Origin of the sequence: Pseudomonas sp. IT-P171, assembly GCF_949767765.1 — a bacterium.
Classification (GTDB): domain Bacteria; phylum Pseudomonadota; class Gammaproteobacteria; order Pseudomonadales; family Pseudomonadaceae; genus Aquipseudomonas; species Aquipseudomonas fluorescens_B.
In genome coordinates this window covers 1-57,671 of sequence record NZ_CATKQN010000003.1, presented here as the reverse complement: position 1 = coordinate 57,671, position 57,671 = coordinate 1, and the positions used below count along the sequence as shown (strand labels likewise).

51 protein-coding genes (1 of these 51 running past the window's edge) are annotated in these 57,671 nt (G+C 60.2%); 30 read left to right on the top strand and 21 right to left on the bottom strand.

Annotated features, from left to right (window positions below; genetic code table 11):
- A protein-coding gene (xseA, locus tag ACM6I5_RS02490; RefSeq protein ID WP_414883118.1) for an exodeoxyribonuclease VII large subunit crosses the window boundary here: on the bottom strand, positions 1–296 show its start. The gene continues 1,084 nt to the left of window position 1, outside the view; 296 of the gene's 1,380 nt are visible here — the first part of the coding sequence; its start codon is at positions 294–296; its stop codon lies off the left edge, out of view.
- An 85-nt stretch (positions 297–381) separates the two neighbouring features.
- Positions 382–1,332: a LysR family transcriptional regulator gene (locus tag ACM6I5_RS02485; RefSeq protein WP_414883117.1), complete on the bottom strand. Its 951-nt coding sequence runs from the start codon at positions 1,330–1,332 to the stop codon at positions 382–384.
- A gap of 100 nt (positions 1,333–1,432) precedes the next feature.
- On the opposite strand from ACM6I5_RS02485, the gene ACM6I5_RS02480 reads away from it, so the two are divergent.
- From ACM6I5_RS02480 to guaA, 4 genes are all read left to right on the top strand, one after another.
- Positions 1,433–2,200: a sulfite exporter TauE/SafE family protein gene (locus ACM6I5_RS02480; RefSeq protein ID WP_017340300.1), complete on the top strand. Its 768-nt coding sequence runs from the start codon at positions 1,433–1,435 to the stop codon at positions 2,198–2,200.
- A 155-nt stretch (positions 2,201–2,355) separates the two neighbouring features.
- A complete protein-coding gene (locus ACM6I5_RS02475) occupies positions 2,356–2,904 on the top strand; it encodes a hypothetical protein (RefSeq protein WP_017340299.1) in 549 nt (182 codons plus the stop codon).
- Between the two features lie 117 nt (positions 2,905–3,021).
- On the top strand, positions 3,022–4,491 hold the full coding sequence (gene guaB / locus ACM6I5_RS02470; protein ID WP_017340298.1) for an IMP dehydrogenase: 1,470 nt from the start codon (positions 3,022–3,024) through the stop codon (positions 4,489–4,491).
- Positions 4,492–4,591: 100 nt separating this feature from the next.
- Positions 4,592–6,169: a glutamine-hydrolyzing GMP synthase gene (gene guaA, locus ACM6I5_RS02465; protein WP_017340297.1), complete on the top strand. Its 1,578-nt coding sequence runs from the start codon at positions 4,592–4,594 to the stop codon at positions 6,167–6,169.
- Positions 6,170–6,241: 72 nt separating this feature from the next.
- Here the strand turns inward: guaA and ACM6I5_RS02460 are convergent, their stop codons facing one another.
- Positions 6,242–9,301, bottom strand: a complete 3,060-nt coding sequence (locus ACM6I5_RS02460; protein ID WP_414883116.1) for a dermonecrotic toxin domain-containing protein — start codon at positions 9,299–9,301, stop codon at positions 6,242–6,244.
- Between the two features lie 99 nt (positions 9,302–9,400).
- Positions 9,401–10,105 carry a trehalose operon repressor gene (gene treR / locus ACM6I5_RS02455; RefSeq protein WP_017340295.1) on the bottom strand — a complete coding sequence of 235 codons (705 nt, stop codon included), beginning with the start codon at positions 10,103–10,105 and terminating at the stop codon, positions 9,401–9,403.
- 238 nt (positions 10,106–10,343) lie between these two features.
- Here treR and treP point away from each other — a divergent pair, with 238 nt between their 5' ends.
- The 7 genes from treP (at position 10,344) to tadA (ending at position 19,768) form a co-directional block, all read left to right on the top strand.
- A complete protein-coding gene (treP, locus tag ACM6I5_RS02450) occupies positions 10,344–11,786 on the top strand; it encodes a PTS system trehalose-specific EIIBC component (protein WP_017340294.1) in 1,443 nt (480 codons plus the stop codon).
- A 112-nt stretch (positions 11,787–11,898) separates the two neighbouring features.
- Entirely contained in the window at positions 11,899–13,548 is a 1,650-nt protein-coding gene (gene treC, locus ACM6I5_RS02445) for an alpha,alpha-phosphotrehalase (RefSeq protein WP_414879459.1), read from the top strand.
- Positions 13,549–13,643: 95 nt separating this feature from the next.
- On the top strand, positions 13,644–14,867 hold the full coding sequence (locus tag ACM6I5_RS02440) for a maltoporin (protein WP_414879460.1): 1,224 nt from the start codon (positions 13,644–13,646) through the stop codon (positions 14,865–14,867).
- 62 nt (positions 14,868–14,929) lie between these two features.
- Positions 14,930–17,464 carry a phosphoenolpyruvate--protein phosphotransferase gene (ptsP, locus tag ACM6I5_RS02435; RefSeq protein WP_414883115.1) on the top strand — a complete coding sequence of 845 codons (2,535 nt, stop codon included), beginning with the start codon at positions 14,930–14,932 and terminating at the stop codon, positions 17,462–17,464.
- 2 nt (positions 17,465–17,466) lie between these two features.
- Positions 17,467–17,757, top strand: coding sequence for a PTS transporter subunit EIIB (locus ACM6I5_RS02430; protein WP_017340290.1), 291 nt, complete (start codon positions 17,467–17,469; stop codon positions 17,755–17,757).
- Between the two features lie 125 nt (positions 17,758–17,882).
- The gene (locus ACM6I5_RS02425; protein ID WP_414883114.1) at positions 17,883–19,259 is read left to right on the top strand and encodes a multicopper oxidase family protein; all 1,377 of its coding nucleotides are present in this window, start codon (positions 17,883–17,885) and stop codon (positions 19,257–19,259) included.
- Entirely contained in the window at positions 19,259–19,768 is a 510-nt protein-coding gene (gene tadA / locus ACM6I5_RS02420; protein WP_017340288.1) for a tRNA adenosine(34) deaminase TadA, read from the top strand. The genes ACM6I5_RS02425 and tadA overlap by 1 nt, the downstream gene beginning before the upstream one ends.
- A 111-nt stretch (positions 19,769–19,879) precedes the next feature.
- Here the strand turns inward: tadA and cmoB are convergent, their stop codons facing one another.
- The 5 genes from cmoB to lon all read right to left on the bottom strand — a co-directional run bounded on the left by cmoB (position 19,880) and on the right by lon (position 25,454).
- On the bottom strand, positions 19,880–20,836 hold the full coding sequence (gene cmoB / locus ACM6I5_RS02415; protein ID WP_414883113.1) for a tRNA 5-methoxyuridine(34)/uridine 5-oxyacetic acid(34) synthase CmoB: 957 nt from the start codon (positions 20,834–20,836) through the stop codon (positions 19,880–19,882).
- Positions 20,833–21,612, bottom strand: coding sequence for a carboxy-S-adenosyl-L-methionine synthase CmoA (cmoA, locus tag ACM6I5_RS02410; RefSeq protein WP_017340286.1), 780 nt, complete (start codon positions 21,610–21,612; stop codon positions 20,833–20,835). The genes cmoB and cmoA overlap by 4 nt, the downstream gene beginning before the upstream one ends.
- 218 nt (positions 21,613–21,830) lie before the next feature.
- Entirely contained in the window at positions 21,831–22,466 is a 636-nt protein-coding gene (locus tag ACM6I5_RS02405; protein WP_414883112.1) for a lysoplasmalogenase, read from the bottom strand.
- A gap of 2 nt (positions 22,467–22,468) precedes the next feature.
- On the bottom strand, positions 22,469–22,861 hold the full coding sequence (locus ACM6I5_RS02400) for a protease inhibitor I42 family protein (RefSeq protein WP_017340284.1): 393 nt from the start codon (positions 22,859–22,861) through the stop codon (positions 22,469–22,471).
- A gap of 175 nt (positions 22,862–23,036) precedes the next feature.
- Positions 23,037–25,454, bottom strand: a complete 2,418-nt coding sequence (lon, locus tag ACM6I5_RS02395; RefSeq protein ID WP_414879464.1) for an endopeptidase La — start codon at positions 25,452–25,454, stop codon at positions 23,037–23,039.
- 279 nt (positions 25,455–25,733) lie between these two features.
- Between lon and ACM6I5_RS02390 the strand changes: the two genes are divergently transcribed.
- Positions 25,734–26,006, top strand: coding sequence for a hypothetical protein (locus tag ACM6I5_RS02390; protein WP_414879465.1), 273 nt, complete (start codon positions 25,734–25,736; stop codon positions 26,004–26,006).
- Between the two features lie 126 nt (positions 26,007–26,132).
- Here ACM6I5_RS02390 and nagE read toward each other — a convergent pair whose 3' ends face one another.
- From nagE to ACM6I5_RS02355, 7 genes are all read right to left on the bottom strand, one after another.
- Positions 26,133–27,848, bottom strand: a complete 1,716-nt coding sequence (nagE, locus tag ACM6I5_RS02385; RefSeq protein WP_414883111.1) for an N-acetylglucosamine-specific PTS transporter subunit IIBC — start codon at positions 27,846–27,848, stop codon at positions 26,133–26,135.
- A 29-nt stretch (positions 27,849–27,877) separates the two neighbouring features.
- Positions 27,878–30,394 (bottom strand): phosphoenolpyruvate--protein phosphotransferase, encoded by a 2,517-nt coding sequence (gene ptsP, locus ACM6I5_RS02380; RefSeq protein WP_414883110.1) that lies wholly within the window; start codon positions 30,392–30,394, stop codon positions 27,878–27,880.
- 32 nt (positions 30,395–30,426) lie between these two features.
- Positions 30,427–31,437, bottom strand: a complete 1,011-nt coding sequence (locus tag ACM6I5_RS02375; RefSeq protein ID WP_017340279.1) for an SIS domain-containing protein — start codon at positions 31,435–31,437, stop codon at positions 30,427–30,429.
- Complete coding sequence (gene nagA / locus ACM6I5_RS02370) at positions 31,430–32,536, bottom strand: N-acetylglucosamine-6-phosphate deacetylase (RefSeq protein WP_414883108.1); 1,107 nt, start codon at positions 32,534–32,536, stop codon at positions 31,430–31,432. Before nagA ends, ACM6I5_RS02375 begins: the two co-directional genes overlap by 8 nt.
- A gap of 31 nt (positions 32,537–32,567) precedes the next feature.
- Positions 32,568–33,299 carry a GntR family transcriptional regulator gene (locus tag ACM6I5_RS02365; RefSeq protein WP_017340277.1) on the bottom strand — a complete coding sequence of 244 codons (732 nt, stop codon included), beginning with the start codon at positions 33,297–33,299 and terminating at the stop codon, positions 32,568–32,570.
- Positions 33,300–33,746: 447 nt separating this feature from the next.
- Positions 33,747–34,250, bottom strand: a complete 504-nt coding sequence (locus ACM6I5_RS02360; protein WP_414883107.1) for a L,D-transpeptidase family protein — start codon at positions 34,248–34,250, stop codon at positions 33,747–33,749.
- Between the two features lie 108 nt (positions 34,251–34,358).
- Positions 34,359–34,910 carry an NUDIX hydrolase gene (locus ACM6I5_RS02355; protein ID WP_017340275.1) on the bottom strand — a complete coding sequence of 184 codons (552 nt, stop codon included), beginning with the start codon at positions 34,908–34,910 and terminating at the stop codon, positions 34,359–34,361.
- Positions 34,911–35,056: 146 nt separating this feature from the next.
- Here ACM6I5_RS02355 and ACM6I5_RS02350 point away from each other — a divergent pair, with 146 nt between their 5' ends.
- From ACM6I5_RS02350 to purT, 5 genes are all read left to right on the top strand, one after another.
- Entirely contained in the window at positions 35,057–35,656 is a 600-nt protein-coding gene (locus tag ACM6I5_RS02350) for a CoA pyrophosphatase (protein ID WP_017340274.1), read from the top strand.
- A gap of 50 nt (positions 35,657–35,706) precedes the next feature.
- Positions 35,707–36,231 (top strand): gamma carbonic anhydrase family protein, encoded by a 525-nt coding sequence (locus ACM6I5_RS02345; RefSeq protein ID WP_007954617.1) that lies wholly within the window; start codon positions 35,707–35,709, stop codon positions 36,229–36,231.
- Positions 36,228–36,443 carry a DUF1289 domain-containing protein gene (locus ACM6I5_RS02340; RefSeq protein WP_414883106.1) on the top strand — a complete coding sequence of 72 codons (216 nt, stop codon included), beginning with the start codon at positions 36,228–36,230 and terminating at the stop codon, positions 36,441–36,443. The genes ACM6I5_RS02345 and ACM6I5_RS02340 overlap by 4 nt, the downstream gene beginning before the upstream one ends.
- A 211-nt stretch (positions 36,444–36,654) precedes the next feature.
- Complete coding sequence (locus tag ACM6I5_RS02335; protein ID WP_017340272.1) at positions 36,655–37,122, top strand: preQ0 transporter; 468 nt, start codon at positions 36,655–36,657, stop codon at positions 37,120–37,122.
- Between the two features lie 99 nt (positions 37,123–37,221).
- On the top strand, positions 37,222–38,403 hold the full coding sequence (gene purT, locus ACM6I5_RS02330; protein WP_017340271.1) for a formate-dependent phosphoribosylglycinamide formyltransferase: 1,182 nt from the start codon (positions 37,222–37,224) through the stop codon (positions 38,401–38,403).
- A 113-nt stretch (positions 38,404–38,516) separates the two neighbouring features.
- On the opposite strand, the gene ACM6I5_RS02325 is transcribed toward purT, so the two are convergent.
- The 3 genes from ACM6I5_RS02325 to ACM6I5_RS02315 all read right to left on the bottom strand — a co-directional run bounded on the left by ACM6I5_RS02325 (position 38,517) and on the right by ACM6I5_RS02315 (position 42,222).
- Positions 38,517–39,833, bottom strand: coding sequence for an MFS transporter (locus ACM6I5_RS02325; protein ID WP_414883105.1), 1,317 nt, complete (start codon positions 39,831–39,833; stop codon positions 38,517–38,519).
- A gap of 328 nt (positions 39,834–40,161) precedes the next feature.
- The gene (locus ACM6I5_RS02320) at positions 40,162–41,397 is read right to left on the bottom strand and encodes a transporter associated domain-containing protein (RefSeq protein ID WP_017340269.1); all 1,236 of its coding nucleotides are present in this window, start codon (positions 41,395–41,397) and stop codon (positions 40,162–40,164) included.
- A gap of 12 nt (positions 41,398–41,409) precedes the next feature.
- A complete protein-coding gene (locus ACM6I5_RS02315; protein ID WP_017340268.1) occupies positions 41,410–42,222 on the bottom strand; it encodes an inner membrane protein YpjD in 813 nt (270 codons plus the stop codon).
- Between the two features lie 195 nt (positions 42,223–42,417).
- Between ACM6I5_RS02315 and ffh the strand changes: the two genes are divergently transcribed.
- The 10 genes from ffh to ACM6I5_RS02265 all read left to right on the top strand — a co-directional run bounded on the left by ffh (position 42,418) and on the right by ACM6I5_RS02265 (position 51,494).
- A complete protein-coding gene (ffh, locus tag ACM6I5_RS02310; RefSeq protein ID WP_017340267.1) occupies positions 42,418–43,794 on the top strand; it encodes a signal recognition particle protein in 1,377 nt (458 codons plus the stop codon).
- 250 nt (positions 43,795–44,044) lie between these two features.
- Positions 44,045–44,296, top strand: coding sequence for a 30S ribosomal protein S16 (gene rpsP, locus ACM6I5_RS02305; protein WP_003198088.1), 252 nt, complete (start codon positions 44,045–44,047; stop codon positions 44,294–44,296).
- A gap of 5 nt (positions 44,297–44,301) precedes the next feature.
- Positions 44,302–44,838, top strand: coding sequence for a ribosome maturation factor RimM (gene rimM / locus ACM6I5_RS02300; protein WP_017340266.1), 537 nt, complete (start codon positions 44,302–44,304; stop codon positions 44,836–44,838).
- Between the two features lie 2 nt (positions 44,839–44,840).
- Positions 44,841–45,593: a tRNA (guanosine(37)-N1)-methyltransferase TrmD gene (gene trmD, locus ACM6I5_RS02295; RefSeq protein ID WP_007897583.1), complete on the top strand. Its 753-nt coding sequence runs from the start codon at positions 44,841–44,843 to the stop codon at positions 45,591–45,593.
- 45 nt (positions 45,594–45,638) lie between these two features.
- The gene (gene rplS / locus ACM6I5_RS02290; protein ID WP_003175895.1) at positions 45,639–45,989 is read left to right on the top strand and encodes a 50S ribosomal protein L19; all 351 of its coding nucleotides are present in this window, start codon (positions 45,639–45,641) and stop codon (positions 45,987–45,989) included.
- Positions 45,990–46,088: 99 nt separating this feature from the next.
- Entirely contained in the window at positions 46,089–46,985 is an 897-nt protein-coding gene (gene xerD, locus ACM6I5_RS02285) for a site-specific tyrosine recombinase XerD (protein WP_008025604.1), read from the top strand.
- Positions 46,986–47,306: 321 nt separating this feature from the next.
- Complete coding sequence (gene dsbC, locus ACM6I5_RS02280; protein ID WP_017340265.1) at positions 47,307–48,038, top strand: bifunctional protein-disulfide isomerase/oxidoreductase DsbC; 732 nt, start codon at positions 47,307–47,309, stop codon at positions 48,036–48,038.
- Between the two features lie 134 nt (positions 48,039–48,172).
- Complete coding sequence (locus ACM6I5_RS02275; protein ID WP_027924910.1) at positions 48,173–49,477, top strand: homoserine dehydrogenase; 1,305 nt, start codon at positions 48,173–48,175, stop codon at positions 49,475–49,477.
- A 66-nt stretch (positions 49,478–49,543) separates the two neighbouring features.
- Positions 49,544–50,953, top strand: coding sequence for a threonine synthase (gene thrC / locus ACM6I5_RS02270; protein WP_414879472.1), 1,410 nt, complete (start codon positions 49,544–49,546; stop codon positions 50,951–50,953).
- A 256-nt stretch (positions 50,954–51,209) separates the two neighbouring features.
- Entirely contained in the window at positions 51,210–51,494 is a 285-nt protein-coding gene (locus tag ACM6I5_RS02265; RefSeq protein ID WP_017340262.1) for a DUF3509 domain-containing protein, read from the top strand.
- 175 nt (positions 51,495–51,669) lie between these two features.
- Here the strand turns inward: ACM6I5_RS02265 and ACM6I5_RS02260 are convergent, their stop codons facing one another.
- A complete protein-coding gene (locus tag ACM6I5_RS02260; RefSeq protein ID WP_017340261.1) occupies positions 51,670–52,533 on the bottom strand; it encodes a TIGR02285 family protein in 864 nt (287 codons plus the stop codon).
- Positions 52,534–52,591: 58 nt separating this feature from the next.
- On the bottom strand, positions 52,592–53,791 hold the full coding sequence (locus ACM6I5_RS02255; protein WP_017340260.1) for a CaiB/BaiF CoA transferase family protein: 1,200 nt from the start codon (positions 53,789–53,791) through the stop codon (positions 52,592–52,594).
- Between the two features lie 137 nt (positions 53,792–53,928).
- On the opposite strand from ACM6I5_RS02255, the gene ACM6I5_RS02250 reads away from it, so the two are divergent.
- The 3 genes from ACM6I5_RS02250 (at position 53,929) to ACM6I5_RS02240 (ending at position 57,613) form a co-directional block, all read left to right on the top strand.
- The gene (locus tag ACM6I5_RS02250) at positions 53,929–54,471 is read left to right on the top strand and encodes a YaeQ family protein (RefSeq protein ID WP_007944886.1); all 543 of its coding nucleotides are present in this window, start codon (positions 53,929–53,931) and stop codon (positions 54,469–54,471) included.
- A 58-nt stretch (positions 54,472–54,529) separates the two neighbouring features.
- A complete protein-coding gene (recJ, locus tag ACM6I5_RS02245; protein ID WP_150630870.1) occupies positions 54,530–56,239 on the top strand; it encodes a single-stranded-DNA-specific exonuclease RecJ in 1,710 nt (569 codons plus the stop codon).
- 267 nt (positions 56,240–56,506) lie between these two features.
- Positions 56,507–57,613, top strand: coding sequence for an NADH:flavin oxidoreductase/NADH oxidase (locus ACM6I5_RS02240; RefSeq protein WP_150638931.1), 1,107 nt, complete (start codon positions 56,507–56,509; stop codon positions 57,611–57,613).
- Positions 57,614–57,671: the final 58 nt, after the last annotated feature.

The window sequence follows — 57,671 nt, the reverse complement described above, 5'->3', positions numbered from 1 at the left end:
CCACGCCCTTCGAACAGCGAAACCTTGCCGCGCACCTTGACCGCCAGGCCGTCCTTCAGCGCCTGACGAACCCGTGCCGCGTTCTGCCGGAACAATGCGCAACGCACCTGGGCACCGCTGTCCTTGAGGGTGAAATACACGTGGCCGGACGCCGGACGGGCGAGGTTGGAGATTTCGCCTTCGACCCAGATATTGCTGAACACGTCTTCGAGCAACACCCGCGCGCGGCCGTTGAGCTGGCTGACAGTCAGGACTTCACGGTCCAGGCCGAGTCTTGCAAAGGGATCTTTAATCATGGGGCGCAGTTTAAAGGCATTCGCATGCGAATCTCCATGAGCCAACGCAAATCCCCCTGTGTGCGGGCTTGCTCGCGAAAGCGGTTTAACATTCAACCTTCATCTCGACTGACACACCACCTTCGCGAGCAAGCCCGCCCCCACAATGATCTGTGCAGGTGTTGATGAAGTGTTGAACCAGCGTCGTCGGATTCTGGCGGCAGGCGAGGGCGACGGTGCTGTGGCAATCCGGGTCGGCCAAGGGCAGGAAATGAATGTCGGGTGGCGCAATGTCCTGCATCGACTCCGGCAGCAGGGCGATGCCGAACCCGGCCTGAATCAACTGCAGTTGCGTGGTTTTGCGCGACACCACTCGGGCCGCTTTTGGAAAGAAACCCTGACGCATGCACAGCTCGGCGGACAAATAACTCAGCCCGCCGCGTTGGGGATGGGGAATAGAGATAAACGCCTCATCCTTCAGTTGCGCCAGGTCGATGCCCTGAGCGGACTTATCCACAGCCAGCCGGTGATTGGGCGGAACGGCCAGCAGCAATCGTTCGTTGTACAAAGGAGCAATCTGCACGCCTTCACGTTGGCGCAACACCGGCAGGCGCAGCAGCCCGACATCAAGCCGGTTGTCGGCCAACGCTTCAAGTTGCGCTTCGGAAGACAGCTTGGCGATGTCCATGGACACACCGACATGCTGGCTCAAATAGTCGCTGATGCCTCGCAGCAGACGGCCACTCATGGGGACGGTGCTGGAATGGCTTAGGCGCAAGGTGCCGAGTTCTCCATTGCCGACCTGGGTGGCCATCTCGCTGGCTTTGGCCAATTCGTTCAGCAGGTTTCTGGCCCGGGGCAGGAAGGCTTCACCGGCGGCCGTCAGTCGAGGCTGGCGTGCAGTGCGCTCGAACAAGGGTGTTTGCAGGCGGGTTTCCATGTCCTTTATTTGCCGGCTCAACGCTGACTGCGCAACAAACAAACGTTCAGCGGCTGCACTGAAACTCCCGCACTCGGCGATCTCCACGAAGTAACGCAATTGACGGGTTGAAAGCATGAGGCATGCCTTTTTGAGATGAGAGAGGGGCTTTGAAGATATTAGTCGCAAGGCTCCGCGCTGGCTAAAGTCATCACAAGTATTTAATGAAGGCGTGCCGATGAACGCGTTTGAGTTGTTGCACCAATGGCCATTTGGCGCGACGGATTGGCTGGTGATCGGGTTGGGCATTGCCCTGGCTTACATCGTGTTTGGCATTGCCGGGTTCGGTACCGCACTGGTGGCCGGGCCGATTCTGATTCTGTTCATGCCGCTATCGAAGATCGTGCCGTTGCTGGTGCTACTGGATTTTGTCGCGGCGTTCGGCAATCTGCTGCCCTCGCGACGGGATGTGGCCAAGCCGGAACTGCTGCGGCTGCTGCCGTGCATGGCGGTGGGTTGCACGGTGGGTGTGATCTTTCTGCTGAACCTGAAATCCGATCTGTTGTTGCTGTTGATGGGGGTGTTTATCAGCGCCTATGCGGTTTACAGCCTGTGGGTCAAAACCCGCCCGACGCAGTTGTCGGCAGGTTGGGCGGTGCCGATGGGCACGGTCGGCGGGATGTTCGGTGCGCTGTTTGGCAGTGGCGGCTTTTTATATGCGATCTATTTGAACAGTCGGTTACCAAAAGACGCGGCGCGGGCGACCCAAAGCGCTCTGATCAGTTGCAGCACCGTGGTGCGCCTGAGCCTGTTTGCTGTCGCGGGTGTGTACGCCGAGCTACCCTTGTTGATGTTGGCGCTGTGTTTGTTGCCGGCCATGGCGTTGGGGCTGTGGATTGGCCGGCGGCTGACCATGAGATTGTCCCGCGAGGCATTCGTGCGGCTGGTGACCTGGTTGGTGCTGGCCAGCGGGATTGCGTTGGTCGGCCGGTATTTGAGTACTTGACCGGATTTCGTCAGGGATTAAGCTGCCCGCCGCTCCGACGCCTTCGCGGGCAAGCCCGCTCCCACAGTGAGCGGGGTGAACATGATTGTTAAGTCCGCGAAGGCGTCCAACGGTACGCCGCAGAACCCCCATTTCGACGCAGCAGGCTTGCACCCATGAATTCGCAAAGCATCATTGTCCCTAAAATCTCCACGCTGCCGGTGCACGAACCCCGGGCAAGGGCGGTCGTGCGGTGGCTGGTGCGCAAGAACATCGTCAAGGAAGAGCTGACCACCTGCGGCCGAACCGGCAACCGCATGGGCCACGCGATCGCTGACGGTGCCCGTGCCGTGGTCCTGCACCCGGAAGCGTTGCCGTTCGGCGAGCCGATCAATGGTCTCGAGATCATTACCAAACGCTGCATCTACACGCCGGCCAAGGGTTTCCTTGAAGAAGCGGGCTGCGCCGAGTGCCGCAAGGAAGTCGGCGAAGCGCTGTTCGAAAGCCTGGAAGACTGGATGCCGGGGCGCACCGATAACTTCACCTGCCCGGAGTGCGGGCATGAAGACGACATCAACGGCTTTCTTTTCCTGCAGGAGTGTGGCTTTTCCAACCTGGGATTCATTTTCAACAACTGGGCCGAGGCGGGGTTCAAGCAGAGCTTCATCGATGAGTTCGCTGATTGGCTGGATCAACCGGTCAGTTGGGTGAAAGTCGAGTTGTAGGCGGCGACAATCCCCGTATATCAGTAATGCCAATAATAGACAGAGTTTTACATTGAACCCGAGGGGGTGTCTGACTATAATGGCGCGCTTCCATTTTCCCGCTCGGGAGCCCCCGCGATGCTGCGTATCAGCCAAGAAGCTCTGACATTCGACGACATTCTACTAGTGCCTGGTTATTCCGAGGTGCTTCCTAACGAAGTCAGTCTCAAGACCCGCCTTACCCGTGGCATCGAGCTGAATATTCCTCTGGTTTCTGCCGCCATGGACACCGTTACTGAAGCCCGTCTGGCAATTGCCATGGCTCAGGAAGGTGGCATCGGTATCATCCACAAGAACATGACCATCGAGCAGCAAGCTGCCGAAGTGCGCAAGGTCAAGAAGTTCGAAGCCGGCGTGGTCAAGGACCCGATCACCATCGAGGCTGACGCCACGGTTCGTGATCTGTTCGAACTGACCCGCATGCACAACATCTCCGGCGTTCCGGTACTGCACGATGGCGACCTGGTCGGCATCGTCACTTCCCGTGACGTGCGCTTCGAAACCCGTCTGGAAGCCACCGTACGTGAAGTGATGACGCCTAAAGAGCGTCTGGTCACCGTCCGCGAAGGCGCCAACAAGAACGAAGTCCGCGAGTTGCTGCACAAGCACCGCCTGGAAAAAGTCCTGATCGTCGACGACAAATTCGCCCTCAAAGGCATGATGACCGTCAAAGACATCGAGAAAGCCAAGGCTTACCCGCTGGCCAGCAAGGACGATCAAGGTCGTCTGCGAGTTGGCGCTGCGGTCGGCACCGGTAAAGACACCGGTGACCGCGTCGCTGCACTGGTCAATGCCGGCGTTGACGTGGTGGTGGTCGACACCGCACACGGTCACTCCAAAGGCGTGATCGACCGCGTTCGTTGGGTCAAACAGAACTTCCCTGAAGTGCAGGTCATCGGCGGCAACATCGCCACCGGCGCTGCCGCCAAGGCCCTGGCCGAAGCTGGCGCCGACGCCGTCAAGGTCGGTATCGGCCCTGGCTCGATCTGCACCACCCGCATCGTCGCCGGTGTCGGCGTCCCGCAAATCAGTGCCATCGCCAACGTCGCCGCTGCCCTTGAAGGCACTGGCGTTCCGTTGATCGCCGACGGCGGCATCCGTTTCTCCGGTGACCTGTCCAAGGCCATCGTTGCCGGTGCTTCCTGCGTGATGATGGGCTCGATGTTCGCCGGTACTGAAGAAGCGCCGGGCGAGATCGAACTGTTCCAGGGTCGTTCGTACAAGGCTTACCGCGGCATGGGTTCGCTGGGCGCCATGTCCCAGGCCCAGGGTTCCTCCGACCGTTACTTCCAGGACTCCTCCGCGGGTGCCGAGAAGCTGGTTCCGGAAGGCATCGAAGGGCGTGTTCCTTACAAGGGCTCCCTGAGCGCCATCATCCATCAACTGATGGGCGGCCTGCGTTCCTCGATGGGCTACACCGGCAGTGCCGACATCGAAGAGATGCGCACCAAGCCTGAGTTCGTGCGGATCACCGGCGCTGGCATGGCCGAGTCCCACGTCCACGACGTGCAGATCACCAAAGAAGCGCCAAACTACCGCGTAGGTTGAGGCTTCAAGCAAAACGTTAAGTAACCCGGGGCTGTTCGATTCAGCCCCGAGTTGTTTCTGAATCACGACTGTTTCTGAATTACTTAGACGAGACTGAATCATGGCCCTCGACATTCACGCTCACCGCATCCTGATCCTCGATTTCGGTTCCCAGTACACCCAGCTGATTGCCCGCCGCGTGCGTGAAATCGGCGTGTACTGCGAACTGCATCCGTTCGACATGGATGAAGAAGCGATTCGCGAATTCGCTCCAAAAGGCGTCATTCTCGCCGGCGGCCCCGAGTCCGTGCACGTAGCCGACAGTCCGCGCTGCCCGCAAGCCGTATTTGACCTGGGTGTACCGGTCTTCGGTATCTGCTACGGCATGCAGACCATGGCTGAACAGCTGGGTGGCAAGGTTGAAGGTTCCGAACTGCGTGAGTTCGGTTACGCTCGCGTTGACGTGGTCGGCAAGAGCCGCCTGCTCGACGGCATCGAAGACCATATCGACGCCGACGGCCTGTTCGGCCTCGACGTGTGGATGAGCCACGGTGACAAAGTCACCCGGATGCCAGAGGAATTCCACATCCTGGCCAGCACCCCGAGCTGCCCGATTGCCGGCATGTTCGACGACGCTCGCGGCTACTACGGCGTGCAGTTCCACCCGGAAGTGACCCACACCAAACAGGGCGGTCGCATCCTCTCGCGCTTCATCCTCGACATCTGCGGTTGCGAAGCGCTGTGGACGCCGTCGAAGATTGCTGAAGACGCCATCGCTCAGGTTCGCGCCCAGGTCGGCACCGACAACGTCCTGCTCGGCCTGTCCGGCGGTGTGGACTCCTCGGTGGTTGCCGCGCTGCTGCACAAAGCCATCGGCGACCAGTTGACCTGCGTCTTCGTCGACAACGGCCTGCTGCGTCTGCATGAAGGCGAGCAAGTGATGGCCATGTTCGCCGAGAACATGGGCGTCAAGGTGATCCGCGCCAACGCTGAAGACCAGTTCCTGAACAACCTGGCCGGCGAAAGCGATCCAGAGAAAAAGCGCAAGATCATCGGTCGTACCTTCATCGACGTCTTCGATGCCCAGTCCAACAAACTGGACAACATCAAGTACCTCGCCCAAGGCACTATCTACCCGGACGTGATCGAGTCGGCTGGCGCGAAAAGCGGCAAGGCCCACGTGATCAAGTCGCACCACAACGTGGGCGGCCTGCCGGAAGAAATGAACCTCAAGCTGGTTGAACCCCTGCGCGAGCTGTTCAAGGACGAAGTCCGTCGTCTGGGCCTGGAACTCGGCCTGCCGTACGACATGGTCTACCGTCACCCGTTCCCGGGCCCGGGCCTGGGCGTGCGGATCCTCGGTGAAGTGAAGAAGGAATACGCCGACCTGCTGCGTCGCGCCGACCACATCTTCATCGAAGAACTGCGCAAGGCCGACTGGTACCACAAGGTCAGCCAGGCGTTCGTGGTGTTCCAGCCGGTGAAATCCGTTGGCGTTGTAGGCGATGGCCGTCGTTACGCCTGGGTCGTGGCCCTGCGTGCCGTGGAAACCATCGACTTCATGACCGCGCGTTGGGCGCACCTGCCTTACGAACTGCTGGAAACCGTCAGCGGCCGCATCATCAATGAAATCGAAGGCATCTCCCGCGTCACCTACGACGTGTCGAGCAAGCCGCCGGCGACGATTGAGTGGGAATGATCCCGGTCTGATTGATCGTCTGTAACACCCGAAAGGCCCCGTGAATGTGAGTTCACGGGGCTTTTTTTTCGATCAGGCCGCTACAGTGGGCAGGCGTCCTTCCAGCGTCAGGCCCATGCGGTTGAGTGCGTGGACAAGGCTGATCAGATTCGCGTAGGTCACCTGATGCACGGCGGCCCAGGCCGGACGGTCGATGCGGAAGCCGCCATCCGCTGTGCGCTCGATCATCGTTCGCATAATCAGGTTGGTCCGGCTGCGATGGATCAGCGTCAAGGTTTCGTCTGACCTTTCAATGGTAAACATGCCCTGGCGGAACAGTAGCTGATTGATTTGCTGTTGCGTTCTTGGAATGGCCTGAGTCGGCACCTGCAGGCTGATGTCGGCGTACAACGTGTCGACATTGCCGCGCATCTGGGTGGTAACCTCTGCAAAGTCACGGCCTACGTCGATGCCTTGGTCGATGTCCAGGTGCAGGTTCTGGTCAGGGCCCACTTCTTCGATGCGTAAGCCGATCCCTCCCTCTGTTTCGCTGATGCCGGCCATTCCCCTGAACGTGTTGGTACTCTCCTGATCGGTGAGCACCACCCATTTTCCGCCGCCGTTGCGGGCTTGAGTGGCTCGCATGATGGTATGGGTGAGGTAGGTCTTGACGGATTGTCGTGACAGGGCGCGGAAGTTCGAGTCGGTGTGGCGATAGCTTGCCAGGCAATCGGTGGCCTGGATTCGAATGCCGTTCTGTTGGGCTGTCCTGACGACTTCCAGAGGCGTGTACTGTCCGGCAGGATCGCCCGGCAGTTTTTGCAGATACTTTTCCAGCATGCCATGCATCTGCCCGGTATCGGCGAAGTCGTTCAGGTCGACTTGATTGAAGTCGTTGAGCAGCCGATGCATGTAGATCGTCTTGACGCCTTGCCTGGCCAGTGTCGGCATGTTTTCGATCAGGAACCGCATACTGGCGATGCGATCCTGGCTTTCACCGACCACCAGCCCCGGCGCTGCGTCGAATACTTTCTCGATGAGTTCTGTAACGGTGGTGGAGGGTGTGATCACGGGCTGAGTCGGGCGAGGGGGCAGCGAAGCGAAAAAGCCCTCCGGACGCTGGAAACCGGTCGCATCCCTGACCAGTACCGTGCGACGTCCTGCGACGAACTCTTCATAAGGGGTGACCCCTTTGAGATACCCGTTAGGCAACGTGATGATTTTTATGTGAGTCTCTTGCTCTCCCAACGCCAGGAAGTTCAGCGAACGTCCATTGGGGGCGTCGTATCTCGTCAAGTGTTCGACGGAATGACGTGGCCGGACATGGGGGAGCGGCCTGGATGGCCCGGGAACAGGCTTGCTCAGGCCTTTACCGCCACCGGTCAAGCCTCGTTTTGCCGCCAGCTCCCATTCCCCCTCGGCATTCAGGCGTACGGGAATCGATCCGGTAAAGGCATTCGGGTTCTCCGGGTCAATGATGGCCCAGGTTCCGCCGCCGTTGACGTCTGCTTCATAACGCACGTAGTAGGCCTGATCGTTTATCAGGATAGCGTTGGAAGGCTGTGAATCCAGCGTGTAGACACCCTGGAATTTGCCACTGGTGGCCATGGGGTAGCTTTCGAGGATTTCATTGCTTTGCCAGTGTTCCGGCACTTCCAACGCTTGCTCGATTTCATCTGGCAGGGTGGGCAACAGACCCGCTGGCAGAGGACTTTCCTCTGGCTCTACGGGCGCCTGCGGGTCGACGGTTTCTTGCGTATCGAGCGTCTTGTTCAAATCCGCCATCTCGGCCGCTTCTGCCGCTTCTGCCGCCTCGGCCGCCTCGGCCGCCGCCCCGACGTCGTCCAATACGTTGATTTCCTTGAGTAACGGGATATTGAACAGGGTGTTGACGCCGGCGAGCACCGCGCCGATGACCCCCGCCTTGCGTTCCGCTGCCGTCTTGCCATTGACGGCCTTGTCGATGTTCAAACCCATCGCTGCGATGCTGGCTCCGATCACCGGCAGGGCGATCGGCCAGCCGAGTACTGCCAACGGGCCGAAGACCTTCAGGCCGACGGTCAGATAACCCAGCCACAGGTGCTCGCGCATCTGTCCATTGGTCACCAGGGTCAGATTGGCCTCTTCCAGCATCGCGCTCTTGACCGCCTGGCTCTGCCAGGTGAATACGTCACCGCTGAGGGTGATGTCTTTTTGATTGATCAAATGGTGGTCGTACTTGCCCCAGGTACCGACCAGCTGATTCATCAACGGGGTGATGTTGTCCTGCACTTCCTTGCGCACCGACAGCGGGAAATGGGTCATGAACTCGGTACGGGGCTTTTCTTCGTTCATTTGCAGCAACATCCACCAGTGCATGTCCGTCGCTGTCGGGTGCACGTGGAAGGGCTCAGCGGCGCCGGGGACGTACGTGATCTGCCGACCGTTGCTCTCAACGATGCGCAGAATATCGGTGGCGACATGCCCGGCGACATCCAGCGCGCAGACACGAAGATCCGCAGGCGTAGCGGTTTGCGCTTGCAGGGCCGCCAGGGTGATTGGCCAGGATGCGCCATCGACGACGGCCCTGATGGCGGTCTGGAAATCCTCTTCCCCCAGCTGACCGCTTTCGCGGCCCTCGATGGCTTTTCTCAGGTAATTACATTTGGCCAGGGTCCGGTAGTCATCGAAATGGGTGGCCCAGAAGGCATTGAGTTTATGCAGATAGCGCTCACTGAGGTTCTTCTCCCACAGGTCGGCGAGCACCTTGCTGGGGTACATCCGCACTTCATTGGTTTCGTTGTAAATGCTGGCGTCGGCATCCGCGGTGTAAAAACCGCCATTGCTGTTCAGTTCGAGGGCGTCGTCCTGGTCGGTCACGCGGTACCGATGGATCACCAGTTGCGTCAGGGTGAAGGATTCACTGGGTTTTGGCGCGTGCTCCCAACCCAGAAAGGCCTTGCTGCTGCTGGCCGAGACATTGTCGAAGCGATGCCACCAGACCTGATCGGGGTCCAGGTGGGTGATGCCGTGTTTTTGCAGGATTTCACGGGCTACCGCATGGGCTTCCTCCTGCAAACCGGGGCAGGCTGTCACAATGACCGGCGCGATGAGTTTGAGTTTTTCCTGGTCGGCGGCATTGCTTGATACGGGGGTATTTTGTTCGGTGGACATGCTCTCGCTCCTTGAGAAATGGGCAGCGATGATCGCCCGCTTGCTCAAAGGAAGTGCACTACATAGTTATGCCCAAACGCATTTTTCAACCGTGCAGGGTCAGCGCCGTGCCACATCCGAAAAATAGAACTTGTCGAGGGTGTGCCGTGATTCCGTGTACTCGAACTGCCGGCCGTCCTGCAGAAACGTCTGGTTGCTGACCACGATCACATGGCTCTGGCCGTCGAGGTCGAGGTGTTGCTGGTCATCCTTGCTGCAGGGCACGGCTTCGATGGTGCGCTGGGCGTAGGCGATTTGCAGTTGCAGGGTCTGTTCGATGAAGGCGTAGATCGAGTGTTCGGCGATGTCCCGCGAGAGTCCGGGAATGACGTCGCTGACGAAATGGTTGATGTCGAGGATCACTCGTTTTCCATCGATCCGCCGTACGCGTTTGATCCTCGTGATCAGGCTGCCTTCTTCCGCCTTGATATGTTCCAGCAACGCACCTTCGAGCGGGATCTGGCTGAACTCGACCACCTCGGTGCTGACGTTGTTGCCCAATCGCGGATGGGTTTCCTGAAAGCTGACGATGCCACCCAACTGAAATTCGATCGGGTCGGTCGACAACACAAAGGTGCCTTTTCCGTGGACTTTCTGGGCGAAACCGCGCTCCTGTAATTGTTCGATGGCTTTGCGCACGGTGCCGCGACTGGCCTGATAGCTGTCCATCAATTCGGTTTCGGAGGGCAACCGGGCGCCGCGCTCCAGACGTTCGGTCGTGATGCTGGCAAGCAGATCGCTGTAGATCTGGTTGTATTTACTCATGGGGATGGCTCTGTGCCGCAATGTACTCAAGGTTTCGAACCTTAAGGGCAGGGTAGGGGTTTGTCCATGCGGCTTTGGGATTTCAGCATTTGTGAGGGTAGGAAAAATCGCCGCCTGTCGGGTTGTAAATAAACAAATTCAAACTCGTCTGTACGAGTTGTTGATTTAACTCGTACAGACGAGTACTTTTCGCTTCGGCGTGCTGCCAATAACAAAAAACCACAGCGGAAAATCAAGCATGAGCCACGACTATCCGAACATCGTCAGCGAGCTGCTGCAAAGCCTCGGTGGCAGCGACAACCTCGAGCAGGCCGCGCATTGCGTCACGCGCCTGCGCCTTGCCCTCAAGGACCCGAGCCGGGTCAACAGCGCCACGCTTAACCAGATTGATCTGGTCAAAGGCTCATTCTTTACCGGCGGTCTGTTCCAGGTGGTCATCGGTCCCGGCGAGGTGGAGAAGGTTTACGCAGAACTGCGCCAACAAACCGGTCTTGCTGCGTCAACGATCGCCGACGTCAAACAGAAAAGCGCCGACAAGATAAACGCCGTGCAACGTCTGGTGCGGGTGTTTTCCGATGTGTTCATGCCGATCCTGCCGGCGCTGATCATTGCGGGCCTGCTGATGGGCATCAATAACCTCATCGGCGCCAAGGGCATGTTCATCGAAGGCCAGACCCTGCTGGATGCTTACCCCAGGCTTGACGGGCTCTGGAGCCTGATCAACCTGATGGCCAACACGTCGTTCGTGTTCCTGCCTGCATTGGTGGGCTGGTCAGCCGCCAAGCGGTTTGGCGGCAGCGAAATTCTCGGCATCGTGCTCGGCCTGATGCTGGTTCACCCCGACCTGCTCAATGCCTGGAACTACGGCAAGGCCGTCGCAGGTCTCGACGGCCAGAGCCTGCCGTATTTCGACATTCTCGGTTTGTTCCAGATCGAAAAGGTCGGCTATCAGGGGCAGATCCTGCCGATTCTGCTGGCGGCCTACGTGATGAGCGTCATCGAAAAATGGCTGCGGGCGCGAGTGCCTAATGCCGTGCAATTGCTGGTGGTGCCGATCACCACCATCGTGGTCACCGGCGTGCTGGCCCTGGCGGTCATTGGCCCGGTGACCCGGCATCTGGGGATTCTCATCACTGAAGGTGTGGTCACCCTGTTTGATCTGGCGCCGATGGTCGGCGGTGCAATCTTCGGCCTGCTTTACGCGCCCTTGGTGATCACCGGCATGCACCACATGTTTCTCGCGGTCGACTTGCAGCTCATCTCGACCCAGGGCGGCACCTTTATCTGGCCGATGATCGTTATGTCCAACCTCGCCCAAGGCAGCGCGGCGCTCGCAGTGTTCTACATGACCCGTAATGCGCGGGACAAATCCATGGCGTCGACTTCAGCGATTTCGGCCTATTTCGGCATCACCGAACCGGCGATGTTCGGGGTCAACCTGCGCTACAAGTTTCCGTTTTACGCCGCACTGATTGGTTCGGCGCTGGGGTGCATCTTCCTGTCGCTGAACAAGGTCCAGGCATCGGCCATCGGTGTCGGCGGCTTGCCCGGATTTATCTCGATCATCCCGCAGTTCATCCCGATGTTTGTGATCGGAATGATCATCGCCATGGTCGTGCCGTTTGTTTTGACCTGCGGGTTGAGCATGAAGATTGTTCGGCCTGGGTATCGGGTCGCCTGATAGATCGCATCGTCGCACCGCCGCTCCCACATGGAATGCGGTCACCGTGGGAACGGGCTTGCCCGCGAAGAGGCCCGAAAGGCCAGTACAAATCTTACTGAAGGAATCCGCCATGCAAGACTGGCAACGTTCGGTGATTTACCAGATCTACCCGAAGAGTTTTCACAGCCACGCGGGCAACCCCACGGGTGATTTGCTCGGCGTCGTGGCCAAGCTCGATTACCTGCACTGGCTGGGCGTCGATTGCCTGTGGATCACGCCGTTCCTGCGTTCACCCCAGCGCGACAACGGTTACGACATCAGCGATTACTACGCCATCGATCCGAGCTACGGCACCATGGCCGATTGTGATTTGCTGATTGCCGAGGCCGGCAAGCGCGGGATCAAGTTGATGCTCGATATCGTGGTCAACCACACCTCGATCGAACACGCCTGGTTCCAACAGGCCCGCAGCAGTCTCGACAACCCGTACCGTGACTTCTACATCTGGCGCGATCAGCCAAACAACTGGGAATCCAAGTTCGGCGGTTCGGCGTGGGAATACGAGGCGCAGACCGGTCAGTACTTCCTGCACCTGTTCGATCACACCCAGGCCGACCTGAACTGGGACAACCCGAAGGTACGCGCCGAAGTCTTCAAAATGATGCGTTTCTGGCGCGATAAAGGCGTGGGCGGTTTCCGTCTGGACGTGATCAATCTGATCTCGAAACCGGCGGACTTTCCCGACGACGATAGCGACGGCCGACGCTTCTATACCGACGGCCCGAATGTTCACGAATACTTGCAGCAAATGTACCGCGAAGTGTTCGAGGGCCATGACCTGATCAATGTCGGCGAGATGTCGTCTACCAGCCTCGAACACTGCATTCGCTACTCGCGACCGGAGTCGAAGGAGCTGTCGATGACCTTCAATTTCCATCACCTGAAGGTCGATTACCCGAACCTGCAGAAGTGGATTCGCGCTGATTTCGACTTCCTTGAACTCAAGCGCATCCTCTCCGACTGGCAAACCGGCATGCAGGCCGGCGGAGGCTGGAATGCGCTGTTCTGGTGTAATCACGACCAACCGCGGGTGGTCTCGCGGTTTGGTCATGACGGCGAGCATCGTGTGGTGTCGGCGAAGATGCTCGGCACTGCGCTGCATTTTCTCCAGGGCACGCCATTTGTGTATCAGGGCGAAGAACTGGGCATGACCAATCCGGGTTTCGATCACATCGATCAATACCGCGATGTCGAGACCCTGAACATCTTCCGCCTCAAGCGCGAGGCGGGTGCGAGCGATGCCGACAACATGGCGGCGATCATGCAGAAGTCCCGCGACAACGGCCGTACGCCGATGCATTGGAATGGCGAACCGAACGCCGGTTTCAGCGCGGTGGAACCCTGGATCGGCGTGCCGGCCAACTCGGCGCAGATCAACGTCGCCACTCAACTCGACGACCCGGATTCAGTGCTGCATCACTACCGTCTGCTGATCAACTTGCGGCGTACCGAAGCGCTGATGTCCGATGGTATTTACCGTCAGTTGCTGCCTGAGCATGCGCATGTCTGGGCGTATGTACGGGAAGGAAACGGCGAACGTTTGCTGGTACTGAACAACTTCTACGGGACGCCTTGCGAAGTTGAATTGCCGGATGGAGTGATCACCGAACTCATGACCCAGCGCCTGGTCATCTGCAACTACCCGGACTGTCCGCCGCGAAATCGACAGGTGTTTTTACGACCGTATGAATCGTTTGTTTTGCACCTGACCGACCACTAAAAACACCGACTTCGAAAAAACACGCAGAACGCTGCGCGGGGGAGTTTTGCGCGCTGATTTTGCGGAACAACACAATAAAAATAATGGGGTGGTTCTTGAAAACAACAATAAATCGCAGCCTTGTCGCCGCGAGTGTCTGCCTGGCATTGCCTTGGTCGGCCCATGCGCTGGAGTTCGGCGGTTACCTGCGCAGCGGTGTCGGGACATCGGTCAACAGTGGTAAACAACAGTGTTTCCAGCTGCCCGGAGCACAGACCAAATACCGCCTCGGTAACGAGTGCGAGCACTATGGGGAACTGGAACTTCGTCAGGACGTGTACACCCTGGATGACGGTTCGGTGCTCAGTGTCGATGGCATGGCCTCGCTGTATAACCAATACGACAAGGACCTGACGTTAAAGGGCGACAACGGCTCGGTGCGCCTGCCGCAGCTGTACGGGCAATGGTCGAACATGCCCGGCCTCAACGGCGGCTCGCTGTGGGCCGGTCGACGCTATTACAAACGGAACGACATCCACATTTCCGACTTTTACTACTGGAACCAGAGCGCCACCGGCGGCGGCATCGAGGACGTGCTGATCGGCGATCTGAAATACAGCTACGCCTTTTCGCGCAAGGACAACCTGTACCAGAAGGATTACATCAATCGTCACGACTTCAACGTGGCTGGATTCAATACCAACCCCGGTGGTGAGCTGGAGTTTGGCCTGAGCTACATCGACAAACCTGACAGCCGCGATGCTCATCGCGGCTGGGCAATCACCACCCAGCATGTGCAAAAGGGTTTTCTGGGCGGCAAGAACAAACTGGCTTTCCAGTATGGCGAAGGCCCAGGCACCGGATTGGGTTATACCGGTAACGTAAAGCTGGACGACAGCAACAAAAGTTACCGGGTGGTGGAGTTCTTCGACTGGCAAGTGACGCCACGATTTGGTGGGCAGGTCGAGGCGGTTTACCAGAAAGACATTCGCCCGGACGGTGCCGACCAGAACTGGATTTCCCTGGGGATTCGCCCTGCGTACGCGATCACCGAGCAGTTCAAACTGGTGACCGAACTGGGCCACGATCAGGTCGACGCCACGGGTGGCACGCGCAAACTGAGCAAGTTCACCTTCGCCCCGACCTGGTCGCCCAAGGGCCCTGAATTCTGGGCGCGACCCGAAGTGCGCTTGTATTACACCTATGCCAGCTGGAACGAGGCGGCCAAGCGTGCGGCCAATGAACTGGCAGCGGGTTCAGCGTTGTCCGACACCGGAGCCTTCGGCACAGCGCGGCACGGTGCGAACGTCGGATTGCAGGTCGAGTACTGGTGGAAATAAGCGATGCTGTCGGGGCGTCGCGCTCCATCGGCACTTCAAAGAACAAAACAGCAGGTGACGTCATGGCCATACCCCAACAATTGCAGCTCCACGCCCCCCTGTCCGGCGTACTGATGCCTCTGGACCTTGTGCCCGATCCGGTGTTTTCCAGCCGGATCATCGGCGATGGGCTGTGCATCGATCCGGCTTCAACAACATTGTGTGCGCCGCTGGCGGGGGTTGTCAGCAATGTGCAGGCCAGTGGGCATGCGGTGAGCATCACCAATGAAAATGGCGTGCAGGTGTTGATGCATATCGGGCTCGACACGGTGAACCTTGCCGGGAAAGGGTTCACGCGATTGGTGGAGGAGGGGCAGCAGGTTGACGTCGGGCAGGCGCTGATCGAGTTCGATGCCGATTTTGTTGCGTTGAATGCACGCAGCCTGCTGACCTTGATGCTGGTGGTCAGCGGCGAGCCGTTCACTTGGCTGGCGGCGCAAACGGGGTGGGTAGACAGTGGTCAGCCGCTGCTGGGGTTGAACGCTGTCGAGCAGACAGCGGGTGTGTCCGTGGCGCAAGAGGGCGAGGCGCTGTTCTCCAAACCGGTGACGTTACCCAACCTGAACGGTTTGCACGCCCGTCCTGCGGCGGTGTTCGCCCAGGCGGCGAAAGGGTTCTCGGCCAGCATTCATCTGCATAAACAGCAGGCGAGTGCGAACGCGAAATCCCTGGTGGCGATCATGGCGCTGCAGACAGCTCACCACGACGTTGTGCAAGTCAGTGCGGTCGGCCCGGATGCCGAGGCGGCGATCAAGACGCTGGCGGAGCTGCTGGCCGCGGGTTGTGGCGAGACAGTGACTGTGATGGCGGATGTTGCGCCGGTGCCTCTGGAGATTTCATCGCCCAAGGTGCTGCGTGGGGTGTGTGCTTCGGCGGGGGCGGCATTTGGCCAGGTGGTGCAGATCGCCGAGCAGGCCCTTGTGGTGAGCGAATGGGGTGAGGGTTCGCAGGTTGAGCGCGATCATCTGTCCGCCGCGTTGACCGAGGCCATTTCAGCTTTGCAGCAGATGCGCGACAACGCCGCGGGCGATGCCCAGGCAGAGATTTTCAGGGCTCATCAGGAACTGCTCGAAGACCCGGGTTTGTTGGAAGTGGCTCAGGTGCTGATCGACGAAGGCAAAAGTGCCGGATTCGCCTGGCGCGCGGCCACCGAATCGACAGCGACCTTGTTCAAAAGCCTGGGCAATGCGTTGCTGGCCGAACGGGCGGCAGACCTGGCCGATGTCAGTCAGAGAGTGCTCAAGTTGCTACTCGGCGTGCGGGAACGCGAGCTGGAGTTGCCTGATGGGGCCATCCTGATTGCTGAACAACTGACGCCGTCCCAGACCGCCGGGCTTGATACCCGAAAGGTGCTGGGTTTTGCCACGGTCGGTGGTGGCGCCACCAGCCACGTCGCGATCCTGGCGCGGGCATTCGGTTTGCCGGCGATTTGCGGGTTGCCGGTGCAAGTGCTGGCGCTGGTCAACGGCACCCAGGTGTTGCTCGATGCCGATAAGGGAGAGTTGCAGATCGACCCGGACCTGGCCGCCATCGAACACCTTCAAGCCAGACGCAAGCTTGCACAGCAACGCCAACACCAGGAGTTGGCGCAGGCGTCACTGGCTGCCTGTACCCGCGACGGACACCCTGTCGAGGTGACGGCCAACATCGCTTCGCTGGCGGAAGCCGAACAGGCCATGGCGCTGGGAGGGGCGGGTGTCGGTTTGCTGCGTTCGGAGTTTCTCTATCTGGATCGCCATCATGCGCCGAGCCATGACGAGCAGGCATCCACCTACAGCGCCATCGCCCGAGCCCTCGGGCCTGCACGGAACCTGGTGGTGCGCACCCTGGATGTTGGCGGTGACAAGCCGTTGGCCTACGTCCCGATGGACAGTGAAACCAACCCTTTTCTGGGTGTGCGCGGGATTCGTCTGTGCCTGGAGCGTCCGCAACTGTTGCGCGATCAATTCAAGGCAATCCTGAGTTGTGCGGGCCAGACCCGTTTGCACCTCATGCTGCCGATGGTGACGCAACTGTCGGAGTTGCGTGTGGCCCGGCAACTGCTCGAAGAGGAGGCGCTGGCCCTGGGCCTCACGGAACTGCCGAAGCTGGGGATCATGATCGAAGTGCCAGCGGCCGCGTTGATGGCGGACCTGTTTGCGCCCGAAGTGGATTTTTTCTCCATCGGCACCAACGACCTGACCCAATACACCCTGGCCATGGACCGTGATCATCCGCGGCTCGCCAGTCAGGCTGACAGTTTTCATCCCGCGGTGCTTCGACTGATCGCCAGCACCGTGAAAGCCGCTCATGCCCACGGCAAGTGGGTGGGCGTTTGCGGCGCGCTGGCCTCGGAAACCTTGGCCACGCCGCTCTTGCTGGGCCTGGGGGTGGACGAGTTATCGGTGAGTGTGCCGTTGATTCCGGCGGTCAAAGCGACGGTTCGCACAGTGGACCTGGTGGATTGCCAGGCCATCGCCCAACAGGTCCTGGGCCTGGAAAGTGCCGGACAAGTGCGCGAGGCCTTGCGGCTGTATTGCGACGCGGCGGTCGAAACCTCATTGGTGATGGAGAACTGAACATGTTCGAGAAAATGCAGCAGGCATTCTGGAAAGCCTTGACGCCGGACCTGATCGTGGATGAACCGAAGGTGGCTGTGCCATCGGTGCCTGGCCTGGCAGCGAATGTGGTGGCCGCGTTGGGTGGTGTGGATAACCTCACGTCGCAGCAGCCTGTGGCGCTGACCCGGGTTCGCGTGGAATTGCGCGACGTGGGGCGGATGAATCGGCAGGCGTTGAATCTGGCCGGTGTGCCCGGCGTCATGATGCTGGAGGGCGGGGTGGTGCACCTGATCATTGGCCTTCAGCCATAACCGATCTTTCGCCACCGATGATGTGCGTCTCTCGGTCGCCCTTACTGTTTCTCATCCGCAGGTGTATCGTATTCGCCTTTTGCAGGTCTGCGGACCTGTCGCTGATACGTGAGGTAGTTGAGTTCATGTCCTTTACCCGTCGCCAAATCCTCGGTGGCCTGGCCGGTCTTGTTGTCGTTGGCGTCGGTGTGGGGGGCGCGTCGCGGTACTGGCTGGGCAAGATGGCCGATGCCGATGCGGGCCACGACTATGAGCTGATCGCCGCGCCGCTGGACGTCGAACTGGTGGCCGGGCACAAGACCGAAGCCTGGGCGTTCGGCCCATCGGCGCCGGGCACCGAGTTGCGGGTTCGTCAGGGTGAATGGCTGCGGGTGCGTTTCATCAATCACCTGCCGGTGGCGACCACCATTCACTGGCATGGCATCCGTTTGCCACTGGAAATGGATGGCGTGCCCTACGTGTCGCAACTGCCGGTGCTGCCGGGTGAATACTTCGATTACAAATTCCGCGTGCCGGATGCCGGCAGCTATTGGTATCACCCGCACGTGAACAGCAGCGAAGAACTCGGTCGCGGGCTGGTTGGCCCATTGATCGTCGAAGAACGCGAGCCGACCGGTTTCAAGTACGAAAAGACTCTGAGCCTCAAGAGCTGGCACGTTGATGAAGAAGGTGCGTTCGTCGCGTTCAGTATTCCTCGCGAGGCGGCCCGAGGCGGCACGGCGGGGCGCCTGTCGACCATCAATGGTGTCGCGCAAGCGGTGATCGACTTGCCCGCCGGGCAGATCACCCGCGTGCGTCTGCTCAATCTCGACAATACGCTGACCTATCGCCTCAACATCCCCGGCGTCGAAGCGCAGATCTACGCGCTGGATGGCAATCCTGTCGAGCCACGTCCGCTGGGCAAGGAGTACTGGCTTGGCCCGGGCATGCGTATTTGCCTGGCGATCAAGGCGCCGCCGGCCGGCGAAGAATTATCACTGCGCAACGGCCCGGTGCGTTTGGGCACATTCCGCTCAGTGGCGAACAGCGATGCACCGACCCAGTGGCCGCCCGCATTGCCCGCCAACCCGGTGGCCGAGCCGGACCTGGCCAATGCCGAGAAACTCAACTTCAATTTCGAATGGGTCGGCTCGGTGTCGGTCAACGTCGACAACGGCAAGCCGCCAAGCCTGTGGCAGATCAACGGCAAGGCCTGGGACATCACCGACAAGACCTGCGCCGACCGCCCGATTGCCAAGCTCGAGAAGGGCAAGAGCTACATTTTTGAATTGAAAAACATGACTCAGTATCAGCACCCGATTCACCTGCATGGCATGAGCTTCAAGGTCATTGCCTCGAACCGGCACAAGGTCATCCCGTATTTCACCGACACGTACCTGCTGGGCAAGAACGAGCGTGCACAAGTGGCGCTGGTGGCGGATAACCCTGGGGTGTGGATGTTCCATTGCCATGTGATCGACCACATGGAAACCGGCCTGATGGCCGCCATCGAGGTGGCGTGATGCGACAGATTCGTCCCGCAGCGATCATTGACCGCAGTCGTGATCGCGACTTCATGCGCGAAGCCCTGGCGCTGGCCGCTCAAGGCGCGGCGCTGGGTGAAGTGCCGGTGGGCGCGGTGCTGGTGCAGGACGGTGAAATCATCGGTCGAGGCTTCAACTGTCCGATCAGCGGCAACGACCCGAGTGCGCATGCCGAGATGGTCGCCATCCGCGCCGCGGCGTTGGCGGCCAGCAATTATCGCCTGCCGGGCAGTACGCTGTACGTGACGCTTGAGCCGTGCAGCATGTGCGCCGGGCTGATCGTGCATTCGCGGATTGCGCGGGTGGTGTATGGCGCGCTGGAGCCCAAGGCGGGGATTGTGCAGAGCCAGGGACAGTTCTTCACCCAAGGCTTTTTGAATCATCGGGTGTTGTATGAGGGCGGTGTGTTGGCGGAAGAATGCGGGGCGGTTTTGAGCGAGTTCTTCAAGGCCCGAAGAGCCAAGCCTTCAGACTCAACACAAAACTAATCTGGGGGCTTGCTGGCGAATGCAGATTAACATTCAACAGATCTGTTGACTGATCCACCGCTTTCGCGAGCAAGCCCCACATTTTGATCTCCAGTGGCAGGGAGCTGGTGTTTACTTGCGGGCGACGATGACAGCACGCATCGGCGCCGGCAGCCCTTCAATCGTCTTGCTGTGGTCTTCCGGATCGAGGAAATCACTCAACGACTGATACTTCATCCACTCCGTCCCGCGCTGTTCCTCGACGGTCGTCACGCTGACATCCACGCACTTCACGTCCGTGAAGCCGGCACGCCGCAACCAGAGCATAAGCGCCGGCACCGACGGCAAAAACCACACGTTACGCATCTGCGCGTAACGATCTTCCGGCACCAGCACCTGCTGCTGATCGCCTTCGATCACCAGCGTTTCCAGCACCAGTTCACCGCCCTTGACCAGGCAGTCCTTCAAGGCCAGCAAATGCTCGATCGGTGAGCGGCGGTGATAGAACACGCCCATGGAAAACACCGTGTCGAAGCCTTCGAGCTCTGGTGGCAGGTCTTCGAAGGGGAAGGGCAGGTGCCAGGCATTGGGCTCGGACAAATAGCGCTGAACGGCCTGGAATTGGCAGAAGAACAGCCAATTGGGATCGACGCCGATCACGCTGTCTGCACCGGCGCCAAGCATGCGCCACATGTAGTATCCGTTGCCGCAACCGACATCGAGGATGCATTTGCCCTTCAGGTCCAGATGCGGAGCAACGCGCGACCACTTCCAGTCCGAACGCCATTCAGTGTCGACGTGAACGCCAAACAGATCGAACGGACCCTTACGCCACGGCGACAAACCCATCAGCGCCGTACGCATTTGCGCACGGGTTGCATCGTCGCAATCTGTGTCCAGGCTCAGGCCGTTGAGCAAGTCGACCTCGCTCGGCTGGATCTTCGGCAAGGCGTCCAGCGCACTTTGCCAGCGCTCAAGGTCGCCATGGCCCTTTTCCATTTTCTTGTCGAGTTGCGCTTGCAAGGTATTGGCCCAGTCGGCCAGCGGTGTGCCGGCCAGACGGTGGGCGAGAGGGGACAGATCAATCATGGCAAGGCAATCAACGAGGCAAAGTTAAGACACTGGAACCACGGCACGACTTTCGAAAACCCGGCGGCCAGCAGGCGCTCGCGGTGTTCTTCGAGGCTGTCGGGCTTCATGACGTTTTCGATGGCGCTACGCTTCTGGGCGATTTCCAGTTCGCTGTAGCCGTTGGCGCGTTTGAACGCGACGTGCAGGTCGGTGAGGAGCGCGTGCTCTTCGGGGTCGTTGAAGCGCAGCTTCTCCGAGAGGATCAACGCGCCGCCGGGCAACAGCGATTGGCGGATGCGACTCAGTAGCGCGGTACGCTGCTCGGGGGCGATGAATTGCAGCGTGAAGTTCAGCGCCACTACCGAAGCTGGCTGGAATTGCAAAGCGAGGATGTCGCCTTCGATCACTTCGACCGGCAGCAATTCCTGGAACATCGAGTCCTGGCCGTTGAGGTACTCGCGGCAGCGCTCGACCATCGCCACGGAGTTATCCACAGCGATGACGCGGCAGCCATCGGTGCGCACGTGACGGCGCAACGCCTGAGTCACTGCGCCGAGGGACGAGCCGAGGTCGTAGAGCACGCTGTTGGGCTGGGCGAATTGCGCAGCGAGCACGCCGAGGTTTTCAACGATGGTCGGATAGCCGGGCACCGAGCGCTTGATCATGTCCGGGAACACCCGCACCACGTCCTCGTTAAAGGCGAAGTCGGGCACCTGGGCCAAAGGCTGGGCGAAAAGGCGATCGGGTTCTTTGCTCACGGCGGTTCCAGCGGCGTAGGTGGAAAAGGCCGGCATTTTAGCCAACTTGGCGCGGGGATGCGCGGGTTGTCTGATAAACCGCCTGGCTCATGCAGTTTGAGTGGTGAAAGGGCTGTTGTGGCGAGGGAGCTTGCTCCCGCTCGGCTGCGCAGCAGCCCCAAAACCATTCAATCGCGTTTCAATCGATGCACCGGAGTAGCCGGGTTTGCGACTGCTGCGCAGCCGAGCGGGAGCAAGCTCCCTCGCCACAGGGATCAGCGTTGTTTTTGAGAAAACGCCGACGCCGTAATCCCCCATTGCCCCAGCCAATAGCTGAGGATGATCACGTAGGGCGCGGCATGAAACGGCGCGACAAATCGATTGATGCCAATCACGCTATCGGAAAACACAAACGCCAGCGCACCGGCCGCCGCCAGCAGCGCCGAGCGTTTCGGCACATCGGTGCCCAGACGAGCCAGCGCCCGCCAAAGCATCGCACTGATGGCCAGGCCGTAGACGATCACCGGGATCAGCAGCGGGCCCAGACCATTGGCAATCAAAATCCCCAGCAGCAAAGCGCCAACGCCCAGCGCGATGATCAATGGCAACACCGCCAATCGTCGGCAATCACTCAAATACGCTTTCAGATACGCCAGATGCGCGACCAAAAACGCCCCGAGGCCGAACACGAACAAATCCCCCGGCCACGCCAGCAACACATCGCCGAGCAGGGAAAAAATCAGGCCCAGGCTGATCCAGCGCCGATATTCGCTGGGCGGCGCGTCGTGCAGCCAGCCGAGCAAGGCCAGCACGGGCAGCGGTTTGACCAGCAGGCAAAGCAACGCAGCATGCACGCTCAGGCCGTAGAGAAAAGTCACCGCGCCCATCATCGCCAGAATCAGCCAGCCCACGATCAGTTAACCGAAATCGCGCAGTCGAAGGTTTCCACCGCCGGCACTTCCGGGGCCCAAGGCTGTTGCGAAGTCAGGCGCAAGCGCCCCGAACCGGCGGCAAACGCCTGAAAGCGCCAGGTGGATACGCCGGCCGCACCCACGACACCGGCATCTTCCGGGTTGCGATACACCTCCGGCCCCAGCGAGCGCAATACGCCACCGGCCGAATCCTGGATCGCCCAACGGTAACCCGTGGTCGGGTTGCTCGGCAGGGTCAGGATCAGGTTTTGCCCACTGGTGAGTTTCACCGGGCATTCGCTTTGTTTTTCCACGGTCACGTTCTGTTTCGGTTGCGTGGCGCAGGCGGCCAGCAAAGCGAGGGCGAGGGGGACAAACAAGCGGGTGGGGGACATAAGGTCAGTGGCTCCGGCATTCACGACGAACGGCGAGCATAACTGAAGATGAGACAAATTGTGACGGGAGGAGCTACGGGCGCGATCCTCTGGTACCTGTTTAGCGCCCGTAGATGTAGGAATAAGAGTAGTTCGCCAGCACACTTGCAGTGCATGCATGATGGCGAACATCCTGTCAGAACAAAATTTTCGCCACATCCGCAAAACGCTTGGCGAAATGCACGGTAATCCCTTCCTTCAGGTAATCCGGCAACTCATCAAAGCTTCCACGGTTAGGCTCCGGCAAGATCAATTCAAAAATTTTCTGCCGCCGCGCCGCAATGACCTTTTCACGCACCCCGCCAATCGGCAAGACATGCCCGGTCAGCGTCAGTTCGCCGGTCATGGCCACGCCTTTTTTCGGCGGCTGATTGCGTGCAAGCGAAAGCAAGGCACTGGCCATGGTCACGCCGGCACTTGGGCCGTCTTTCGGAGTGGCGCCTTCCGGGACGTGCAGGTGGACGAAGGCTTCGTCGAAGAACTTCGGATCCCCGCCAAACGACTTCAGGTTGGAGCTGACATAGCTGTAGGCGATTTCCGCCGACTCTTTCATCACGTCGCCCAGTTGCCCGGTGAGTTTGAAGCCCCGGTTGAGCGTGTGAATCCGCGTCGCTTCGATCGGCAGGGTCGCGCCGCCCATACTGGTCCAGGCCAGGCCTGTGATCACACCGGTACCCGACAGCACTTGCTCGTTACGGAACACCGGATGACCGAGTGAGGCTTCGAGGTCTTTCGGCCCGATTTTGATCACCGCTTTCGGTTCGTCGATCAACTTCACCACGGCCTTACGCACCAGTTTGCCCAGTTGTTTTTCCAACTGGCGCACCCCGGCCTCACGGGCGTAGCCATCGATCAGGGCTTTCAAGGCACTGTCACTGATGGCCAGGCTGCCTTTCGACACGCCGGCCTTCTCCAGTTGCTTGGGCCACAAGTGGCGCTTGGCAATGGCGATTTTTTCTTCGGTGATGTAACCCGACAGGCGGATCACTTCCATCCGGTCCAGCAACGGGCCGGGGATTGAATCGAGGGTGTTGGCAGTGCAGACGAACAGCACTTTCGACAGGTCCAGACGCAGGTCCAGGTAGTGGTCGAGGAATTCGACGTTCTGTTCCGGGTCGAGGGTTTCCAGCAGCGCCGAGGCCGGGTCGCCCTGGTAGCTCTGGCCCATCTTGTCGATCTCGTCGAGCATGATCACCGGGTTCATCACTTCGACGTCTTTCAACGCCTGCACCAGTTTGCCCGGTTGCGCGCCGATGTAGGTGCGGCGGTGGCCCTTGATCTCGGCTTCGTCGCGCATGCCGCCGAGGCTGAAACGATAGAACGGCCGGCCAAGGGATTCGGCGATGGATTTACCGACGCTGGTCTTGCCCACGCCGGGCGGACCCACCAACAGCACGATGGAGCCGCTGATTTCACCTTTATAGGCACCGACCGCGAGGAATTCGAGGATGCGGTCCTTGATGTCGTCCAGGCCGGCGTGGTGTTTGTCCAGGACCTTGCGCGCGTGCTTGAGGTCGAGTTTGTCCTCGCCGTACACGCCCCATGGCACCGAGGTGGCCCAGTCGAGGTAGTTGCGGGTGACCGCGTACTCCGGCGACCCGGTTTCGAGGATCGACAGCTTGTTCATTTCCTCTTCGATGCGTTTTTGCGCTTGCGTCGACAGGACCTTGCCTTCCAGACGCTGCTCGAACTGTTCGATGTCAGCGCTGCGGTCATCTTTGGTCAGGCCCAGCTCTTGCTGGATGACCTTCAGTTGTTCCTTGAGGAAGAACTCGCGCTGGTGCTCACCGATCTTGCGGTTCACTTCGGCGGAAATCTCTTTTTGCAGACGCGCGACTTCGACTTCCTTGCGCAGCATCGGCAGGACTTTCTCCATGCGCTTGAGCATCGGCACGCAGTCGAGCACTTCCTGCAACTCGCTGCCAGTCGCCGAGGTCAGGGCGGCGGCGAAGTCGGTCAGGGGTGACGGATCGTTGGGGCTGAAGCGGTTGAGGTAGTTTTTCAGCTCTTCGCTGTACAGCGGGTTGAGCGGCAGCAGTTCCTTGATCGCGTTGATCAGCGCCATGCCGTAGGCCTTGACCTCATCGGTCGGCTCGGTCGGCTGGTGCGGGTATTCGACTTCCACCAGGTACGGCGGGCGATGGTGCTTGAGCCAGGTGCGGATGCGCACGCGGGTCAGGCCCTGGGCGACGAATTGCAGTTTGCCGTTTTCGCGGCTGGCGTGATGCACCTTGACCAGCGTGCCGTAGAGGGGCAGGGCCGAGGTGTCGAAATGACGCGGGTCTTCCTGGGGCGTGTCCATGTAGAACAGGGCCAGGGAGTGGTGATCGGATTTGCTCACCAGATCCAGCGTTTCAGCCCACGGTTCTTCATTGACGATGACCGGCAGCACCTGGGCCGGGAAGAACGGGCGGTTGTGGATCGGGATGATGTAGACCTTGTCCGGCAGGTTCTGGCCGGGCAGGGCGAGGCCTTTGCCGGTGGAGTGGTGTTCGGCGTTCTCGGGGTCGGCGTACTCGCTCGGGTCTTCGGGGAATTCTTGCTGGTCGCTCATGGGGCACCTGCGCAATGGGGTATGGGTCTTAGATGGGGCAGGTGGGGGGTGGTTTCAATGGCAGGCGATTGTCAGCGGGTATTTCGTGATCGGCGTTCAGGTTTTAACAGGCTGATTTTTGGCTGGGTGATGAATCGTGAATCGGTGCCTCTCTCTGAGGTTAGTCACTGCATACCGTGTATCGGAAAATGATCCCATCCTGTTACTTCTGACAGTTGTTAGAAATGTAAGCAAAGGATTTGATACGGCTTCCATATAAAACATTCAAGGACTCTTACCATGGCTACCAAAAATTCAATTTCTATGCACGATTCCAACGGGAAGGAAATTCCTGACGGCGCCACTGCCCCTGCAGGCGATGTAAGTTTTAGTGGTACGACGAAATCCGACGAAGAAGTTTATGTGGAGGTTGGAGATCGTAAATTCAGCTTCAGCAGTCCGGATGGACAACTTCCAGTGACTACCATTCCACTAAAGGCAGGGCGCTATACCGCGCAGTTCCATTTTGTCCACTTGGATGAAAAGCAAAGCCGCACTTTTACATTGAAGTAATTGATGATGGACTGAAGCATCAAGTCTGTCGGGGTAAAAAGACACCGCTGCGCGTATCCTTCAGCGGTGTCATCCGTTCCGTTCCGTTGCGTCATGCGGATTCGATAATAAACGTGGCAGTCCCGATCAAACCTTGGCGCTCACCTCGCTGCGATTGACCAATACCTCCAGTGCATCACTCAGACTCGCTGCCCTGTCGCCAACCAACAGATGCCAGACGCCGCCCTCCAATTGACTGACCCCCTGGCAACCCAGCGCCTTCAAATCACACTCTGAGAGCGCCCTGCCATCCGCCAGTTGCAGGCGAATCCGGGTCATGGCCACGCAATCCATCTGCAGCACGTTATCCCCGCCACCCAGCGCGTTCAGCCATTGCTGTGCTTCCGGCGTCGCCACGGCGGCCGGTGCAGGCGCGTCAATCGCGGCTGGCGGCGTGGAAATCACCGCGCGGCCCAGCGCCGGCATTGCCAAGCGAATTTCGTCGGCAATGCTGTCGGCCATCGGCCCGACGACCACCTGCAAACTCCCGCCCTTGCCCGGGCGCACCACGGCCATCGCGCCCAGGGCTTTCAACTCGGCATCGTTGGCCTTGGTGCGATCGACCATGTCCAGCCGCAACCGGGTGGTGCAGGCCCCCACGGTGATCAGGTTTTGCGCACCACCCAGCGCCTTGATGTACGCCCCGGCCCGTTCGTTTTCGGCCACCACCGCTTTCTCGGCCGTGGCGACCTCTTCACGGCCCGGCGTTTTCAGATTGAACCGACGAATGCAGAAATCAAACACCACGTAATAGATCACCGCATACGCCAACCCGACCGGAACCACCAGCCAGCCGTTGGTGGATTTGCCCCAGCCGAGAATCATGTCGATGAAGCCGCCGGAGAAGGTGAAACCGAGGTGGATGTTCAGCAGGTTGGTGATCGCCATCGACAGCCCCGTCAGCAGCGCATGCAGCAGGTACAACAGCGGCGCGAGGAACATGAAGGCGAATTCGATCGGCTCGGTCACGCCGGTCAGGAACGAGGTCAGCGCCATCGACAGGAAAATCCCGCCCATGACTTTGCGCCGTTCCGGCAAGGCGTTGCGATACATCGCCAGGCAGGCGGCGGGCAGGCCGAAGATCATCACCGGGAACATGCCAGTCATGAACTGGCCGCCTTTCGGGTCACCGGCAAAGTAGCGCGTCAAGTCGCCGGTGATGACCGCGCCCGTGGTCGGGTCGGTGAAGTTGCCGAAGACGAACCACGCCATGTTGTTGAGGATATGGTGCAGCCCGGTGACGATCAGCAGGCGGTTGAACACGCCGAAGATGAACGCGCCGAAGCTGCCGCTCTCCATCATCAAGGTGCCGAAGCTGTTGATGCCGTGCTGGATCGGTGGCCAGATCAAGCCGAAAACCACGCCCAGGCCGACAGCGGCGAACCCGGTGACAATTGGCACGAAACGCCGACCGCCGAAGAACGCCAGGTATTCCGGGAGCTTGATGTCCTTGAAGCGGTTGTACAGCGCGCCCGCCATCAAGCCGCTGACGATCCCGGCGAGCATGCCCATGTTGATGCTCGCGTCGAGCACCTTGAGGGTGGAGATCATCACCAGGTAGCCAATCACCCCGGCGAGGCCGGCGGTGCCGTTGTTGTCCTTGGCAAAACCGACCGCGATGCCGATGGCGAAGATCATCGCCAGGTTAGCGAAGATGACCTGGCCGGCGTCGTGGATGATTGCGATGTTCAGCAGATCGGTGTCGCCCAGACGCAGCAACAGGCCGGCGATCGGCAGGATCGCGATCGGCAGCATCAGCGCGCGGCCGAGGCGTTGCAGGCCTTCGATGAAATATTGGTACATGGCGGATCTCCCTGGATTCTTTTTGTTGTTCAGCTCAGAGGCCATTGCTGGTGACAGGCATGACGCACAGCTGCGGCGCTGCTCAGCTTGAGCAGGCTTTGGCTGATGCGTCGGCATTCGGCGGCGTCGAGGTGACGGACGCGGTCCTTGATTTCGCCAACCTGCACCGGGCTGACCGACAGCTCGCTGACGCCCAGGCCGATCAGGACCGGCGTGGCCAGCGGGTCAGAGGCGAGCGCACCGCACACGCCGACCCAGCGCTTATGCACCGCCGCACCGGCGCAGGTCTGAGCGATCAAGCGCAGCAGCGCCGGGTGCATCGCATCGACCCGCGAAGCGAGACCCGCGTGGTCGCGGTCCATGGCCAGGGTGTATTGCGACAGGTCGTTGGTGCCGATGGACAGGAAGTCCGCATGCTCGGCCAATTGCTCGGCCAGCAACGCAGCGGCCGGGACTTCGATCATCACCCCCAGCTCCGGGCGTTCACTCACACCCAGTTCAGAGCACAAGGCGTCGAGGCGCTGGCGGATGTGCAGCAGCTCGTCGACTTCGGTGATCATCGGCAGCAGGATCCGGCAGCGCGACAGCGGGCTGACGTGCAGCAGCGCTCGCAGTTGCTCATCGAGGATTTCCGGGCGGACCTGCGCCAGGCGAATGCCGCGCAGACCGAGCACCGGATTGGCTTCGGCGGGGAGCGGCAAATAGTCGAGTTGCTTGTCGCCACCCACGTCGATGGTGCGGATGATCACCGACTTCTCGCCCATGGCGTCGAGCACGGCTTGATAGGCGCTGCGCTGTTCTTCTTCGTCCGGTGCGGTGTTGCGGTCCACAAACAGAAACTCGGTACGCAGCAGGCCGACGCCATCGGCGCCATGGGCCAGCGCGTCGGCGGCCTCAGTGCTGGAAGCGACATTGGCGGCGACTTCAATGGTCAAGCCGTCGCGGGTCAATGCCGGGTGATGTGCCTGGGCTTGTTGCTCGGCGCGGCGCTGCTGATGGTCGAGTTGTGCCTGACGCACTTGAGATAAACGTTCGGCAGTCGGCAGCAGTTCCAGGCGACCGCTGTCGGCATCCAGCACCACCGCTTGGCCCTGTTGCTGATCCAGCAGTGTCGAACCCAGCGCGACCATGCACGGCAAGCCTTTGCCGCGGGCGAGAATCGCTACGTGGGACGTTGCCCCGCCCTCGGCCATGCACACCCCGGCGACGCCTTGATGGCTCAGTTGCAACAGATCGGATGGAGTCAGTTCATGGGCGGCGACGATGGCGCCGGCCGGTACTTCGTAATGCCAGGTTTCGCCGAGCAAGGCTCGCAGCACCCGTTGCTTGAGGTCGCGCAGGTCGTTGGCGCGTTCGGCCAGCAGCGGACTGCCGAGTTGCGCAAGCACCTCGCATTGCAGGTCGATCGACTGGCTCCAGGCGTGCGTCGCGGCCATGCCCCGGTCGATGGAGGCGTTCGCCGCATCCAGCAGCGCGGGGTCTTCGAGCAGCGCGAGGTGGGCAGCGAAAATCGCTTCTTCGTCGGTACGCTTGTGCTTTTTGGCTTGGGCCAGGGTGCTGCCGATTTCGCTGCGCACGACGGTCAGCGCGGTATCGAGGGCATGCAGTTGTTGTGCGGGGACGTGGCTGCCGGCATCCATCGGCAGGCTGATGGCGTTCAAGCGAAACAATGGCCCGCTGACCAGGCCGGGAGCGGCGCAGACACCATGCAGTACACCCGCTTCAGCCGCCCGGTTGCGTCGGTCAACCGGTGCTGGCGCAACCGCGTGACTGTCTTCGGCCAGCGCGGTGGATAACGCGATCAACAACGCTTGCAGCGCCGCTTCGGCGTCCGTGCCCTGGCAGCTGACCTGAACTTCATCCTGCTCGCCGACGGCCAGGCCCATCAGCCCGATCAGGCTGTCGCAGGTCGCCGATTTACCGGCGAAGTGCAGCTGCGATTTGCTTTTGAAACCCTGAGCGGTCTGGCGAATCAACGCTGCCGGGCGAGCGTGGAGGCCGCCGCGATGCGCGATACGAATGTGGCCGACAAACGCTTCCCCGGACAAATCCGTTTCAGCCTGCGCCCCCGGTGCCTGCCGACGAATGATGTGCAGCAACGGCTCGCCGACCTTCACTGATTTCAGCGTGATCGGCCGGGCCTGGAAGTCCTGGCTGTTGGTCAGGATCATCAGGCTGACCAGGCTTTTGCACTGCTGCGCGACCCTGTCCAGGTCATAGCGCAACAGCGGTTGGCCGTTGCTCACCCGTGCGCCTTCCTTGACCAGCATCGAGAACCCTTCGCCCTGCAACTCGACGGTGTCGAGGCCCAGGTGCAGTAGCAGTTCGGCACCGTTGTCGGCGCGCAGGGTGATGGCATGGCCGGTGCGGGCGACGTGCACCACCACGCCGGCGCAGGGCGCATGAAGGGTGTCGTTCAGCGGATCGATGGCGATACCGTCGCCCATGGCGCCGCTGGCGAACACCGGGTCCGGGACTTTGGCAAGTGTAAGCACCGGGCCGCTGAGCGGGGCGCTGAGGGTCAGCTCTTTATTATTGTTGTGCATGGCTCGGTCTCATTAAAAATACGGTTCTTCGCTTAGTGCGTGCGCGTCACTTTGCTTAAATGCCGTGGCTGATCCGGGTCCATGCCACGGGCGACTGCCAAACCGGCGGCCATGACATAGAAACTCTGGATCGCCAGAATCGGGTCAAGGGCCGGGTGTTCGGCGCGGGTCAGGGTCAGGTCGCGTTCGGCGATGTCATCCGGCGCGGCCAGCAACACACGTGCGCCGCGTTGGCGCATGTCGGCGGCGAGGCTGAGCAAACCCGCCTGTTCGGCGCCGCGTGGGGCGAACACCAGCAATGGATAGTTCTCGTTGATCAGCGCCATCGGCCCATGACGGACTTCGGCACTGCTGAAGGCTTCAGCCTGGATCGCCGAGGTTTCCTTGAATTTGAGCGCCGCTTCCTGGGCGATGGCAAAACCGGCACCCCGACCGATCACCATCAGACGCTGGCAATCGCGCAGTGCATCGATGGCGAGGCTCCAGTCCTGTCGGGCGGCCTCGCGCAAACCGTCCGGTAGCGCAAGGCCGGCCTCCAGCAATTCCTCGTCGTGTTTCCAGTGCGCGATCAGGCGGGCGCTGGCACTGAGGGTGGCGATAAAACTCTTGGTCGCGGCGACGCTGCTTTCCGTCCCTGCGCACAGCGGCAGGCTGAACTCACACGCGGCTTCCAGCGGCGAGCTCTCGGCGTTGACCATGGCAATGCTCAAGGCGCCGCGCTTGCGCAGCAAGCGCAGGCTATTGACCAGATCGGGACTCTGACCGGACTGCGAGAACGCGAACGCCACCTGCCCGCTGACCTTCAAGGGCGCTTGCTGCATGGTCACCACCGACATCGGCATCGACGCCACGGGAATCCCGAGTTGCTGCATGGTCAGGTAGGCGAAGTAACTGGCGGCATGGTCGGAGCTGCCGCGAGCGACCGTCATCGCCACTTGCGGCGGCTGACGGCGCAGGCGTCCGGCGATCTCGATCATCTGCGGGTCGAGCTGCTGCAATTGCGCTTGCACGGCTTCGAACGAGGACAGCGCCTCTTCAAGCATTTTTGAAGTCAATGTCTTCTCCTTCGACCATGACGGCGGTCAGTGTGAGTGAGCGATCAAGCCGCACGCAGTCGGCCCAGGCGCCGGGTTGCAGGCGTCCGCGTTCAGTGAGGCCGAGGTAGTCGGCGGGAAATTGCGAAAGACGTTGCGAGGCCTCGCTGATCGGCAAACCGATCTTCACCAGATTGCGCAAGGCCTGATCCATGGTCAGCGTGCTGCCGGCCAGGGTGCCGTCGGGCAAGCGCACGCCGCCCAGGCATTTGGTCACGGTGTGGCTGCCGAGTTTGTATTCACCGTCGGGCATTCCGGCAGCGGCGGTGGAATCGGTGACGCAATACAGGCACGGGATCGAACGCAGGGCCACACGCATCGCGCCGGGGTGCACGTGCAGCAAGTCCGGAATCAGTTCCGCATATTGGGCATGGGCGAGCGCCGCGCCGACGATGCCGGGTTCGCGGTGGTGCAGCGGGCTCATGGCGTTGTAGAGGTGGGTGAAGCTGGTCGCGCCGGCGTTCAGCGCCGCCACGCCTTCCTCATAGCTGCCGAGGGTGTGGCCGATTTGCATGCGCACGCCGCGAGCGCTGAGGGCACGGATCAAGGCGTCATGGCCGGCGATTTCCGGGGCAATGGTGATGACGCGGATCGGCGCCAGCGCCAGGTACTCTTCGACTTCGGCCATCAACGCGGTGTGGGCGAAATTCGGTTGGGCGCCGAGTTTTCCGGGGTTGATGTACGGGCCCTCCAGATGCACGCCGAGCACCCGGGCGCTGCCGCCGGGACGTCGCTCACAGAATTCGCCGACGGCTTTGAGCACGCTCGAAATCTCTTCGCTTGGCGCGGTCATGGTGGTCGCGAGCAGCGATGTCGTGCCGAAACGTACGTGGGTCCGGGTGATGGTTTCGAAGGCGGTCGCGCCTTCCATGATGTCTTTGCCGCCGCCGCCGTGAACGTGCAGGTCGATGAAACCTGGCAGCAGGTAAGGCAGGTCGTTGTCTGCCGGATCACAGGGCTCGCCCTGGATCGACACGACCTTGCCGTGTTCGTGAATCAGCCGGCCGCGTATCCAGCCGCCGGCGGTGAGGATGTTGTCTTCGGACATGATCGGTTCTCGGTTTGAGCAGCGATGCGCTTTATCTACGAAGCTCTGCGACAAAGTCGTAGTAGTCGTTGCGGCAATAGGTGTCGGTGACTTCGATCGGCGTGTTGTCTTCGAGGTAGCCGACCCGGGTCATCAGCAACATGGCGGTGCCGGGGGCGATGCCGACCAGCGCGGCGAATTCGTCCGAGGCGTTGATCGCCTGAATGTGCTGCAAGGCGCGGACGATCGGTTTGCCGATGCCGTCGAGGTATTCGTAAAGGGAATCGCCCACGGCTTGCGGCTGGGGAATGATCGAGGCGGGCAGGGTGCTCATCTCGATCGCCATCACCGTGTCGTCGGCTTTGCGCAGGCGTTTGAGCCGCGCGACCTTGTCATTCGGTGACAGGCCGAGGCGGATCAGTTCTTCGTGGGTCGGCGGGGTGATTTCACGCTCCAGCCATTGCGAACCGGGGACAAAACCCTTGAGCCGCAACATCTCGCTGAAACCCGAGAGGCGCGACAGCGGTTGTTCCAGGCGTGGGGTGATGAACGTGCCGGAGCCCTGATTGCGACGGATCAGCCCTTGATCGAACAGAACCTCCAACGCCTTGCGCGCGGTGACGCGGGAGATGCCCAGCAGTTCGCTCAGGTTGCGCTCCGACGGCATCGCCTGCTCGGCTTTCCACTGGCCGGCATGGATCGCCGCTTCCAGATTGCGCGCCAGTTGCAGGTATAGCGGCGTGGGCTGGGTGTCGTCAGGACGGAGTGCCTGGAGGTCATTCATGTGAGATGTCCGATGCGGATATTGGAATGTTGTCGCCCGGTAGTGCAGCGAAAACTAATACCACTTAAATACCATGTCAATGCCAGTACTTTGCTCTGGACGTGGGGAGGCCGGCCCCGTTGTGCGGCGTAAATGCGCTTTGGTTTCAAGTGGTATTAGGGGTGGGTTTTTTTAAAGCAAAGATCGCAGCCTTCTGCAGCGCCTGCGGGGGGGAATGGTATCTACCCTGCAGGCGCTGCCGAAGGCTGCGATCTTTTGAATTTATTTTTCGAAGGCGACCGAAGGTAGCGGTCAGAACACGAAGCCGCCAGCGATGCGATCCATTGTGGCGAAGGAGCTTGCTCCCGCTGGGCTGCGAAGCGGCCCCAAATTCTGTCTGACACCGCATTTTCTGGTTTTAGGGCCGCTTTGCGACCCAGCGGGAGCAAGCTCCCTCGCCACAGGGGGTTATGGGCGGATTTCGATCATCGTGCCGTCAGGCACCAACCCCCAGACTTCACGCATGTCCATGTTGCGCATGGCGATGCAGCCGTCGGTCCAGTCCAGCGTGTGGAACAGGTTTTCCGGGTAGTCGTAGGTGTCGGGCGTGCCGTGGATCATGATCATGCCGCCAGGCTCGACGCCTTCGCGCTGGGCGCGGGCAGAGTCGCTGACGTTCGGATAGGAAATGTGCATCGCCAGGTTGAATCGGTCACTGACCTTGCGCCAGTCCACCCAGTAAAACCCCTCGGGCGTGCGCTTGTCGCCTTCCATCAGCTTGGCACCCTTGGGCTGTTTGCCCAGGGAAATGCGGTAGGTGCGCAGCGGTTTGCCGTCGGCGATCAATTGCAATTGATGGGCGGATTTGAGCACCAGTACTTTTTCGATGGATTTGCCATCCAGGGTGACCACGGTGGACGCCTGGGACACGACAGCGAACGACAGGCAAAACAGGGCAAGCAACCAGCGCATTGAAACGATATCCCTAAGAGTGTCGCGACTATATTAGTTATAGATGTCTTTGCAGGAGCTGCCGCAGGCTGCGATCTTTTGGCGACCTGCAGAAGTTCCGAATTGAAATCAAGTAATGGCAGGCTGAGCAAGTGGCGGGATCGACTCGGACCGTACGGGGTAGACCTCGGTCCGCCGGTCAGCGAAGAAGCATTCTAAGGTACGGCCCACCGTGCGGAAAGCCAGGTCGGACCACGGGATGTCAGCTTCGTCGAAAAGTCCCACTTCCAGGCTCTCGGGGCCGGCGGAAAAATCCAGGTCGACCAGTTCGGCGCGGAAGAACACATGCACCTGACTGATGTGCGGCACGTCGATGAGCGTATAGATGCTCAGGTTGCGCACCCGCGCACAGGCTTCTTCAGCCGTTTCGCGAATGGCCGCCTGCTCGATGGTTTCGCCGTTCTCCATGAAACCGGCGGGCAGGGTCCAGTAACCGAGCCGTGGCTCGATGGCGCGTCGGCACAGCAACACTTTCGAGCCCCAGGTCGCCACGCAGCCGGCGACGATATTGGGGTTCTGGTAGTGAATGGTGTGACAACTGTCACAGACAAAACGCAGACGCGAATCGCCTTCCGGAATGCGTTGGGCCACCGGGTTGCCGCACTGACTGCAAAATTTCATGCTTGGGTTCCTGAATGCTGCGCCTATCTTGGCGTGCGGCGGTGTCTGTCGGCAAGTTGTCGTTTCGCGACACGCGGCAGTTCGGGGGTTGGGCGGTCGATGTGATTGGTGCATGATGCGAGGTAGAGAATAAATCGAGAAGACTCATGCTGGACGAGATACTGCATCGAGTAAGCAACCACACCCCCCGCACACTGGAAACCGACAAGCGTTTCCCTGAGGCTGCGGTACTGGTGCCCATTACTCGCAGTGATGAACCGGAACTGGTTCTGACCCTGCGCGCCAGCGGGCTCTCGACCCATGGCGGTGAAGTCGCCTTCCCGGGCGGACGACGGGACCCCGAAGACCCTGACCTGATTTTCACCGCACTGCGCGAAGCCGAAGAAGAAATCGGCTTGCCGCCGGGGCTGGTCGAAGTGATCGGCCCGTTGAGCCCGCTGATCTCCCTGCACGGCATCAAGGTCACCCCTTATGTCGGCGTGATTCCGGATTTCGTCGAGTACCTGGCCAACGACGCCGAGATCGCTGCGGTGTTCAGTGTTCCCTTGGAGTTCTTCCGCAAGGACCCTCGTGAACATACCCACCGCATCGATTACCAGGGCCGCAGCTGGTACGTGCCGAGTTATCGTTATGGCGAGTACAAGATCTGGGGCCTGACGGCGATCATGATCGTCGAGTTGATCAACCTGCTCTATGACGCCAAAATCAGTCTGCACCAGCCGCCCAAGAATTTTATCAACACCTGAAGCCATCATATGGCGTGAGACGCGGCTGCCTGAGCCTTGAGGACAACAAGATGAAATACCGCCTGGGCGACGCCCGCGTCGAGACCCACCCACAGAGCTGGGTCGCCCCCAACGCCGTGCTGGTGGGCAAGGTCAAACTGGAAGAGGGCGCCAACGTCTGGTTTAACGCCGTGTTGCGTGGCGACAATGAACTGATCCTGATCGGCAAGAACAGCAACGTCCAGGACGGCACTGTGATGCACACCGACATGGGTTACCCGCTGACCATCGGCACCGGTGTAACCATCGGCCACAACGCCATGCTTCACGGCTGCACCGTGGGTGATTACAGTCTGATCGGCATCAATGCGGTGATTCTCAACGGTGCGAAGATCGGCAAGAACTGCATCATCGGCGCCAACTCTCTGATCGGTGAGGGCAAGGAAATCCCGGACGGTTCGCTGGTCATGGGCTCGCCTGGCAAGGTCGTGCGCGAACTGACCGAGCCGCAAAAGAAAATGCTGGAGGCCAGCGCTGCACACTATGTGCATAACTCGCAGCGTTATGCCCGCGATCTGGTCGAGCAGGAAGAATGAGCACGCCAGAACGCCCGGTCCTATCGCCCTGCGTGAATATCTGTGCGCTGGACGACGATGACATTTGCACCGGGTGTCAGCGCTCCGTGGAAGAGATTACGCGCTGGAGCCGGATGAGCAACGAAGAGCGCCGGGTGGTGTTAGGGTTGTGCCATGAACGGGCCAAGTCCAGCGGATTGCTCTGGATGCTGCCTTCCAAATCCGATTCCTGAGCCTTGTTGGTTTCTTTGCTCAACGAGGTCCTTGTGGCGAGGGAGCTTGCTCCCGCTGGGGCGCGAAGCGGCCCTGAAATCAGCGAATGCGGTGTCAGAGATCATTTGGGGCTGCTTCGCAGCCCAGCGGGAGCAAGCGCCCTCGCCACAGGTTATTTGTAAACCCGAAATGGTAATCTGTGCGCCAAATTGACAGGTATCCCCCCGCCCCATGTTCTTCCTGATCGCCTACATCAGCAGCGTCGTACTGATCAACTACGCCTTCTCCACCGCGCCGCACCTGGACATCATCTGGTCCGCCTGGGGCGGTTTGGTGTTTGTGCTGCGCGACATGGTGCAAACCCGCTTCGGCCATGGTGCGATCGTGGCCATGCTGGCGGCGCTGGTGCTGTCGTACGTCACGTCCGATCCTTCCATCGCACTGGCCAGTGCCACGGCCTTCGCCGTGTCCGAATGCATCGACTGGCTGGTATTCAGCATCACCAAGCGTCCGCTGCACGACCGCCTGTGGATAAGTTCGGCCCTGAGCATTCCCCTCGATACCTTCATCTTTTTCGGCATGATCGACGCCTTCACCCCGGCCGTGATCCTCACCGCCATGGGTTCGAAGTTCGCCGGCGTGACCGCAGTGTGGCTGATCATGGCCTGGCGCTTGCGCAAACAGGCTGTCGCCAGCTGAAGCCAAACCCTCAGGTTCATGTAAAATGCCGCGCTTTCTCCCCATGGGAAGCGTGCCAGGCACTGCTCCCTCGATGATCCGCTCCTTTGAGGACCTGAGATGACCCGTATCGGAACTCCATTGTCGCCAACCGCGACCCGCGTATTGATGTGTGGCTGTGGTGAGTTGGGCAAGGAAGTGGTAATCGAGCTGCAACGCCTGGGCGTTGAGGTGATTGCCGTCGACCGTTACGCCAACGCGCCGGCCATGCAAGTCGCTCATCGCAGCCACGTGATCAACATGCTCGACGGCGCCGCCCTGCGTGCAGTGATCGAAGCCGAGAAACCGCACTTCATCGTGCCGGAAATCGAAGCCATCGCCACCGCGACCCTGGTCGAACTGGAAGCCGAAGGCTTCACCGTGATCCCGACCGCGCGCGCCGCGCAACTGACCATGAACCGTGAAGGCATCCGTCGCCTGGCGGCTGAAGAGCTGGGCTTGCCGACGTCGCCGTACTACTTCGCCGACACGTTCGAGGATTACAGCAAGGCCGTTGAGGATCTGGGTTTCCCGTGTGTGGTCAAGCCGGTCATGAGTTCGTCGGGCAAAGGCCAGAGCCTGCTGCGCAGCACCGATGATGTGAAAACCGCGTGGGACTACGCACAAGAAGGCGGCCGCGCCGGTAAAGGTCGCGTGATCATCGAAGGCTTCATCGACTTCGACTACGAAATCACCCTGCTGACCGTGCGTCACGTCGGTGGCACCACATTCTGCGCGCCGGTCGGTCACCGTCAGGAGAAGGGCGACTACCAGGAATCCTGGCAGCCGCAAGCCATGAGCCCGGTTGCCCTGGCGGAATCCGAGCGTGTGGCCAAAGCGGTCACTGAAGCCTTGGGCGGTCGTGGTCTGTTTGGCGTCGAGCTGTTCATCAAAGGCGATCAGGTGTGGTTCAGCGAAGTCTCGCCGCGTCCGCACGACACTGGCCTGGTGACCCTGATTTCTCAGGACCTGTCACAGTTCGCGCTGCACGCGCGGGCGATTCTGGGGCTGCCGATTCCATTGATCCGTCAGTTCGGGCCTTCGGCTTCGGCAGTGATCCTGGTGGAAGGGCAATCGACCCAGACCGCCTTCGCCAATCTGGGTGCTGCGTTGAGCGAGCCGGATACGGCGTTGCGTCTGTTTGGCAAGCCTGAGGTGAATGGCCAGCGGCGGATGGGTGTGGCGCTGGCGCGGGATGAGTCGATCGAGGCTGCCCGGGCTAAAGCGACCCGTGCTTCTCAGGCTGTTGTTGTAGAGCTGTAAACCGAGGCGCGACTATCGCCAGCAGGCTGGCTCCCACATGGAAAATTGGTCTACACAAATCTGTGACCAACCAATACCCCTGTGGGAGCCAGCCTGCTGGCGATGCTTCTGATTCAGGCAACCCGATTCAAATCGTTATGCCGCGTCTCTTTCAGGCACAGCACCGCAATCAGACTCAGCACCGCCGCCCCCGACACATACCCGCCGACATAACTCAAACCGCCCATCGCCACCAGCTTCTGCGCAAAGAACGGCGCTGCCGAGGCTCCGACAATGCCGCCCAGGTTGTAGGCCGCTGACGCGCCGGTATAGCGCACGTGTGTCGGAAACAGCTCCGGCAGCAGCGCCCCCATCGGCGCGAACGTCACGCCCATCAGAAACAACTCGATGCACAGGAACAGCGCCACGCCCCAGGTCGAGCCTTGGGTCAGCAGCGGCTCCATCAAGAATCCGGACAGAATCGCCAGAACTCCCCCGATGATCAGTACCGGTTTGCGCCCGTAGCGGTCACTGGCCCATGCCGACAACGGCGTCGCAGCGGCCATGAACAGCACGGCGAAGCACAGCAGCGCGAGGAAGGTTTCACGGGTGTAGCCGAGCGTCGACACGCCATAACTCAGCGAAAACACCGTCGAAATGTAAAACAGCGCGTAGCACACCACCATCGAGCCCGCGCCCAACAGCATCGGTGCCCAATACTGGCTGAACAGCTCGACCAGGGGGATCTTGACCCGTTCCTGACGGGCCATGGCATTGGCGAAAACCGGGGTTTCGTGGAGTTTCAAGCGTACATACAGGCCGACCATCACCAGGGCGGCGCTGAGCAGGAACGGAATTCGCCAGCCCCACGAACGGAACTGTTCATCGTCCAAAGTCATTGCCAGCGTCAGGAACAAACCGTTGGCGGCGAGAAAGCCGATCGAAGGGCCGAGCTGTGGAAACATGCCGAACCAGGCGCGCTTGCCCTTGGGCGCATTCTCCGTCGCCAGCAATGCCGCGCCGCCCCATTCGCCGCCCAGCCCCAAGCCCTGGCCGAAACGCAGCACGCAGAGCAGGATCGGTGCCCAGGCCCCGATGGCGTCGTAACCCGGCAGCACGCCGATCAGCGTGGTGCACACGCCCATCAGCAGCAAGGAGGCGACCAGCGTCGATTTGCGCCCGATGCGGTCACCGAAGTGGCCGAACAGCGCGGAGCCCAGCGGTCGAGCCAGGAAGGCGATACCGAAGGTGAGAAACGCTGACAGCATCTGGGCGGTGCCGGAGGTCTGCGGAAAGAACACCGGACCGATCACCAGCGCAGCGGCAGTGGCATACACGTAGAAGTCGTAGAACTCGATGGCGGTGCCGATGAAACTCGCGGTCGCCACGCGGGTGGCGGAGTTGGTCGGTTGGGCGGGCGTGGTTTCGGTGTAAGTCGTGCTGGTCGTCATGCGGTTATCCCTGACAGTCATGTGCCCCAGTGGAGCGAATTATTATGGTCGAACACCCAGGGATGTGGGTTTGAAACGGAGTGCGGGTAGCACGGGGGTGGGGCGGGGCTTGGGTAAGCTGGATCGATTATAGGAAGGAGGCTAACGATCAAACAAGGGCCAGAGGCGGGTGATGGCTTTCGTGGCGAGGGAGCTTGCTCCCGCTCGGGCGCGCAGCGGCCGCAAAATGGCTGGATGCGTTTTATCAGGATAATTCTGCTGTTGTGATTGGGTCTGCTTTGCAGTCCGGCGGGAGCAGCTCCCTCGCCACGGAGGTCTGAGTCAGGCCTTAGATAACAACCGGCACCGAGCTGGTATGCCAGATCAAAACCCGAGTGACGCGATTGTCCTCGGTCTCCAGAATCTCCAGCCGGTAACGCCCGATCTTCAGGCACACCGCGCTGTCCGGAATCGTCTCCAGCGCCTCGGTCACCAGCCCGTTGAGGGTTTTCGGGCCATCACTGGGCAAGTGCCAGCCGAGGCTTTTGTTCAGGTCGCGAATCGATGCCGCACCATCGATCACCAGGCGTCCGTCGGCCTGCGGATGAATGTGCGGGTTGTGCAGGCTGTGCTGGCTTTCGAATTCGCCGACGATTTCTTCGAGAATGTCTTCCAGGGTGACGATGCCCAGCACCTCGCCGTACTCGTCGACCACCATGCCCAGGCGGCGCTGTTGCTTGTGGAAATTCAGCAGTTGCAGCTGCAGTGGCGTGCTTTCAGGTACGAAATACGGGTCGTGACACGCGGCCAGCAGTGCTTCGCGAGTGAGTTGGCCATCGGGCAGCAGGTGGCGGATCTGTCGGGTGTTGAGCACCGCCTCGACCTGATTGATGTCGCTGTGGAAAACCGGCAGGCGCGTGCGCCGATTGGCCCGCAGCTGTTCGATGATCTCTTCGATCGAGTCGTCGAGGTTGATCCCGTCGACATCACTGCGCGGCACCAGAATGTCGTTGACCGTAATGTTGTCCAGCGCATGGATGCCCGCCACCGGATGCGGGCGACAGACAGGGTGTTCAAGGTCGTCGCGACGATCATTCGGCGTTTCGTCTTCGCTCTGCTGCACCACGTTGGCCTTGCGCGCAAACGGTCGCATCAGCAACTGGCTGGTGCCATTGAGTAGCCAGGCGGCCGGGTAAATGATTTTCAGTGGTGCGCCGAGCAGCGTGTTGCCCAGGGACAGGATCGCGTCAGGGTAGCGGCTGGCGAGGGTGCGCGGCAGGTAGTCGGCGAATATCAGAAGAATCACGCCGGCGCCGACGCAAGCCGCCCATGGACCATTTTCGGCCCAGGTGAAAATCGCCAGCAAGGTGCTGATGACCACCACTAGCGCGCGGCACAGGGTGTTACAGAAAATCAGGCTGTTGAGCGGAAAACTCAGCCTCGCCACCGGCTTGTCACTGGCGCGCGAGGCCGTGCGTTGGGCCAGCAAGTGCTGATGTGCCGCTTCGATGGCGGTGAACAGCCCCGACCATAAAATCAACAGGGCCACTACAGCGAGCATCGGCCCTATGGGCAAGTCGTCCATTAATGCCGCCCGTCAGATGTGCAGGATGTATTCACGGACCAGCTTGCTGCCGAAATACGCCAGCATCAGCAGGCAGAAACCGGCGAGGGTCCAGCGAATGGCCTTGTGTCCGCGCCAGCCGAGGCGGTTTCGACCCCAGAGCAGCACGCTGAAGACGATCCAGGCCAGGCACGCCAGCAGGGTTTTGTGCACCAGATGCTGGGCGAACAGGTTGTCGACAAACAGCCAGCCAGAGATCAGTGACATCGACAACAGCGTCCAGCCGGCCCAGAGGAAACCGAACAGCAGGCTTTCCATGGTTTGCAGCGGCGGGAAGTTCTTGATCAGTCCGGACGGATGCTTGTGCTTGAGTTGATGGTCCTGAACCAGCAACAGCAAGGCCTGGAACACCGCGATGGTGAACATGCCGTAAGCCAGGATCGACAACAGGATGTGCGCGAGGATGCCCGGCTCTTCGTCGATGATCTGCACCGTACCGGCCGGGGCAAACTGCGCCAGCAGCACGGTCGCGGCGCCCAGCGGGAACAGCAATGTCAGCAGGTTTTCCACCGGGATCCGCGAGCAGGCCAGCAGGGTCAGGGCGATGACCGCGGCGGCGATCAGGCTGGCGGCACTGAAGAAGTCCAGGCCAAGGCCTATGGGCGTCAGCAGGTGGTTGAACAGGCTGGCGCTGTGAGCCAGCACGGCCAACACGCCGAGCGTCACCAGCAGGCGCTTGTTCGCCTTGGCGCCGGTGGCCAAGCGAGTGCCTTGATAGAGGGTCGCAGCGGCATATAAGCAGGCGGCGGCGAGAGTGGTCAGTAAACTGGGTGACAAGGGGAGCATAAATCCTGTTAGGCAAGCCCGAAAGGCGCTGAGTTTGGCATAGAACCGACGCGTCACGAAAGTGCGAGGTGTCCGCCAGTCGCAGTCTTCGCTATAATCCGCGACCTGCCCACGCCGCAGGCTCGCCGAGCACATGTTGATTCCGGTCTGGGCCGCCATTATCCCGGTCTACACAGGGCCTGAAAGGATCGCGCAATGTTTGAAAACTTAACCGACCGTCTCTCGCAGACGCTGCGCCATGTCACCGGCAAGGCCAAGCTGACCGAGGACAACATCAAAGACACCCTGCGCGAAGTGCGTATGGCGTTGCTCGAAGCCGACGTCGCCTTGCCGGTGGTGAAGGACTTCGTCAATTCGGTCAAGGAACGCGCCGTCGGCACCGAGGTGTCGCGCAGCCTGACGCCGGGCCAGGCCTTCGTGAAGATCGTCCAGGCCGAACTCGAAAGCCTGATGGGCGCGGCCAACGAAGACCTGAACCTGAGCGCCGTTCCGCCCGCCGTCGTGTTGATGGCCGGTTTGCAGGGTGCGGGTAAGACCACCACCGCCGGCAAACTTGCGCGCTTCCTTAAAGAGCGCAAGAAGAAGTCGGTCATGGTCGTGTCCGCGGACGTTTACCGTCCTGCGGCAATCAAGCAGCTGGAAATGCTCGCCGGTGAAGTGGGTGTTACCTTCTTCCCGTCCGACCTGAGCCAGAAGCCGGTCGAGATCGCGCAAGCGGCCATTAAAGAAGCAAAGCTCAAGTTCATTGATGTGGTCATCGTCGATACCGCCGGTCGCCTGCACATCGACGAAGAGATGATGGGCGAGATCAAGGCGCTGCACGCCGCGATCAACCCGGTCGAAACGCTGTTCGTGGTCGACGCCATGACCGGCCAGGACGCCGCCAACACGGCCAAGGCCTTCGGCGATGCACTGCCGCTGACCGGTGTGATCCTGACCAAGGTCGACGGCGACGCCCGTGGCGGTGCCGCGCTGTCGGTTCGCGCCATCACCGGCAAGCCGATCAAGTTCATCGGTATGGGCGAGAAGAGCGAAGCGCTCGAACCGTTCCACCCTGAGCGTATCGCGTCGCGCATCCTCGGCATGGGCGACGTGCTCAGCCTGATCGAACAGGCTGAAGCGACTCTCGACAAGGACAAGGCCGACAAACTGGCCAAGAAGCTGAAGAAGGGCAAGGGCTTCGACCTCGAAGACTTCCGTGATCAGCTGCAACAGATGAAGAACATGGGCGGCCTCGGTGGCCTCATGGACAAACTGCCGAATATCGGTGGCGTGAACCTGGCGCAGATGGGCAATGCCCAAGGTGCGGCAGAGAAACAATTCAAGCAGATGGAAGCCATCATCAATTCCATGACCCCGGCCGAGCGGCGCGACCCTGAGCTGATCAGCGGTTCGCGCAAGCGCCGGATCGCCATGGGTTCCGGCACCCAGGTGCAGGACATCGGTCGCTTGATCAAGCAGCACAAGCAGATGCAGAAGATGATGAAGAAGTTCTCCGCAAAAGGCGGAATGGCCAAAATGATGCGCGGCATGGGCGGTATGTTGCCCGGCGGCGGCATGCCGAAAATGTAAAGAATCCGCGCCGGCAGTCATGTCGGCGCAGACCCGCAGGGATGCGGGATCTCCAGCAAACCCGCACTTGGCGGGAGCTGACTGGCCGTTTTCAACGACGGCTCTATAGCAAATCTGGATGGCGGCCGATAGACCGCCGGAAAAAGTCATTTGCAAAAGTCCGGATATTCCTTAGAATATGCGGCCTTTCGGGCACCTATGCCCGCTGTGCCTTTAGATTTGCAGCACCGACTACAGGAACGATGTTCACATGCTAACAATCCGTCTTGCCCTTGGCGGCTCCAAAAAGCGCCCGTTTTACCACTTGACCGTAACCGACAGCCGCAACCCGCGCGACGGTTCGCACAAGGAACAGGTTGGTTTCTTCAACCCTGTTGCTCGTGGTCAAGAAGTTCGTCTGTCCGTGAACCAAGAGCGCGTAGCCTACTGGCTGAGCGTTGGTGCACAACCTTCTGAGCGCGTTGCTCAGTTGTTGAAGGAATCTGCTAAGGCTGCGGCCTGAGCAATATGAACGCGACGCCAGCTGTTGCTGATGATTTGATCGTTATCGGCAAAATTTATTCTGTTCATGGCGTTCGCGGCGAAGTGAAGGTGTATTCCTTTACTGATCCAATCAAGAACCTGCTGGACTACAAAACCTGGACGCTCAAGCGTGACGGCAATGTAAAGCAGGTCGAGCTGGTCAGCGGACGCGGGAATGACAAGTTCCTGGTCGCAAAGCTCAAGGACCTCGATGATCGTGAAGAAGCTCGTCTTCTGGCCGGTTATGAGATCTGCGTGCCGCGCAACCTGTTCCCTGAACTGACCGACGGCGAGTACTACTGGTACCAGCTGGAAGGTCTCAAGGTCATCGACACCCTCGGGCAACTGTTCGGGAAGATCGATCACCTGCTGGAGACCGGCTCGAACGATGTCATGGTGGTCAAGCCTTGCGCTGGCAGCCTGGATGATCGCGAACGCCTGTTGCCCTATACGGAGCAATGCGTGTTGGCCATCGACCTGGCAGCAGGCGAGATGAAGGTGGATTGGGACGCGGACTTCTAAACGTGGCTAATTTGCGCGTAGAAGTGATCAGTTTGTTTCCCGAGATGTTCTCCGCCATCAGCGAGTACGGCATCACCAGTCGGGCGGTGAAACAGGGGCTCTTGCAGCTCACCTGTTGGAATCCGCGAGACTACACGACGGATCGACATCACACTGTGGATGATCGCCCATTTGGCGGTGGTCCGGGCATGGTGATGAAGATCAAGCCCCTGGAAGATGCTCTGGTTCAGGCCAAGGCAGCAGCCGGGGAGGCGGCGAAGGTGATTTACCTGTCCCCCCAAGGCCGTCAACTGACTCAGTCGGCGGTACGCGAGTTGGCGAATCTGGATGCATTGATCCTGATTGCCGGCCGCTATGAAGGCATTGACGAGCGTTTTATTGATGCTCATGTCGATGAAGAGTGGTCGATTGGCGACTATGTACTGTCTGGCGGCGAGCTGCCGGCGATGGTCCTGATCGATGCGGTTACACGACTGCTGCCTGGAGCTTTAGGGCATGCGGACTCCGCCGAGGAAGATTCCTTTACGGATGGTTTGCTGGATTGCCCGCACTACACCCGACCGGAGGTGTATGCGGATCAGCGTGTTCCCGACGTATTGCTAAGTGGCAATCACGCGCACATCCGGCGTTGGCGTTTACAGCAGTCCCTTGGTAGGACCTTTGAACGACGCGCCGATCTTCTGGAAAGCCGCTCGCTTTCTGGAGAAGAGAAGAAGCTGCTCGAGGAATACATCCGCGAGCGGGACGATAGTTAACAACGTATCGATGGTAGATCCGACGATTTACCTTAGGAGCACAGCATGACTAACAAAATCATCCTTGCACTCGAAGCAGAGCAGATGACCAAAGAAATCCCTACCTTTGCCCCGGGCGACACCATTGTCGTTCAGGTGAAAGTGAAGGAAGGCGACCGTTCGCGTCTGCAAGCGTTCGAAGGTGTTGTTATCGCCAAGCGTAACCGCGGCGTAAACAGTGCTTTCACCGTTCGTAAAATCTCCAACGGTGTTGGCGTAGAGCGTACTTTCCAGACCTACAGCCCGCAAATCGACAGCATGGCCGTTAAACGTCGCGGTGACGTACGTAAAGCCAAGCTGTACTACCTGCGTGACCTGTCCGGTAAAGCAGCTCGCATCAAGGAAAAACTGGCTTAAGTCCAGCTTCCGATGCAGAAAAAAGCAGCCTACGGGCTGCTTTTTTGTTGCCTGCGATTTATCTTCCATGGCCGTACTGTCGGTCTTGCCTGAGCCTTTATGCCCGCCATCGATCACCCACTGATAGACCAGTTTCTCGACGCCCTATGGCTGGAGAAAGGTCTCTCCGATAACACCCGGGATGCCTATCGCAGTGACCTGGCCCTGTTCAACGGCTGGTTGCAGGAGAAGGGGCTGGAGTTGATCAACGCCGGCCGCGAATTGATCCTCGATCACTTGGCCTGGCGTCTGGAGCAGAACTATAAACCCCGCTCCACCGCGAGATTTCTCTCGGGCGTGCGTGGCTTTTATCGCTACCTGTTGCGGGAAAAGTTGATCGCGGTTGATCCGACCTTGCGCGTCGATATGCCTCAACTTGGTAGGCCGTTGCCAAAGTCTCTGTCGGAAGCAGACGTGGAAGCGCTGTTGAAGGCTCCGGACTTGAGCGAAGCGATCGGCCAGCGAGACCGCGCCATGCTGGAAGTGCTTTACGCCTGCGGCCTGCGGGTGACGGAGCTGATCAGTCTGACGCTGGAGCAGGTCAACCTGCGCCAGGGCGTGTTGCGAGTGATGGGCAAGGGCAGCAAGGAGCGGCTGGTGCCGATGGGCGAGGAGGCGATTGTCTGGGTCGAGCGTTATATGCGCGACGCCCGTGGCGAACTGCTCGGTGGACGTCCCAGCGACGTACTGTTTCCCAGCCAGCGCGGGGAGCAGATGACGCGCCAGACCTTCTGGCACCGTATCAAGCACCAAGCCAAGGTCGCCGGAATCGGCAAATCACTGTCGCCGCACACCCTGCGCCATGCCTTCGCCACGCACCTGCTCAACCATGGCGCCGATTTGCGGGTGGTGCAAATGCTCCTCGGCCATAGCGATTTGTCGACCACTCAGATCTACACCCACGTCGCCCGGGCGCGTTTGCAGGATCTGCATGCCAAACACCACCCGCGCGGATAGTGGTTTCCCAATGGATGATCGGTGGCCTCTGTGGCGAGGGAGTTTGCTCCCGCTGGGTCGCGCAGCGGCCCCAAAACCATATCTATCGGTCATTCAGAAGCATCGGGTGTCCGTTCAGCGACTGCTGTGCCCGGGCGCGGATCGGTCGACGGGAGCAAGTGAGTATTGCCAAATTGCACCGTGAGATGTCCTGCGTCACCCGCATTCGGCCCCACGGGCCTTATGTGGTAGGCTTTGCCGGTTTGCACGATGGGCGGTTATGACCCGGTGTTTCGGCACGGGCGTTCTGATCGTCCCATTTGTCCGCCTTCAGGAGTTCTCATGCGTCTGACCCAGATTTTCGCCGCCGCAGCCATTGCGTTGGTCAGCACCTTTGCCGTCGCCGATGACGCGGCCGACAAAGCCATTCGTAAAAGCCTGGAAACCCTCCAGCTCGAAGTGCCGGTAGAAAGCATTTCCGCCAGTCCTCTGCCCGGACTGTATGAAGTCAAACTGCAAGGCAGCCGCGTGCTCTATGCCAGCGCCGATGGCCAGTATGTCGTCCAGGGCTACATGTTTCAGCTCAAGGACGGTAAACCGGTCAACCTGACCGAAAAAACCGAACGCCTGGGCGTTTCCAAACTGGTCAACGCGATTCCGGTCGCGGAAACCGTGGTCTACCCGGCCATCGGCGAAACCAAATCGCACATCACCGTGTTCACCGACACCACCTGCCCGTACTGCCACAAACTGCACGCCGAAGTGCCTGAGCTGAACAAGCGCGGCATCGAAGTGCGTTACGTCGCGTTCCCGCGCCAGGGCCTGGGCTCGCCGGGTGACGAACAGCTGCAAGCGGTCTGGTGCTCGAAAGACAAGAAAGCCGCCATGGACAAAATGGTCGACGGCAAGGAAATCAAGGCCGCCAAGTGCGATAACCCGGTTTCCAAGCAGTTCGCCCTCGGTCAGTCGATCGGCGTGAACGGTACACCGGCCATCGTTTTGGCCGACGGTCAGGTCATTCCGGGCTACCAGCCTGCGCCACAAGTCGCCAAACTGGCGCTGGGCGCGAAGTAAATTCGCATCGTCACGGCCAGCCTTTGACGATCATGGTCCGGCGGCAACATTTGCCGGGTCATTAATAGAGAGCCGCGAGCATGCGGCTGTTTTCACGGCCGGCCTTGAGTCGGCCGTTTCATGGGGAGTTCACAGTGAAACCGGTCAAAGTAGGCATCTGTGGGTTAGGGACCGTCGGTGGCGGTACCTTCAACGTACTTCAGCGCAACGCCGAGGAAATTGCTCGTCGTGCCGGGCGTGGAATCGAAGTGGCACAAATTGCCATGCGCACGCCAAAGCCTCAGTTCCAAACGACCGGTATTGCGATTACCAACGATGTCTTCGAAGTGGCCACGAACCCTGAGATCGACATCGTTATAGAGCTGATGGGCGGCTATACCGTTGCCCGCGAGCTGGTACTCAAGGCCATCGAGAATGGCAAGCATGTGGTCACCGCGAACAAGGCACTGATTGCCGTTCACGGTAATGAGATTTTCGCCAAGGCTCGCGAGAAAGGCGTGATCGTGGCATTCGAAGCGGCTGTAGCCGGCGGCATTCCGGTGATCAAGGCGATCCGTGAAGGCCTGTCCGCCAACCGTATCAACTGGGTCGCCGGCATCATCAACGGCACCGGCAACTTCATCCTCACCGAGATGCGCGAGAAGGGTCGCACCTTCGAAGACGTACTCGCCGAGGCGCAAGCCCTGGGTTACGCCGAAGCCGATCCGACCTTCGACGTTGAAGGCATCGACGCGGCCCACAAGCTGACGATCCTGGCCTCCATCGCGTTCGGCATCCCGCTACAGTTCGACAAGGCTTACACCGAAGGCATCACCAAGCTGACCACGGCTGACGTGAATTACGCCGAAGCGCTGGGCTACCGCATCAAGCACCTGGGCGTGGCGCGCAGCACCGCGGCCGGTATCGAACTGCGCGTGCACCCGACGCTGATCCCGGCCGATCGCCTGATCGCCAACGTCAACGGCGTGATGAACGCGGTAATGGTCAACGGTGACGCTGCCGGTTCGACCCTGTTCTACGGCGCCGGCGCCGGCATGGAGCCGACCGCATCGTCGGTGATCGCCGACCTGGTGGACGTGGTTCGCGCCATGACCTCCGACCCGGAAAACCGCGTGCCGCATCTGGCGTTCCAGCCGGATTCGCTGTCGGCGCATCCGATCCTGCCGATCGAAGCCTGCGAAAGCGCTTACTACCTGCGCATTCAGGCCAAGGACCATCCGGGCGTGCTGGCTCAGGTCGCGAGCATCCTGTCGGAGCGCGGCATCAACATCGAATCGATCATGCAGAAAGAAGTCGAAGAGCATGACGGTCTGGTGCCGATGATCCTGCTGACTCACCGTGTGCTGGAACAGCACATGAACGACGCGATCGCCGCCCTCGAAGCCCTGACAGGCGTAGTCGGTCCGGTTGTACGGATCCGCGTCGAGCACCTGAACTAAGCCGTTATCGTTCACCGGGCCTGCGTGCAGGCCCGGGTTTGCGAACACTGTCTATTGGAGCCAGTCATGCGTTATATCAGTACCCGCGGCCAGGCACCGGCCCTGAATTTCGAAGACGTCCTGCTGGCCGGTCTCGCCACCGACGGCGGTCTGTACGTCCCGGAAAACCTGCCACGTTTCACCCAGGAAGAAATCGCTTCCTGGGCCGGCCTGCCGTATCACGAGCTGGCCTTCCGGGTGATGCGCCCGTTTGTCACCGGCAGCATTCCTGATGCCGATTTCAAAAAGATTCTCGAAGAAACCTACGGCGTGTTCTCGCACAGCGCCGTCGCACCGCTGCGTCAGTTGAACGGCAACGAATGGGTGCTGGAGCTGTTCCACGGCCCGACCCTGGCGTTCAAGGACTTCGCTCTGCAACTGCTCGGTCGTCTGCTCGACTACGTGCTGGAAAAACGCGGTGAGCGCGTGGTGATCGTTGGCGCGACGTCCGGCGACACCGGTTCGGCCGCCATCGAAGGCTGCAAGCACTGCGAAAACGTCGACATCTTCATCCTGCACCCGCACAACCGCGTGTCCGAAGTGCAGCGTCGCCAGATGACCACCATCTTCGGCGAGAACATCCACAACATCGCCATCGAAGGCAACTTCGATGACTGCCAGGAAATGGTCAAGGCGAGCTTCGCCGACCAGAGCTTCCTCAAAGGCACCCGCCTGGTGGCGGTGAACTCGATCAACTGGGCGCGGATCATGGCCCAGATCGTTTACTACTTCCACGCAGCCCTGCAGCTGGGTGGCCCGGCGCGCTCGGTGTCGTTCTCGGTGCCGACCGGCAACTTCGGCGACATCTTCGCCGGTTACCTGGCGCGCAACATGGGCCTGCCGATCAACCAGTTGATCGTCGCCACCAACCGCAACGACATCCTGCACCGCTTCATGAGTGGCAACCAGTACGTCAAGGAAACCCTGCACGCCACACTGTCGCCGTCGATGGACATCATGGTGTCGTCGAACTTCGAGCGTTTGCTGTTTGACCTGCACGGTCGTAACGGCGCGGCGATCGCCGGGTTGATGGATTCGTTCAAACAGGGCGGTGGTTTCAGCGTTGAACAAGAGCGTTGGACCGAAGCGCGCAAACTGTTCGATTCGCTGGCGGTGGATGATGCGCAAACGTGCGAAACCATCGCCGAGGTTTACGAGCAGACGGGTGAATTGCTGGATCCGCACACGGCTATCGGCGTGAAGGCTGCGCGTGAATGCCGTCGCAGCCTGGATATTCCGATGGTGATTCTTGGCACTGCTCACCCGGTCAAATTCCCGGATGCGGTGGAGAAGGCGGGCGTCGGTAAAGCGCTGGAGTTGCCTGTTCACCTGGCTGATCTGTTTGAGCGGGATGAGCGGTGCACCGTGTTGCCGAATGACTTGAAGGCTGTTCAGGCGTTTGTCAGTCAGCATGGCAATCGTGGAAAGCCGCTTTAACCAGGCCTTTTACATATCCATTGCTTCGGTAACGGCGGAACCCATAGCCGCCGTTACCGAAGAAACGGAAATACACCCAATCCCAATCCTCACTGCCCACATACACAAACCTGTCATCTCCCCCATGCATGCTCCATCAACCAGAGACGCCGACGCGTCTGCATCTGGAATCCAGAACTTTCTTCTCGGGCCGGTGGTCATTTACTGTAGACCTGCCCCAGGCACTTCGTTTTCGGACTATTGAGTGGTGATCGAGATGGAAAGTATCAGTCTATTGCTCGGTGAGGCGCTGAGCCCGTATCAGGTAACGTTGACCCCATCAGGCACCCACGGCGAATACCTGGTGACACTGAAGAGCTCGACCGGCGCCATCGTGGTCGAACGGGAATTCAATCAGGCTCAGTTGAGCGACAAACGTCTGCTCACGGATGTGGTCGACGGTTTGCATCGCGACCTGATGATTGCCGAAGGACGCCTGGAACCCTGCGTTATCGCGGCGTTGCGCAATGCGGCACAGGACAAGGTCCTGGTCCGGCCGTAAGTGAATTATGTTTTAAGGGAACCTTACGGGCCCAAGGTCAGTCAGAGGATGTAACAGCAGGATCAAGCATTGTGCTCCGGTGCTTGTCGTCCTGTTGCTACTGGTCTTTTTGTAGACCACGTTTAACCCCGAGTCGTCTCCCCACTTCTCGGGGTTTCTTTTTGCCCGCGATTTGTCATTGCTGGGCCTGTTGCTCGAAATACTTCCTGGATTCCTCCAGGTAGGCACCGCGACTTTCCGGGTCGAGCCACGCAGCGTAAGCCTCGCTCAAGCGTTCATGGGGCATTTTGCGCAGCAGTTGATTGATCTCGATAATCGCTTGCCGGCCTTTTGGCGTGTCGGTGCAGCCGATGTATCCAGACAAGAATTTCTCGGCGCCGCGAATCGGGTAGAACTGCAATTCATCCTCGGCGATCCCTTGCTGTTGGGCCTGGTAGCGGATTTCCGGACGGTATCCCAGCAGCAACCGCAAGCGCCCCAGCCGCTGCATCTGCAACAGACTGCCCAAGGCGTCATTGCCGTAGTGCGAGGTAAGAGAGTCAGCCGGTGCTTGCTTGAGCAGTGTGTCGAGGTAATCGCCGTAGTTACGCTCGGCGATAATGCCCAGCTTCTCGCCACCATTCGCCAGGAAGGCTGCCAGGTCCAGTTCACCGTCCTGGATGAAGGGCGCGAGCGTTTCGCGGTCAACGCGTCGCACGGCCACGCCGTTACCCATGGCTCGAAACACTGGAGTGGAAAACGCGATCCAGCGTTCGCGTTCCTTGCTCCGGTTCAGCGCCGCATCGCAGGTAAGGGACGGCTCGTAGAGCATTTGCAAGGCGCGAGCACGGTTGACCCGCATCAAGGTGTGTTCGTATTGCGGCATGCCCGCGATCAACAGCGGCAACAGTTGATCGATGACGCCCTGGCTCTTTTTCGGTCCTTCGAAAATCGTCAGCGGTGGCAGATCCCGCAACAGCCAGATTATGGTTTCCTTGGGCTGCGCCATCGCCGACGAGGTCGAACCGACGAGCAGAACTGTCGTCGCGAACGCGCACATCACTCTCCTGCTGTGCGACAGGCTGTCAGTGATATGCAGCGAAAGCAGGCGCTTGAGCCTAGATGGCCCCGTCTTCACGCAGCTTTGCGATCTGTTCCTTGTCATAGCCAAGATCGGTGAGTACCTGCGCATTGTGTTCGCCCAACTGCGGCCCGACCCATTCCGAACTGCCGGGTGTCTCTGAGAGTTTCGGCACGATTCCCGGCATCTTGAAATCTTTGCCGTCCGGCAGCTTCGCTTTCAGGAACATTTCCCGCGCCAGGTACTGCGGATCACTGAACATGTCTTCGGCGCTGAAGATCCGGCTGGCGGGGACATCGGCCTGATTCAACCGCTCGATGACGGTGTCCAGCGGCAATGCATTGACCCACCGATCAATCACCCCATAAATCTCGTCGCGCCGGCTGTCACGCCCGTCGTTACTGGCCAGGGCCGGGTCATTGGCCAGGTCTTCACGGCCGATGATCAGCATGAAGCGCTTGAAAATCGCATCGCCATTGGCGCCGATCTGCACATGTTTGCCATCAGCGCTGGTGTGGATCGAGGAGGGGGTGATGCCGGGCATGATGTTGCCGGTGCGTTCACGGATGAAGCCGAACACGTCGAACTCCGGGACCATGCTTTCCATCATGGCGAAGATCGCTTCGTACAGCGCCACATCCACCACTTGACCCAGACCGCCGTTGACCTCGCGATGACGCAAGGCCATCAATGCGCCGATCACGCCCCAGAGCGCGGCAATCGAATCGCCGATGGAAATCCCGGTGCGAACGGGTGGGCGATCCTCGAAACCGGTGATGTAGCGCAGGCCGCCCATGGATTCACCGACGGCGCCAAACCCCGGCTGATCCTTCATCGGCCCGGTCTGGCCGAAACCTGAAAGACGCACCATGACCAGTTTCGGGTTCAGTGCGTGCAAGACATCCCAGCCCAGACCGAGCTTTTCCAGCACGCCGGGGCGAAAATTCTCGATCAGGATGTCGGCTTCACCCAGCAGCTTTTTCAGGATCGCCAGCCCGTCCGGGTGTTTCAGGTTCAGGGTCAGGGACTTCTTGTTACGCGCCTGAACGAACCACCAGAGCGACGTGCCTTCATACATTTTTCGCCATTTACGCAACGGATCGCCGCCGTCGGGGGACTCGATCTTGATCACTTCGGCACCGAATTCGCCGCAGATGCGCGAGGCAAACGGCCCGGCGATCAAAGTGCCCAATTCGATGACTTTCAGACCTGAGAGTGGTTTGGCGGTGAACGGCATACTGGATCCTGTAGGACAAAGGCTTGGCTGATAGAGCGTTTTAGCACAGCCCGCTGTCAGTCGCTCAAGGTTGATGGCCGCGAAGCCTGTCGCATCGGTTAGACTTGCCGCCTTTCCACGTATCAAGAAGCCCGTTCATGGCCCAGCCGTCCACGACCTACAAGTTTGAACTGAACCTCACCGACCTCGACCGCAGCGTTTACGAGACGGTGAAGCAGACCATCGCCCGTCACCCGTCGGAAACCGAAGAGCGCATGACCGTGCGGCTGCTGGCCTACGCCTTCTGGTACAACGAGCAGCTGTCGTTTGGCCGTGGTCTGTCAGACGTGGATGAACCCGCCCTGTGGGAAAAGAGCCTGGATGATCGCGTCCTGCACTGGATCGAAGTCGGCCAGCCAGACGCCGATCGCCTGACGTGGTGCTCGCGCCGCACCGAGCGCACCAGCCTGCTGGCCTACGGCAGCCTGCGTGTCTGGGAAACCAAAGTCATCCCGGCGATCAAGAACCTGAAAAACGTACACATCGCCGCGGTTCCCCAGGAAGTCCTGGAAACCCTGGCCAAAGACATGCCGCGCGTTATCAAGTGGGATGTGATGATCAGCGAAGGGACGATTTTCGTCACCGACGACCGTGGTCAGCACGAAGTCCAGTTGCAGTGGCTGAGCGGCGAACGCGGCTGAGTGTTCACCGCGTCATCCGGTTTTATCCTACGTATTCAAGAGAAGCACCTGTCACCCCATGCGCATCGAACCTCGCCTGTTGCCCGATACCCTGCCATTCCTCGGTGATCTGCCGCCGCTGCTGACCCGCCTGTATGCGGCGCGGGGCGTGCTGTCCGAGGCTGAACTGGACAAGAGCCTGGCGCGGCTGATTCCGTTCCAGCAGCTCAAAGGCATCGATGCCGCGGTGGATTTGCTGGTGACGGCGCTGGAGCAGCGGCAGCGGATTCTGATCGTCGGCGACTTCGACGCTGACGGCGCGACGGCCAGTACGGTCGGCATGTTGGGCTTGCGCCTGCTGGGCGCGGCGCATGTCGACTACCTGGTGCCGAACCGTTTCGAGTACGGCTACGGCCTGACGCCGGAAATCGTTGAAGTGGCGCTGACCCGCACACCGCAGTTGCTGATCACCGTGGACAACGGCATCTCCAGCGTCGAAGGTGTGGCGGCGGCGAAAAAAGCAGGCCTTCAGGTGCTGGTCACCGATCACCACTTGCCCGGCGACGAACTGCCGCTGGCCGATGCCATCGTCAATCCCAACCAGCCGGGTTGCGGGTTTCCGAGCAAGGCCTTGGCGGGTGTCGGGGTGATTTTCTATGTGTTGATGGCCCTGCGCGCGCGTCTGCGCAGCCTTGGCTGGTACGAGAGCAAACCGCAGCCGAACATCGGTGAGTTGCTGGATCTGGTGGCGTTGGGCAGCGTCGCCGACGTGGTGCCGCTGGATGCCAACAACCGGATTCTCGTCCACCAAGGCCTGGAGCGAATTCGCGCCGGACGTGCACGACCGGGTATCAAAGCCATCCTCGAAGTCGCCAAACGCGACCACACGCGTATTACCTCGACCGATCTCGGGTTCATCGTCGGCCCGCGCCTGAACGCGGCAGGGCGGCTGGATGACATGAGCCTGGGCATCGAATGCCTGCTCACCGAAGATGCCGCTCTCGCCCGGGAAATGGCCGTACAGCTCGACGGCATGAACCAGGACCGCAAATCCATCGAGCAAGGCATGCAGCGCGAGGCGCTGGCCCAGCTCAAGGACTTGCCGGTTGAGTCGATGCCGTTCGGCTTATGCCTTTTTGACCCCGAGTGGCACCAGGGCGTCATCGGAATCCTCGCTTCTCGTATGAAAGAGCGCTATTTCCGTCCGACAATTGCCTTTGCCGACGCAGGCGATGGCATGCTCAAGGGCTCGGGGCGTTCGGTTCAGGGCTTCCATATTCGCGACGCCTTAAGCGTGGTGGCGGCGCAGCACCCAAACCTGATCAGCAAGTACGGCGGCCATGCCATGGCGGCAGGGTTGACCTTGCCGGAGGCGAATTTTCCGCTGTTTGCCGAAGCCTTTGACGCCGAAGTGCGTAGGCAATTGCGCGAAGAAGACCTGACCGGGCGTTTGCTGTCGGACGGGACTTTGGCCGTCGAGGAATTTCATCTCGAACTGGCGCGTGCGCTGCGGCATGCCGGGCCGTGGGGACAGCACTTCCCGGAGCCATTGTTCCATGGGGTGTTTCAGTTGGTCGAACAACGGGTTGTCGGCGAACGGCACCTCAAAGTGGTGCTGAAAAGCGAATGCGGCTCGGTGAAGCTGGACGGCATCGCTTTTGGAATCGACCGCGATATCTGGCCGAACCCGACGATCAAATGGGTGGAACTGGCCTACAAACTCGACCTTAACGAGTTTCGCGGGAATGAGACGGTTCAGCTGATGATTGCCCACATCGAACCGCGTTGACCCCATCGCCAGCAAGCCGGCTCCTGGGGGATTTGCGCACACCCTGCACGGGCCGGCTTGCCGGCGATAGCGATTTCGCGGTCGCCGAATCTCTCGGAACCCTCCCTCATCCCCCATTGTCGACTAGGCTCTAAGCACTGCTTGATAATCCTTGTGACGTCTTGTCAATTTTTTGCCCGCGGGGGCGGGTGCTGCACCTTTTTCCTGTCACTCGTCGACTTTTCAAACAGAACCCTGGAGCCTGCCCACTGAGACGAGAGGTGCCCCATGAGTCTGCTGCTTGAACCCTATACCCTTCGCCAACTGACCTTGCTGAACCGCATTGCCGTATCACCAATGTGCCAGTATTCGAGTGTCGATGGCTTGGCCAATGACTGGCATCTGGTACACCTCGGCAGCCGTGCTGTCGGCGGCGCCGGTCTGATTTTTACCGAAGCCACGGCCGTCACCGCCGATGGACGCATCACCGCCGAAGACCTCGGCTTGTGGAATGACGAACAGATCGAGCCGCTGCAACGCATCACTCGCTTCATCGCCGCCCAAGGCGCCGTCGCCGGCATTCAGTTGGCCCACGCCGGGCGCAAGGCCAGCACCCATCGGCCGTGGATTGGCAAGCACGGTAGCGTCAAACCTGAAGACGGCGGCTGGACACCCGTTGGCCCTTCGCCGATTGCGTTCGACCCGCAGCACACACCACCGAAGCAGCTCGATGAGGGCCAGATCGCCGAGGTCATTCAGGCGTTCGTTGACTCAGCGAAGCGCGCGCTGACCGCCGGTTTCAAAGTCGTCGAAGTCCACGCCGCCCACGGTTACCTGCTGCACCAGTTTCTATCGCCCTTGAGCAATCAGCGGCGCGATCAATATGGCGGTTCGTTCGAGAATCGTATTCGGCTGGTGCTGCAAGTCACCGAAGCAGTGCGTGCGGTGTGGCCAGAGGAGTTGCCGGTGTTCGTGCGCGTGTCGGCCACCGATTGGGTGGAAGACGGCTGGAATCCTGATGAAACCGTTGAACTGGCGCGACGCCTCAAAGACCTGGGCGTGGACTTGATTGACGTCTCCTCGGGCGGCACGGCGGCCAACGCGGAAATTCCTACAGGTCCCGGTTATCAAACCCGCTTCGCCGAACGTGTGCGCAAAGAATCAGGCATTGCGACCGGCACGGTAGGAATGATCACCGAACCGGCCCAGGCCGAGCACATTCTGCGCACCTGTCAGGCCGACATCATCTTCCTCGCCCGTGAGCTCCTGCGCGACCCGTACTGGCCGTTGCATGCCGATGACGACCTGGGAGGGCGCAAGGCCATTTGGCCGGCGCAGTATCAACGGGCGACGCACAGGGATCAGCCGATTCATGAGTCGGATTTGCGTGACTGAGTGATGCGGTAAAAGCAAAAAGCCCCGATCAGGTTGATCGGGGCTTTTGTTTGTCTGG

Bases quoted from the DNA above. Each gene is read 5' to 3' on its own strand.
- guaA (WP_017340297.1), top strand. From the start codon at position 4,592: ATGGCCCTCGACATTCACGCTCACCGCATCCTGATCCTCGATTTCGGT.
- ACM6I5_RS02475 (WP_017340299.1), top strand. From the start codon at position 2,356: ATGAATTCGCAAAGCATCATTGTCCCTAAAATCTCCACGCTGCCGGTG.
- treR (WP_017340295.1), bottom strand. From the start codon at position 10,105: ATGAGTAAATACAACCAGATCTACAGCGATCTGCTTGCCAGCATCACG.
- ACM6I5_RS02390 (WP_414879465.1), top strand. From the start codon at position 25,734: ATGGCTACCAAAAATTCAATTTCTATGCACGATTCCAACGGGAAGGAA.
- ACM6I5_RS02340 (WP_414883106.1), top strand. From the start codon at position 36,228: ATGAGCACGCCAGAACGCCCGGTCCTATCGCCCTGCGTGAATATCTGT.
- lon (WP_414879464.1), bottom strand. From the start codon at position 25,454: ATGAGCGACCAGCAAGAATTCCCCGAAGACCCGAGCGAGTACGCCGAC.
- ACM6I5_RS02430 (WP_017340290.1), top strand. From the start codon at position 17,467: ATGTTCGAGAAAATGCAGCAGGCATTCTGGAAAGCCTTGACGCCGGAC.
- treC (WP_414879459.1), top strand. From the start codon at position 11,899: ATGCAAGACTGGCAACGTTCGGTGATTTACCAGATCTACCCGAAGAGT.
- purT (WP_017340271.1), top strand. From the start codon at position 37,222: ATGACCCGTATCGGAACTCCATTGTCGCCAACCGCGACCCGCGTATTG.
- ACM6I5_RS02360 (WP_414883107.1), bottom strand. From the start codon at position 34,250: ATGCGCTGGTTGCTTGCCCTGTTTTGCCTGTCGTTCGCTGTCGTGTCC.
- ACM6I5_RS02355 (WP_017340275.1), bottom strand. From the start codon at position 34,910: ATGAAATTTTGCAGTCAGTGCGGCAACCCGGTGGCCCAACGCATTCCG.
- cmoB (WP_414883113.1), bottom strand. From the start codon at position 20,836: ATGATTGATCTGTCCCCTCTCGCCCACCGTCTGGCCGGCACACCGCTG.
- ACM6I5_RS02250 (WP_007944886.1), top strand. From the start codon at position 53,929: ATGGCCCAGCCGTCCACGACCTACAAGTTTGAACTGAACCTCACCGAC.
- treP (WP_017340294.1), top strand. From the start codon at position 10,344: ATGAGCCACGACTATCCGAACATCGTCAGCGAGCTGCTGCAAAGCCTC.
- rimM (WP_017340266.1), top strand. From the start codon at position 44,302: ATGAACGCGACGCCAGCTGTTGCTGATGATTTGATCGTTATCGGCAAA.
- ACM6I5_RS02240 (WP_150638931.1), top strand. From the start codon at position 56,507: ATGAGTCTGCTGCTTGAACCCTATACCCTTCGCCAACTGACCTTGCTG.
- recJ (WP_150630870.1), top strand. From the start codon at position 54,530: ATGCGCATCGAACCTCGCCTGTTGCCCGATACCCTGCCATTCCTCGGT.
- rpsP (WP_003198088.1), top strand. From the start codon at position 44,045: ATGCTAACAATCCGTCTTGCCCTTGGCGGCTCCAAAAAGCGCCCGTTT.
- ACM6I5_RS02325 (WP_414883105.1), bottom strand. From the start codon at position 39,833: ATGACGACCAGCACGACTTACACCGAAACCACGCCCGCCCAACCGACC.
- ptsP (WP_414883110.1), bottom strand. From the start codon at position 30,394: ATGCACAACAATAATAAAGAGCTGACCCTCAGCGCCCCGCTCAGCGGC.
- thrC (WP_414879472.1), top strand. From the start codon at position 49,544: ATGCGTTATATCAGTACCCGCGGCCAGGCACCGGCCCTGAATTTCGAA.
- ptsP (WP_414883115.1), top strand. From the start codon at position 14,930: ATGGCCATACCCCAACAATTGCAGCTCCACGCCCCCCTGTCCGGCGTA.
- nagA (WP_414883108.1), bottom strand. From the start codon at position 32,536: ATGTCCGAAGACAACATCCTCACCGCCGGCGGCTGGATACGCGGCCGG.
- ACM6I5_RS02315 (WP_017340268.1), bottom strand. From the start codon at position 42,222: ATGCTCCCCTTGTCACCCAGTTTACTGACCACTCTCGCCGCCGCCTGC.
- ACM6I5_RS02425 (WP_414883114.1), top strand. From the start codon at position 17,883: ATGTCCTTTACCCGTCGCCAAATCCTCGGTGGCCTGGCCGGTCTTGTT.
- ACM6I5_RS02260 (WP_017340261.1), bottom strand. From the start codon at position 52,533: ATGTGCGCGTTCGCGACGACAGTTCTGCTCGTCGGTTCGACCTCGTCG.
- ACM6I5_RS02335 (WP_017340272.1), top strand. From the start codon at position 36,655: ATGTTCTTCCTGATCGCCTACATCAGCAGCGTCGTACTGATCAACTAC.
- ACM6I5_RS02255 (WP_017340260.1), bottom strand. From the start codon at position 53,791: ATGCCGTTCACCGCCAAACCACTCTCAGGTCTGAAAGTCATCGAATTG.
- dsbC (WP_017340265.1), top strand. From the start codon at position 47,307: ATGCGTCTGACCCAGATTTTCGCCGCCGCAGCCATTGCGTTGGTCAGC.
- tadA (WP_017340288.1), top strand. From the start codon at position 19,259: ATGCGACAGATTCGTCCCGCAGCGATCATTGACCGCAGTCGTGATCGC.
- cmoA (WP_017340286.1), bottom strand. From the start codon at position 21,612: ATGCCGGCCTTTTCCACCTACGCCGCTGGAACCGCCGTGAGCAAAGAA.
- ACM6I5_RS02460 (WP_414883116.1), bottom strand. From the start codon at position 9,301: ATGTCCACCGAACAAAATACCCCCGTATCAAGCAATGCCGCCGACCAG.
- guaB (WP_017340298.1), top strand. From the start codon at position 3,022: ATGCTGCGTATCAGCCAAGAAGCTCTGACATTCGACGACATTCTACTA.
- ACM6I5_RS02365 (WP_017340277.1), bottom strand. From the start codon at position 33,299: ATGAATGACCTCCAGGCACTCCGTCCTGACGACACCCAGCCCACGCCG.
- ACM6I5_RS02265 (WP_017340262.1), top strand. From the start codon at position 51,210: ATGGAAAGTATCAGTCTATTGCTCGGTGAGGCGCTGAGCCCGTATCAG.
- rplS (WP_003175895.1), top strand. From the start codon at position 45,639: ATGACTAACAAAATCATCCTTGCACTCGAAGCAGAGCAGATGACCAAA.
- ACM6I5_RS02400 (WP_017340284.1), bottom strand. From the start codon at position 22,861: ATGTCCCCCACCCGCTTGTTTGTCCCCCTCGCCCTCGCTTTGCTGGCC.
- ACM6I5_RS02350 (WP_017340274.1), top strand. From the start codon at position 35,057: ATGCTGGACGAGATACTGCATCGAGTAAGCAACCACACCCCCCGCACA.
- ffh (WP_017340267.1), top strand. From the start codon at position 42,418: ATGTTTGAAAACTTAACCGACCGTCTCTCGCAGACGCTGCGCCATGTC.
- xerD (WP_008025604.1), top strand. From the start codon at position 46,089: ATGCCCGCCATCGATCACCCACTGATAGACCAGTTTCTCGACGCCCTA.
- ACM6I5_RS02320 (WP_017340269.1), bottom strand. From the start codon at position 41,397: ATGGACGACTTGCCCATAGGGCCGATGCTCGCTGTAGTGGCCCTGTTG.
- ACM6I5_RS02375 (WP_017340279.1), bottom strand. From the start codon at position 31,437: ATGCTTGAAGAGGCGCTGTCCTCGTTCGAAGCCGTGCAAGCGCAATTG.
- ACM6I5_RS02345 (WP_007954617.1), top strand. From the start codon at position 35,707: ATGAAATACCGCCTGGGCGACGCCCGCGTCGAGACCCACCCACAGAGC.
- ACM6I5_RS02480 (WP_017340300.1), top strand. From the start codon at position 1,433: ATGAACGCGTTTGAGTTGTTGCACCAATGGCCATTTGGCGCGACGGAT.
- nagE (WP_414883111.1), bottom strand. From the start codon at position 27,848: ATGTACCAATATTTCATCGAAGGCCTGCAACGCCTCGGCCGCGCGCTG.
- ACM6I5_RS02485 (WP_414883117.1), bottom strand. From the start codon at position 1,332: ATGCTTTCAACCCGTCAATTGCGTTACTTCGTGGAGATCGCCGAGTGC.